The following is a 44,788-nucleotide window of genomic DNA, read 5'->3' as shown; positions in this document are numbered from 1 at the left end:
GTTCAACCGGCCGGGCGCCCCTCTCTTTTCGAGCGAGTTCGTCAGAGCTTGACGCGAACGTCGTTGCGCAGCTTGGCGGTTGTGGCGGCGGAGTCCTCCAGGGACACCGGCTTGCCGCCCAGCGCGCTTGTCATGTCGACCGGCAGGGAGAAGCCCAGGGTGCTGTAGTCGCCCCAGATGCAGACCGAGAGCTTGATCTCCTTGGGCCCGCTGTCCGGGTCGTTCTTGATGACCATCGCCTGGCACTTCAGGATCGCGCCGTCCAGCCCGTCGGGCTCGAACGCCTCGGGGCTGCCCACCAGCGAGCCCTCCTCCGCGCTGTCGCCCTTCTCCGACTCGGACTTCATATAGGCGAACATCGCGTCGACGGCCTTCTCAGGGTCCTCGATCTCCCCGTAAACACCGCCGAAGGACAGCACCTTGGCGCCCAGCGGGTTGTCTTCGAGGGATCCCGACTGATACTGGGCACTGACGTCCTTGGGGTTCTTCACGCCCCACTTCTCGGCGTCCGCCAGGTCGTCCTTGCTCATGCCGCCGGTCTCACTGCCACTGCTGTCGTCCTTCTTGTACTCCCCGTCGATCACCGTCGCCGGCGTGATCAGCTTGTGCGGGCCGTCGTCGGCGACATCGCTGCTGCCTCCGCCCACCAGGAAGTACGCCCCACCACCGATCACCGCGAGTGCCACGACGACCGAGGCGACGATCAGACCCGTCTTCTTCTTCGGAGCGCCCTGCGGCGGCGGGAACCCGGGGGCTCCGCCGTACGGGGGCTGCTGCGGCGGCTGGCCGTACGGGCCCGGCTGCTGCGGCTGGCCGTAACCCTGCTGCGGGACTCCCTGCGGCGCCTGCTGGGGATACCCGTAGCCGGGCTGCCCCTGCGGCGGCTGCTGCGGGTACCCGTAGCCGGGCTGGCCCTGCGGCGGCTGCTGTCCGTACGGTCCGGGCTGGCCCTGTGGCGGCTGCCCACCGTACGGGCCCGGCTGGTTGTAGCTCATGTGCTCTGTCCCCTCCAGATGCTTACGCGTTCCCGACATCCTGACTGAAGGAGTGGTGACATGGACCATCGGGGGGCGCACCGTTACCGAACTATCCCGTTTCAGTGCAGAGCTGTGACGGCTCTAAACTGTGCGCTGTGACCGAGAACTCTCAAGCGCAGCCCGCAGCCAACCCTGAACTGCCGACCCAGTACGCACCGGCCGAGGTGGAGGGGAAGCTGTACGAGCGCTGGGTAGAACGCGGCTACTTCGAGGCTGACGAGAAGAGCGGGAAGCCGCCGTACACCATCGTCATCCCGCCGCCGAACGTCACCGGCAGCCTGCACCTCGGGCACGCCTTCGAGCACACGATCATCGACGCCCTGACCCGCCGTAAGCGCATGCAGGGTTACGAGACGCTGTGGCAGCCCGGCATGGATCACGCCGGTATCGCCACGCAGAACGTCGTCGAGCGGGAGCTGGCGAAGGAGGGCAAGTCCCGGCACGACCTGGGGCGTGAGGCCTTCGTCGAGCGGGTCTGGCAGTGGAAGGAAGAGTCCGGCGGCCAGATCTCCGGGCAGATGCGCCGTCTCGGCGACGGTGTCGCCTGGTCCCGTGAGCGGTTCACGATGGACGAGGGGCTGTCCGACGCCGTCCAGACCATCTTCAAGCGGCTGTTCGACGACGGGCTGATCTACCGCGCCGAGCGCATCATCAACTGGTGCCCGCGCTGTCTCACCGCGATCTCCGACATCGAGGTCGAGTACCAGGACGACGACGGCGAGTTGGTCTCCATCAAGTACGGCGAGGGGGACGAGACGCTGGTCGTCGCGACCACCCGCACCGAGACGATGCTGGGTGACACCGCCGTCGCCGTCCACCCGGACGACCCGCGCTACGCGCACCTGGTCGGCAAGCGGATCAAGCTGCCGCTCACCGACCGTACGATCCCGGTCGTCGCGGACGAGCACGTCGACCCCGAGTTCGGCACGGGCGCCGTCAAGGTGACCCCCGCCCACGACCCGAACGACTTCGAGATCGGCCGTCGCCACGACCTGCCGAACATCACGGTCATGGACGAGCGGGCCGTCATCACGGTCCCCGGGCCCTTCGAGGGGCTCGACCGCTTCGAGGCCCGCTCCGCCATCGTCGCGGCGCTCCGCGCGGACGGCCGGATCGTCGCCGAGAAGCGGCCGTACGTCCACTCCGTGGGCCACTGCTCGCGCTGCAAGACGACCGTCGAGCCCCGCCTGTCGCTCCAGTGGTGGGTCAAGGTCGCCACGCTCGCCAAGGCGGCCGGCGACGCCGTCCGCGACGGCCGCGTCACGATCCACCCCAAGGAGATGGAGTCCCGCTACTTCGCGTGGATCGACAACCTCAACGACTGGAACATCTCACGGCAGTTGTGGTGGGGCCACCGGATCCCTGTCTGGCACGGTCCGAACGGCGAGACCGTCGCCGTCGGCCCGAACGACGAGCCGCCGACCGGTGAGGGCTGGCACCAGGACACGGACGTCCTGGACACCTGGTTCTCGTCCGGCCTGTGGCCGTTCTCCACGCTCGGCTGGCCCGAACAGACCCCGAGCCTGGAGAAGTTCTATCCGAACTCGGTCCTGGTCACCGGCTACGACATCCTCTTCTTCTGGGTCGCCCGGATGATGCTGTTCAGCCTGTACGCGATGGACGGCACGCCCCCGTTCCACACCATCGCCCTGCACGGCATGGTCCGCGACGAACACGGCAAGAAGATGTCGAAGACCTTCGGCAATGTCGTCAACCCGCTGGACTGGATGGACAAGTACGGCGCGGACGCGGTCCGCTTCACGCTCGCGCGGGGCGCCAACCCCGGTGTGGACGTGCCGATCGGCGAGGACTGGGTCCAGGGCTCCCGCAACTTCGCCAACAAGGTCTGGAACGCCACCCGTTTCGCCATGATGAACGGCGCGACGGTCGAAGGATCGCTGCCCGACGCCGAGCGGATGTCGGCCACGGACCGCTGGATCCTCTCCCGGCTGAACGAGACCGTCGCCCAGGTCGACGCGCTCTACGAGGACTACCAGTTCGCGAAGCTCAGCGACGCCCTCTTCCACTTCGCGTGGGACGAGGTCTTCGACTGGTACGTCGAGCTGTCCAAGACGACGTTCTTCGCGGGCGGTGAGCAGGCCAAGGTCTCCGGGCGCGTCCTCGGCGAGGTCCTGGACGTCACCCTGCGGCTGCTGCACCCGATCGTGCCCTTCGTCACCGAGACGCTGTGGACCACGCTGACCGGCAAGGAGTCGGTGGTCGTCGCCGACTGGCCTGCCGACTCCGGCTTCCGCGACCAGACCGCCGAGCGGGAGATCGAGCACGTCCAGCAGGTGGTCACCGAGGTCCGCCGCTTCCAGGCGGACCAGGGACTCAAGCCAGGGCAGAAGGTCCCGGGCCGGCTCGACCTGTCCGCGACGCCGCTCGCCGCGCACGAGGCGGCGATCCGGCAACTGCTGCGTCTCCAGGAGGAGGGCGACGCCTTCCAGGCGACCGCGACCCTGCCGGTCGCGGGTGCCACGGTCGCGCTCGACCTGTCCGGCACGATCGACGTCGCGGCGGAGCGCAAGCGGCTGACGAAGGACCGGGACGCGGCCGAGAAGGAGAAGCAGCAGGCCACGGCGAAGCTCGGCAACGAGGCGTTCCTCGCGAAGGCCCCGGACAACGTGGTCGACAAGATCCGCGGCCGGCTGACCAAGGCGGAGGCGGACATCGAGCGCCTCACGGCGCAGCTCGCGGCTCTCCCGGAGAGCTGACCGGAGAGCTGACCGGTGAGCTGACGGCCGACGGACAGGGCCCTACGGGGCGGGGCGGCGAACGTGTCGTACCCGCTCCGTAGACTGGTCCTGTGAGCGAGCACCAGCCCGACCAGCCAGACCAGCCCGGCGAGTACGACGACGGTTTCGACGACATCGTCCACGCCGAGACCACCCGCGACCCCGACCTCGCCGTGATCGAGGCCGGCAGCCGCACGCTGCGTGCCCAGGCGGGCCCCCCGCAGGGCGACGGTGTCCCGGCCCGGCCCACCGACCCGGAGGTCGACAAGGCGCTGCGCGCCGTCGAGCAGGAGCTGGCCGGCCGCTGGGGCGAGACCAAGCTGGAGCCCTCGGTCGCGCGCATCGAGGCGCTGATGGACGTGCTCGGCGACCCCCAGCGGGCGTATCCGTCGATCCACATCACCGGCACCAACGGCAAGACGTCCACGGCCCGCATGATCGAGGCGCTGCTCGGCGCCTTCGACCTGCGCACCGGCCGCTACACCAGCCCGCACGTCTCGTCGGTCACCGAGCGCATCAGCCTCGACGGCGAACCGATCTCCCCGGAGCGGTTCATCGAGACGTACGAGGACGTCAAGCCGTACGTCGACATGGTGGACGGCGCGCAGGAGTACCGGCTCTCGTTCTTCGAGGTGCTCACCGGCATGGCGTACGCGGCCTTCGCGGACGCCCCGGTCGACGCCGCGGTGGTCGAGGTCGGCATGGGCGGCAGCTGGGACGCGACGAACGTCATCGACGCGACCGTCGCCGTCATCACCCCGATCGACCTGGACCACACCGACCGGCTCGGCAACACACCGGGCGAGATCGCCGTGGAGAAGGCCGGGATCATCAAGCAGGGCGCGACGGTCGTCCTGGCGCAGCAGCCGGTGGACGCGTCGCAGGTGATGCTCAAGAAGGCCGTCGACGTGGACGCGACGGTGGCGCGCGAGGGCATGGAGTTCGGCATCGTCGCCCGCGAGGTCGCGGTCGGCGGCCAGATGCTGACGCTGCGCGGCCTCGGTGGCGAGTACGAGCAGATCTTCCTCCCGCTGCACGGCGCCCACCAGGCGCACAACGCGGTGGTGGCGCTGGCGGCGGTCGAGGCGTTCTTCGGGGTCGGCGCCGAGCACGCCCGCCCCATGGACCTGGACACGGTGCGCGCGGCGTTCGCCTCCGTGGTCTCGCCGGGCCGGCTGGAGGTCGTACGGCGCTCGCCGACGGTCGTCCTGGACGCGGCGCACAATCCGGCGGGCGCGCGGGCCGCGGCGGCGGCGATCGGTGAGTCGTTCGGCTTCAGCAGACTGATCGGGGTGGTCGGCGCGAGCGCCGGCAAGGACGTGCGGGGGCTCCTCGAAGCCCTGGAGCCGGTCCTCGCGGAGATCGTCGTCACGGAGAACTCCAGCGACCGGTCGATGAGCGCGGACGAGTTGGCGGCGGTGGCCGTCGACCTGTTCGGCAACGACCGTGTGCAGGTCGAGCCGAGGCTCGACGACGCGCTGGAGGCGGCGATCACGCTCGCCGAGGAGGACGACGAGTACGCGGGCGCCGGGGTGCTGGTGACCGGTTCGGTGATCACGGTCGGCGAGGCCCGGCTGCTTCTGGGAAAGGGCTGATGGCATGCGTACGCTCTGCGCGTCGACGCTGATCGGTGAGTTCTTCGTGATCGGCTTCGCCGGGCTCGTCGCCATGAAGTCCGACGACATGTCGATGGCGACGGTGTGGACGGTCTGCGGCGTCGCGATGCTGCTGTCGCTGCTGCTGTGCGGAATGATCACCAGGCCGGGTGGGGTCCAGCTCGGCTGGGCGTTCCAGATCGCCCTGGTCGCGGGCGGGTTCGTGGTGCCGGTGATGTTCTTCCTGGGTGTGCTCTTCGGTGTGCTGTGGTGGGCCTCGGTCCACTACGGACGCAAGATCGACGCGGCGAAGGCGCGTTGGGCCGAGCAGGCCGCGCCCCGGCCGTCGGCGGAGCCGCAGACCTAGGGGTGTTTGCAGACCGGTCCCACGAGCGCCCGTACCAGGACCGGGTACGGCGCGCTTCGCGCGCACCTGTAGCCTCACACCACCTTCACCCGTTTGCCCGCAGTGAATGCCCGCAAGGAGCCGCACACCATGACCCAGCGCACTCTCGTCCTCCTCAAGCCGGACGCCGTCCGCCGCTCGTTGGTGGGAGAGATCATCGGCCGTATCGAGCGCAAGGCCGGCTGGAGCATCACCGCACTGGAGCTGCGCACGCTCGACGGGAGCACGCTGGAGCAGCACTACGGCGAGCACAAGGGCCGGCCGTTCTACGAGCCGCTGATCGAGTTCATGGCGTCGGGCCCGGTCGTCGCGCTGGTCGTCGAGGGCGAGCGCGTCATCGAGGGCGTACGCGCCCTGGCGGGTCCCACTGACCCGATCGCCGCAGCGCCGGGGTCCATTCGGGGGGACTTCGGAACGATTGTCCGGGAGAACCTCATCCACGCCTCGGACTCCGAGGAGTCCGCCATTCGGGAACTGAAACTTTTCTTTCCCGAACACTGAAAGACACCCCTTACCCTGGTCTTTCCTGACCACACGTCAGCCATACAGCGCTGAGCGCGCCTGCGGCGACCGACGGAATTCGGCCACCCCCGGCATATGCGGAGCCAGATCGGGAACGCATGGCTGCGACACATCGTCACCTTTATTAGAGGTGGATCTACCGCGCCGCGTCAGCGGAGGCGGCACTACGATGGAAGCCTCCACGCCACAGCATCCACCTCGCCATCCTGAAAAGCCGTCAATGCTCGATTTGGGAAGGCCAGACGCATCCTCATGGGGAACAAGATGTCGTTCATCGGCCGTGACATGGCTGTCGACCTCGGGACCGCCAACACGCTGGTGTACGTCAGGGGTCGAGGGATCGTGCTCAACGAGCCGTCCGTCGTCGCCATCAACACCAACACGGGCGGCATCCTCGCGGTCGGCGCCGAAGCGAAGAAGATGATCGGCCGGACACCGGGCAACATCGTTGCCGTCCGGCCACTGAAGGACGGCGTGATCGCCGACTTCGAGATCACCGAACGCATGTTGCGCTACTTCATTCTCAAGATCCATAAGCGTCGCTATCTGGCCCGTCCGCGGGTCGTCGTCTGTGTGCCCTCCGGCATCACGGGAGTCGAGCGACGCGCCGTCATCGAGGCGTCCACCCAGGCGGGCGCCCGTCAGGTGCACATCATCGAAGAGCCCATGGCCGCCGCCATCGGCTCGGGACTTCCCGTCCACGAGGCGACCGGCAACATGGTCGTGGACATCGGCGGCGGCACCACCGAGGTCGCGGTGATCTCACTCGGCGGAATCGTCACCGCCCAGTCGATCCGGGTGGCCGGTGACGAGCTGGACAACGCGATCATCCAGCACATCAAGAAGGAGTACTCGCTCCTCCTCGGTGAGCGCACCGCCGAACAGATCAAGATCACCATCGGTTCGGCCTACGACCTCGACAAGGACGAACACACCGAGATCCGCGGCCGCGACCTGGTGTCGGGGCTGCCGAAGACCGTCGTCATCTCGGCCGCCGAGGTCCGCAAGGCCATCGAGGAGCCGGTCAACGCCATCGTGGACGCGGTGAAGACCACGCTCGACAAGTGTCCGCCGGAGCTGTCCGGCGACGTGATGGACCGCGGCATCGTCCTCACCGGCGGCGGCGCCCTGTTGCGCGGCCTCGACGAGCGGCTGCGCCGTGAGACCGGCATGCCCATCCATATCGCCGAGGACCCGCTGGATTCGGTGGCTCTCGGCTCCGGCAAGTGCGTCGAGGAGTTCGAAGCCCTTCAGCAGGTGCTGGACGCCTCGCCGCGCAGATGACGGATCAGCGGCCGGCCACCGGCCACTGATCCGCGCAGATCATGAAAAGGGCGAATATCCCCCGGGCCTCAACAGGCCCGGGGGACACCCCATATGGAACGCTGACGTCTCCGCCGGTGGATCGTTGATATACAGACAAGACCAATCCGATGTGCCAATTGAGACGAATCCCATCCGGGTGATTCCCGCGATTCGCACGAAAATTTCCGACGAGGCATTCCAACGAGGAAGGCACGGCCGCCGCACGTGAGGGACACACGAGAGAGCCGGCTGCTCCTGGTGCTGCTGATCGCCATCGCGTTCGCACTGATCACGGTGGATATCCGCGGGGGAGAGGCGTCACCCGTCGACGGTGCCCGACAGGCCGCGGCCACGGTCTTCGGACCGGTGCAGAACGGGGTCTCGAAAGCCGTCGACCCGGTCGGCAACGCCATCGGGGCCGTACGCGACTCCGGTGAACGGCACGACCGCGTCACCGTCCTGGAGCGGGAGAACGCGGCGCTCAAGCAGCGGCTCGGCAGCGACGACCGCAACCGCAGCCGCGTGCAGGAGCTGGACAAGCTCCTCGCCACCGCCGGCGCCGGCCAGTACGGCATCAAGGCCGCCGAGGTCATCGCCATAGGAGCGGCCCAGGGCTTCTCCTGGACCGTGACCATCGACGCGGGCGCCGACGACGGCCTCAAGCGCGACATGACCGTACTGAACGGCGACGGACTCGTCGGCCGCGTCACCACCGTGGGACCGAGCACCGCGACCGTACTGCTCGCCAACGACCCGGACTTCACGGTCGGCACCCGGATGGAGAAGTCCAACGAACTGGGCTTCGCCACCGGCCAGGGCGACCAGCCGCTGAACGTCCAACTCCTCAACGGCAAGGCCAAGGTGAAGAACGGCGACCGGCTGGTCACGTTCGGATCCAGCAAGGACCGGCCGTTCGTACCCGGAGTGCCGGTCGGTCAGGTCGTCCGCGTCGACCCCTCCGGCGGCGACCTCACGCGCGACATCTACGTCCGCCCGTACGTCGGCTTCACCAAGCTCGACATCGTCGGCGTCGTCGTCCAGGCACCCCGCGAGAACCCGCGCGACATGGTCCTGCCGAAGAAGCCCGCCAAGCCCAAGCCCACACCGACCGTCACCGTCACGGCCACCCCGTCGCCCAACGGCCAGGACGCCCAGGGTGACGGCCAGGTCAACGAGCAGGAGTAGAGCTGATCCCCATGCGCTTCAACCGGACGCTGCTCTCCGTCACCCTGGTCGTCGTCGCGCTGGTCGTCCAGGTGTCCGTACTCGCCCGGCTCCAACTCCCCGGAGCCGTACCCGATCTGCTGCTCCTCGTCGTCGTCGCGCTCGCCCTGGTCTACGGACACGTCAGCGGCGCGTTCATCGGCTTCGGCGCCGGACTCCTCGCCGACCTCGCCCCGCCCGCCGACCACGCCGCCGGACGCTACGCGCTGGTCCTCTGTGTGATCGGCTATCTCGCCGGACTCGCCAAGCCCGACAACGGCCAACTGCGCACCGCGCTGGGCCCGATGGTCGTCGTCGTCGGCGCGGCCGTCACCACGACACTGCTGTACGCGGGCGTCGGCGCCCTCGTCGGCGACACCGCCGCCCGCCATGTCGGCCTCAGCAACCTGGTGATCACCTCCGCCATCTACGACCTGCTGCTCGCCCCGTTCACCGTCCCGCTGATCATGGCCCTGGCCAGACGCGCGGAGAACGACCCGCTCGGCGACAGCAAGTCGAGCGGTGCCGGCGACGTCGCCTCCGGGTGGCTCGCGGCGGGGACCGGACTGAAGATCGGCAACCAGCGCGGCGGACTGCGGCTGAAGACGGCCCGCTCCCGCGCGGCACGGGCCGGACGGATCAAGGGGGTCAAACGACTGTGAGCAACATTCCGGAGACCGGACGGACACCGAGGGTCCAGATCCGGCTCGTCGTCATCCAGATCCTCGTCTTCTCGCTCCTGCTGACACTCGGCGGACGCCTCTGGTACCTCCAGGTCCGCAACGGCGCCGAGTACACGGACGAGGCCAAGAACAACCACGTACAGCAGGTCGTCCAGCCGGCCGTCCGCGGCTCGATCCTCGACTCGCAGGGTGTGCCGCTCGCCGACAACGAGACCCGTCTCGTCGTCTCCGCCAGCCGCACCGAGCTGATGAAGATGAAGGACAGCGGGAAAGCCGTCCTCACCCGCCTCGCCGACGTCCTCGACATGACACCCAAGGACGTCCAGGACAAGGTCAGGCTCTGCGACAACAAGACGCCGCAGCCCTGCTGGAACGGCTCGCCCTACCAGCCGATCCCCGTCACCGACGAGGCCACCACCCAGCAGGCGCTCCAGATCCGCGAACGCGCCGAGGACTTCCCCGGCATCACCGCGGAGCCGACCGCCGTACGCCGCTACGCCGCGCCCGCCAAGGCCAACACCGCCCAGGTGCTGGGCTATCTCTCGCCGGTCACCGACGAGGAGATCACCAAGGCGCAGGACACCGACTCGCCGTTCCTCCGCTCCGACCAGGTCGGCCGCTCCGGTCTGGAGCGCACGTACGACAAGTACCTGCGCGGTGACGCGGGCGTCACCCGCTACGAGGTCGACAACCTCGGACGCGTCATCGGCCAGGCCAAGAGCGACAAGGCCGAGCCGGGCTCCAACATCATCACCTCCATCGACGCGCGCGTGCAGGCTGTCGCCGAGTACGAGCTGAACGAGGCGATGAAGGCGGCGCGCAAGGAGAACGACCGCAACACCAACCAGAACTACAAGGCCGACGCGGGCGCCGTGGTGGTCCTGGAGTCCAAGACCGGCCGCGTCGTCTCGATGGCCTCCCAGCCGACGTACGACCCCAACGCCTGGGTCGGCGGGATCTCCGCGAAGGACTACTCCAAGCTCACCAGCAAGAAGTCCAACTTCCCGCTGCTGAACCGGGGGATCCAGTCGCAGGCCGCGCCCGGCTCGATCTTCAAGGTCATCTCGTCGACGGCGGCGGTCAAGGCCGGATACGACTTCAACGGCAGCTACCCGTGCCCCAGTTCGTACTCCATCGGCAACCAGGTCTTCAAGAACTTCGAGTCCCAGGGCTACGGCAGCATCGACCTCGGCCGCGCCCTGGAGGTCTCCTGCGACACCGTCTTCTACGGGCTCGCGCACAAGGAGTGGCAGAAGGACGGCGGCAACAAGCCCAAGAAGGGCGCCAACGACTGGTTCTACAAGACCGCCAAGCAGTTCGGTCTCGCCAAGGAGACCGGCATCGACCTCCCCAACGAGGTCGCCGGCCGGATCCCGGACCGCCAGTGGAAGCAGGACTTCTGGGAGGCCAACAAGGCCGGCTGGTGCAAGCAGGGCAAGAAGGGCGGCACGTACGTCGAGCAACTGGCGTACGAAGGCTGCCTCGAAGGCAACCGGATGCGCGCCGGTGACGCGGTCAACTACTCGATCGGGCAGGGCGACACCCTCGTCACGCCGATACAGATGGCGACGATCTACGCGGCCATCGCCAACGGCGGCACGATGTACGACCCGAGTGTCGGCAAGGCGATCGTCAGCCCCGACGGCAAGAGCGTCGAGGAGATCAAGCCGAAGTCGCACGGCAAGCTGCCGATCGACCGCAAGCTGCGCGACCAGCTGGACAAGGCCCTCGCGGGAGTGGCGACCACCGGTTCGGCCGCCTGGCGGTTCGGCGGCTGGCCGCAGGACAAGATCCCGATGCACGCCAAGACGGGTACGGCCGAGGTCTACGGCAAGCAGACGACCTCCTGGTTCGCCTCGTACACCGAGGACTACACGATCGTCATGACGATCTCCCAGGGTGGTACGGGCTCCGGAGCCTCGGGCCCCGCGGTGCGCAAGATCTACGAGGCGATGTACGGCCTCGACGCGAAGGGCGGCCAGAACCTCAAGAAGGCCCTGATGCCCAAGCCGCGTACGGCACTGCCGAAGATCCAGCCCGACGGCTCGATCGACGCGCCCGAGGTCAAGCCGTACGTACCGGACAAGAAGCCCCTCGACGGCAACGAGATCGCGCCCGCCGGTGACAACACCGGGCCGGTGGACGACGCGAGCCCGGCCCCCGACGACGGGCAGGCGCCCGACGAGGCGGGGCAGGCACCGAACGACGATCCGGGGCAGGCGCCGAACGACAACGAACAGCTCGCGGGCCCACCCGCGCGGAGGGACTGAACGATGGCCGGCACGAGCGGCTTCTCCGTCTCCGGATACGGTCCCGAGCGCGGGTTGTGGGCCACGCTCGCGGCCCGTGACTCCCTGGCGCGCAGGCTGGACTGGCCGCTGCTGTTCTCCGCGCTCGCGCTCTCGGCGGTCGGGTCGCTGCTCGTCTGGTCGGCGACCCGCAACCGTACGGATCTCAACCAGGGCGACCCGTACCACTTCCTCTTCCGCCACATACTGAACACGAGCATCGGGCTGGCCCTGATGATCGGCACGATCTGGCTCGGCCACCGCACCCTGCGCGGCGCGGTGCCGGTGCTCTACGGCATCTCCGTCGTGCTCGTGCTGCTGGTCCTCACCCCGCTCGGCGCCACCATCAACGGCGCGCACGCCTGGATCGTGCTCGGCGGCGGATTCACCCTCCAGCCCTCGGAGTTCGTGAAGATCACGATCATCCTGGGCATGGCGATGATGCTCGCGGCCAGGGTCGACGCGGGGGACCAGGTCCATCCGGACCACCGGACGGTCGCCAAGTCCCTGGGCCTGGCGGTCGTCCCGATCGTGATCGTCATGATGATGCCGGACCTCGGCTCGGTGATGGTCATGGCGGTGATCGTGCTCGGCGTCCTGCTCTCCTCCGGGGCGTCCAACCGGTGGATCTTCGGGCTCGTCGGCGCCGGTGTCGTCGGCGCCGTCGCGGTCGCGGCGCTCGGGGTGCTCGACGAGTACCAGATCAACCGCTTCGCCGCCTTCGCCAACCCGGAGCTGGACCCGGCGGGTGTCGGCTACAACACCAACCAGGCGCGGATCGCGATCGGTTCGGGCGGGCTCACCGGCACCGGGCTGTTCAAGGGCTCCCAGACCACCGGCCAGTTCGTCCCCGAGCAGCAGACCGACTTCGTCTTCACCGTCGCGGGCGAGGAGCTGGGCTTCCTCGGCGCCGGGCTGATCCTGCTGCTGCTCGGTGTGGTGCTCTGGCGCGCCTGCCGGATCGCCCGGGAGACGACCGAGCTGTACGGGACGATCGTGGCCGCCGGGATCATCGCCTGGTTCGCCTTCCAGTCCTTCGAGAACGTCGGGATGACGCTCGGGATCATGCCGGTGGCGGGTCTGCCCCTGCCGTTCGTGAGTTACGGAGGCACGTCGATGTTCGCGGTCTGGATCGCGGTCGGACTGCTCCAGTCGATCAGGGTGCAGCGGCCGATGTCGGCTTGAGCTGCCCGTCTGACTTGATATGCCCGTTTGACGTCGCGGGGGCTGCCACTCGGTGGCCCCTGCGGCTACGTTTGTGAAGATGGCTGACACAAAGCGCGAGATCGAACGCAAGTACGAACTCCCGGAGCGGGCGGTGGCCGGTGGCACCGGCTCGGAGCCACACGGGCGTTCCCTCCTGCCGGACCTCACCAAGGTCCGCGTCGTCTCGGCCGTCACCCACGAGGGCGTCACCGAGCTGGACGCCGTGTACCACGACACGCCTGACCTGCGGCTGACCGCCGACTCCCTCACGCTCCGCCGCCGGACCGGCGGCGGGGACGAGGGCTGGCATCTGAAGTTCCCCGTCGGCGACGGCGTGCGCGACGAGATCCAGGCCCCGCTCTCCGACACCCTCCCCGACGAACTGGCGGCGCTGGTGCGCTCACGGGTCCGCGGCGCGGCGCTGACCCCCGTCGTACGGCTGCGGACCTCCCGTGACCTCAGCCTGCTGGTCGACGGGGCCGGCCGGACGCTCGCCGAGGTGGCCGTGGACTCCGTCCGCGCCGAACGCCTGCCCGCCGGGACCGGCACCGCCGACTGGACCGAGATCGAGGTCGAGCTGGCCGACGACGGCGACCCGGCGCTCCTCGACGCCGTGGAGAAGGTGCTCCGCAAGGCGGGAGTACGTCCGGCGTCCGCCGCGTCCAAGCTCGCCAGGGCCCTCGCCGACACGGCGCCCGCCACCAGGAAGCGGGCCAGGGCGGCATCGAAGCGCGGGCCGGTCACCGCCGGGGACCATGTGCTGGCCTATCTGCGCGAGCAGGCCGACGCGATCGTCTCGTACGACTCCGCCGTCCGCCGCGACCTGCCCGACTCGGTGCACCAACTGCGGGTCGCCACCCGCCGGATGCGGTCCGCGTTCCGTACGTACAAGAAGGTGCTCGACCGCGACGCCAGCCGGCCCATCGGCGCCGAGCTGCAGTGGCTCGCCGGGGAACTGGGCGTCGACCGCGACCAGGAGGTCCTCGCCGAGCGGCTCGCCGAAGCCGTCGACGCCCACGACACCACCCTGCTGCTCGGCCCGGTGCACGCCCGGCTGCGGATCTGGGACGCCGCGGGCCGCACCGACGCGCGGGCCAGGACCCTCGGCGTACTCGACAGCGCCCGCTATCTGCGCCTGCTGGACTCGGTGGACGCACTGCTCGCCGATCCGCCCCTGCTGGCCGGCGCCGGCCGCGAACCCGCCAAGGCACTGCCCCGGGCGATCCTCAAGGACTACGAGCGCCTCGCGGGCCGGGTCGAGCACGCGCTGGGACTCGCGCCGGGGGAGGAGCGCGATCTGGCGCTGCACGACGCCCGCAAGGCCGCCAAGCGGGCCCGTTACGCCGCCGACGCGGCCGGGCCCGCCCTCGGGAAGCCCGCGAACCGCTTCTCGAAGCGGATGAAGGCCGTGCAGGGCGTGCTCGGCGACCACCAGGACAGCGTGGTGGCCCGCGACGCCCTGCGCGACCTCGCGATCCAGGCCCACGCCGCCGGTGAGTCCGCCTTCACCTGGGGACTGCTGTACGGCGAGGAGGAGGCGCGGGCGGCGGACCGCGAGCGCGAACTGCCGCGCGTCTGGCGGAAGTCGGCGAAGCCCGGGCTGCGGAAGGCGCTGGCGGGCTGAGGGAGGATTCTCGCGCGGTGAGGGGTGGCCGACGGTCGGGGTAGCCTGGTTGGTCACCCCACCCTCGTCACCCCGTCAGCCCACGAAAGTCGCCGTGATGTCTGCTGTTGAATCGGTCTTCCCGCAGCTCGAAGCTCTGCTCCCGCATGTGCAGAAGCCGATCCAATACGTCGGTGGTGAACTCAACTCCACCGTCAAGGACTGGGACGAGTGCGACGTCCGCTGGGCGCTGATGTACCCCGACGCGTACGAGGTCGGGCTGCCCAACCAGGGCGTCATGATCCTTTACGAGGTCCTCAACGAGCGCGAGGGCGTGCTCGCGGAGCGCACGTACAGCGTCTGGCCCGACCTCGAAGCGCTGATGCGCGAGCACAGGGTCCCGCAGTTCACGGTGGACGCGCACCGCCCCGTCTCCGCCTTCGACGTCTTCGGGCTCTCCTTCTCCACCGAGCTGGGCTACACCAACATGCTCACGGCGCTCGACCTGGCCGGGATCCCGCTCAACGCGGCGGACCGCACCGTCGACCACCCGATCGTGCTCGCGGGCGGCCACGCGGCGTTCAACCCTGAGCCGATCGCCGAGTTCATCGACTGTGCCGTCATCGGCGACGGCGAGCAGGCCGTCCTGACGATCACCGAGATCGTCCGGGCCTGGAAGGCCGAGGGGCGGACCGGTGGCCGCGAGGAGCTGCTGCTGCGGCTCGCGAAGACCGGAGGGGTGTACGTCCCCGGCTTCTACGACGTGGAGTACCTGCCGGACGGCCGTATCGCCCGTACCGTTCCCAACCGCTCCGGCGTTCCGTGGCGGGTCTCCAAGCACACCGTCATGGACCTGGACGAGTGGCCGTACCCGAAGCAGCCGCTGGTACCGCTCGCCGAGACCGTGCACGAGCGCATGTCCGTCGAGATCTTCCGCGGCTGCACGCGCGGCTGCCGCTTCTGCCAGGCCGGCATGATCACGCGGCCCGTCCGGGAGCGCAGCATCACCGGCATCGGCGAGATGGTCGAGAAGGGCCTCAAGGCGACCGGCTTCGAGGAGGTCGGCCTGCTGTCGCTGTCCTCCGCCGACCACAGCGAGATCGCCGACGTCGCCAAGGGCCTCGCCGACCGGTACGCGGAGGAGAAGATCGGCCTCTCCCTCCCGTCCACCCGCGTCGACGCCTTCAACGTCGACCTCGCCAACGAACTGACGCGCAACGGCCGCCGCTCCGGCCTCACCTTCGCCCCCGAGGGCGGCTCCGAGCGGCTGCGCAAGGTCATCAACAAGATGGTCTCGGAGGAGGACCTGATCCGTACGGTCTCCACCGCGTACGGCAACGGCTGGCGCCAGGTGAAGCTCTACTTCATGTGCGGGCTGCCGACGGAGACCGACGAGGACGTCCTGCAGATCGGCGACATGGCGGTCAAGGTCATCGCCGAGGGCCGCCAGGTCTCCGGGCAGAACGACATCCGCTGCACCGTCTCCATCGGCGGCTTCGTACCCAAGCCGCACACCCCGTTCCAGTGGGCGCCGCAGCTCAGCGTCGAGGAGACCGACGCGCGACTGCTGAAGCTCCGCGACAAGATCCGCGCGGACAAGAAGTACGGCCGCTCGATCGGCTTCCGCTACCACGACGGCAAGCCCGGCATCGTCGAGGGCCTGCTCTCGCGCGGCGACCGCAGGGTGGGCGCGGTGATCCGCGCGGTCTACGAGGACGGCGGCCGGTTCGACGGCTGGCGCGAGCACTTCAGCTACGACCGCTGGATGACCGCCGCCGCGAAGACCCTCCCGCAGGCCGGCCTGGACGTCGACTGGTACACCACCCGCGAGCGCACGTACGAGGAGGTCCTGCCCTGGGACCACCTGGACTCCGGTCTCGACAAGGACTGGCTCTGGGAGGACTGGCAGGATGCGCTCGACGAGACCGAGGTCGAGGACTGCCGCTGGACGCCGTGCTTCGACTGCGGGGTGTGCCCTCAGCTCGACCTCGACATCCAGATCGGCCCGACGGGCAAGAAGCTGCTGCCGCTGACGGTCAAGAACAGCTCTTGATCTGTGGAACAGGCAGTGGGGTGGATGAAGCGGTAGGGGCGGATCGCTGGGGCGCTCTCGGCGACTACTGCGGCTGAGGCTGCTGGAGATCCTGGCTTCGCTCGGAGTGCTGCGGGTCGGGCCCAGGTCTCGGAGGGCGGCGGGGAAGACCCCGCTACCCGCGGTTCGAACCGTCCTGAGTGAGGCCAGCTTCACCAGTGAGGTTGAGTGGGTGGCCAAGCAATTCACCCTGCGCGCCGCCCATATGACTAGCGAGTCCCGTCCATGCGCCACGGGCATAGCGCGGACGGGGCCCGTTCGGCGGTCAAGCGGCTTTCCGGTGCTCCGCCCAGCGTTGGGACGCGCTGAGGATTCCGGCCGTCCAGGGGTCCGGGTCTGTTCCCGCGATTTCTTCCCATACGTTCGCGGTCGCCAGCGCGAAGGCGGTGACTGCTTCGGGCGCTGCCCTTTGCCATGACGGAACTCTTGCGGCCCACGTCTCCGCCGACTGGGGGTCGTGCTTGCCGGCTGCCATGAGCCACACGACCCAATAGGCGGGGTCCAGCCATGCCGCGCCACGTGTGGCCCAAGCCCAGTCAACGAGATAGGCGGTGCCGTCCACCATGACATTCTCGTTGTTCAGGTCAGTGTGAACCAGGGAGTTGCCCGCGAAGTGGTCTACGTCAGTCGGTTTGGCCGCGTACGACTCCAGGCGCTGTTCCGCGTGCCGCAACTCGACATCGGGGCAGGCAACTTCCCCCAGTCGGTGCAGCAGGTTCACAACCTTCGGGAGATCCGCCGAACCTGGCGAGTAGTCCGCGTGGTGGCCGTCCAAGGATTCGAACCCCAAGAGCACCCATCCGCACTCTTCGATGCGCCAGAGAAGAGCGGGGGCGATTCCGCTTAGGTAAGGGTTTACCTCCACTTCGCGGTGCTGTGTCCACACGCGCTTATGATCGGCTCGCAGTCCCTTGACGAAACATACGCCGTTCGTGCTGAATACCCGTGCCGCAATTTCGCTGTTGAAGCCCTGACTTACGGTCTCGGTCTTGATGATCGCCCCTGTGCGGTGCTCGATGCCGGCCAGCACGGCGGAAGGGAGATCATCGAATGAAATTCGCGTTGTTGCCACAGCTCCCAGACTCTCACACGACGTTCCACGCGGGCTTCACGGCGTACGAACACCGTGAAGCCCACGCGGGAGTGCGTTCCGGCGCCTAGTTGTACGGGTTGTCGTTCCCGCAACCCGGTGTGGACTCTTCGGTCAGAGACTCCACGTCATCCACGAAGACGAGTCCGGCGGGTTCGGGGGTGCTCGGCCGCATGGCCGTTGTCAGTGTGGGGCGGGGCGTGATCTCTACGGTGACAGCAGTCATGCCGTCTCATCTCCATTGTCGTGTTGGCAGTAGGTGTTGAGTGGTGCCTTCGCTTCTTGGTACGCCTTGGCGAGTGGCCGGCATACCCGGCATTTGGCCGAGAGCTGGCAGCCGCTACAGCCACCGGAGCGAAGCATTTGGGCGTCTGCGATGGCAGGCAGACGCAGCAGGCCGTCAAGTCCCTCGGTCATGAGGCCAATGGGGCGTTCACGGCCGACTTTGCACATGGTGGCGAACCCGTGGGGGTCTACGTGAAAGAAGGTGTGTCCGGCCGGACAGCCCTTGAAGACAGAGGATTTGTCCAGGAAACCCGGAGCCTGAGCGGCGAGCGGTTGAGAGTTGCCGTCGTAGGTTGGGGAGATGTTCGCGTACTCGGTGTACGTCGTTGCGTACTCATCCGCGATTTCCCGCATGGCCTGCACTTCATGCGCGTTGTGCTTTGTGACGATCAACGCGAGTTCGAGCGGCACATTTTCTTCTTTGGCCGCCTTGAGTCCTTTCGTGAGCAGCTTGAACGCGCCCGGCTTACGTGTGAGAGAATCGAAACTCTCGGCGCTCGCCCCGTACAGTGAGACCGTCACTTTGTGCGGCGGCATCGCAGAAAGCTGTTCGATGATTTCCGGCCGGTGCAGCCTTGATCCGTTCGTCAGAATCTCGATGAGCATTCCGAGCATGAACGCCTGCCGGTAGGAATGGCCCGCTCGGCAAGGTAGCAATGTTCGCAGTCGAAATTGCAACCCTTGTTAATCTCCCAGGTCGCCCGGCTGTAATTTAGCTGGGTGGCCGGACGTACCAACACGTTGCCTCTGGCTGGTTGCCCGGAAAGTTCAAGCCCCCATGCTTTGCGGGCAGCATTGACCAGCCACCCCGGCACGTTGCGTCCGCTGGCAACCGCGCTGGACAGCTCATGGTGCATCGCTCGCGGAATCTGCATTCCCTTACGAGTGCCGGGGCGCGCAATGACGAATTTGTCGCCCTGCGGACTGGCAATCACCTGGTGCATGCGGGTCCTCCGAGGTTGGTTCCCGCCCGGTTACGGGTTGTCCGTTCATGCGCGTGGGCGTGGATTGGGGCTGGCGGGGGCGCGTGTGTCCGTGGGACGCACCATCGGTGTCTGCGTCACCTTGGGGTGCTTCGCCACCCGGTTTCTCCTTGTCGCGGCCCCATGCGACGTGCAGCGCGCCCACCAGGTCGAGCGTGGTCGGGGTGCGAGCGCAACTCGGCGTTGCATTCCTCCACCGTCGGCGTACCGCCGCGATGGCGGGCTTCCTCGCGCTGATTGGCCAACGCCTCGCACACGTCGCACCCTTGGACGGCCACAGGCTCAAGCCCCGCAGCTCTGGAGCCCTCTATCGCCGTCCTCATGTCAGCCGTCGCAGACAGGTCTCGACGTGCGTCAGCAACTTCCGGTCGACCTTGGCGTACACGCGGGGGACGGACTCGGGTACGAGCCGCCAGAAACCGCCGTTGTGGACCGCCTCTTCGAGTTCCACCAGCCCTTCGTCCTTGGGCGGGTGCGCTGCCGCTGTGGGTCCGGCCATGGGGGCGCCTTTCGACAGCTAGGTCATTGGGTGAGGTCGTGCACGGCCGCGAGGAAGAGCAACGTGCCGACGAACGCGAGGAAGCCGAAGCAACTCGGTATCGAGAGCGTGTAGAGACACCCCCTGCCTTCGCCCTGGGGCGGCACGGCAGATGACGGGGCGGCCGGCGGACACACGAGCTTCGGCGGTGGCACTGAGCGTGTGGGAGGCGGCGCGTTCATGCCGTCACTCAGGTGGCTCGGGCGAGGCGTCAGCCCGCTCGCTGTACGGGTTGCCAGGGGCCGGTGTCACACGCAGGAACGACGTCGTGATGCCCCGGTAGCTGCGGTGACTCGTATTGCTGCCGGTGTGCCTGAGCGCCCATTCCTCAGGGTTCGTCCGCCCGTCCGACGCTTCCGACGACTCGCCACACGTTGTGCACTCGATCTCGTGCACAGGGCCGGACACGCCCGGCTCGGTATCGACGCCGAGCGTCCAGTCAGCGAGCTTGATCACCGTGCTCACAGGGGTGCCTCCTTGGTGGGTGGAGGCGCGACGAACAGTGCAGGGAGGACGTGGGACAGCGCCGCGCGTAGTGCACGCGTGCACGCGATGCTGATAGCCCCTCGTGGTGGTGGCACCAGCCAGTAGGTGCCGGGCGGCCTGCAACGCTCCTGGGGCGGCAACTCCAGATCCGTCGTCACGCTCAGAGGACCGTCGGCAGGCATCGCCGGCCACTTGGCAGCGGCGCCTGGTTTGATGAAGAAGTAGACGCCCGGCACCGCAGGGTCCACAGCCACCGTGCCGGGAGGGTTGATCCGGGCCAGGGCTTGAAGGCCGTAGTACCTGCCGACCCGCAGCACCTCCCAACTCGGGAGCGTTAAGGCGCTGCCGGGGCGCGGGAGAACACTCGGCGGGTCCGTCATCACGTGAGGCTCATCTCGTGGACCACTGCTGTGAGCAGGAAGCTACGGCGAGTACGCGACGACGACCCGAACTCCCAGTTCGGGTGAACTCTCAGTTCCGGTCGGCTAAGCGATTCCCAAGCGCTCGGCGAGATCGGACGCCTGGTGCCGGTAGGTAGGACGTACACGTTGGACGAGGCCCGTCACCATGTTGGTCGCGACGGCACTTCGTGCCATGTCCTCGGCACTCAGCTTCTCCAGGTCCAGGAGGTGGACCAGGACAGCAGCGTCGTCCCGCCGCTGGTCGTAGCAGCGGGCAAGCTCAAGCGTGAACGTGAACTGCCGCTCCCTGCTCGGGAGCTGAGAGATGTCCACCTCGTCAGCAAGGCGTAGACCCTCCGCGCACTGGCCGGCGAGCATCTCGATGCTCAGGGCGTGAAGGCCGATGTTCGTGGGACCGAAGACGGTCCACATGACGTTGGAGTCGCCAGCCTTCTTGCCGAGCGGGGCCGCCTTCTTCGACAGGCGCTGACGAGCGTCCCACCACTTCTTCCGCTGGGCTTCCGCGACGACACAGACCAGTTCGAGCGCTCCTTGTACGGCGGCCTTCTCTGTACTCTCCGGGACCGAGCGCAGTTGCTCGATCGCGATGCCGGCGACCTCGTGCGCTTCCTGCGCACCACTGTCCTGGGACAACAGGCAGTGGCCCAGGTTCCAGTGCGCCGCAGCGATCCGGATCGGATCGTCCGCGTCTTCCGCCGCTCGACGGGCCCGGTCCGCGACCATGAGAGACAGGTCGAGCCGGCCGGACCGGCGGCAGTACGACCTCATGAGTCCGTAGAAGTCCGCCGCCGTGCGGAGCACGTCGCGCCTAGCGGACTCGTCACTCGCCGAGCGGTGAGCCCGGACGGAATGCTCAACGTCCGCGATGAGTACGGGCAGCACTTCCTCAATCTCGGTGAATCGCTCCGTACTCTTCTGCCACGTGCGCCAAGCCTCCTCCACGCGCTCGCGCAGCGCCGCAGGGCCTACAGCCGGTCCCGGGCGGGCCGAGCCGTACCCCAGCAAGGCGCGTGCCACGTCAGGGTTGGTCGTCAGCGAGGCTGTCGCTCTGGTCGGCGGCTCGTCAGAAAGAAGGGCCGAGACCGGCACTTGGAGCTCGGCGGCAATCAGCGTCAACAACCCAGGTGACGGAGTGCGTTTCCCGTTCTCGATCATCGAGAAGTACCGCTCTGTGACACCGCACAGCCCTGCAACGGCGGCCATCGACCGATTGCCGTGTTTGCGCCGGTAGTGCCGGATACGCGTCCCGACGATCAGCGTTGGTGTTTCCGCCATCAGCCCTCCCGATTACGACAGAGTAGGACGGACCGCTCCGCCATGGGGACCTTCCGCAACATGGTGGATATTGTGATCAATTCTGGGGAGGGGCGACACATGCCTCTGGTCCTGTGGGACATCGACCACACACTCATCGAGACACGTGGCGTAGGACGCGACCTGTCCGCCGCTGCATTCGCGGAGGTGACCGGTCAGCCCATGCGAGAGCAGGCCACGATCGACGGGATCACCGAAGCCGTGATCTTCCGGGAGACAGCTGAACTGCACGGCCTCACAACCGACCGCGCTGACTTCGAACGATTCGCGCACGCTCTCGCTCAGCAACACGTAACGCACGTAGCTGAGTTGAGAGAACGCGGCGCGGCGCTCTCGGGGGCTGCCGCGGCCCTGGATGCTCTCTCCCACGCGAGCGTCCGGCAGACCGTGGTGACCGGCAACGTCCGTGCTGTTGCGGAAATCAAGCTGGGCGTCTTCGGCCTGGACACCCACATTGAATGGGACGCCGGCGCGTACGGAGAGGACGCGGATCTTCGGCCCGCTCTCGTTGACATCGCCCTTACCCGCTCGTCCACCGCTGCGAGGGATGCGGTGCTGATCGGGGACACGCCAGCGGATGTTGAAGGCGGGCTGGAGAACGGTGTCCACGTCATCGCCGTGGCGACAGGCCACAGTTCGGCGGCCGAGCTGCGTAAGGCAGGCGCTCACCACGTCCTGGACGACCTCACCGACGTCAACCGCCTTCTCTACCTCATCGCTGGCCGGGCGTAAAACGCTCCACCCACCGCGACGCTGACATCGCGATCTCGCGACGCACGACATCCTGCTGTTGGGTTTGGCGGCGACGGAGGCCCGTGTGCTCGCGCGTGCGGATGGCTAGAGGTTGTCCCGTCTGGGGTGTGAGTTATCCGGTGAGGGCCAGGTTGTGGGGTCGGGCGATGCCGAGCATGGCCTAGTGAACACCATGGCCCCCAGGCGGCGGTCCCGCAGGATCTTCCGGTTCTACTGAGACGGAAGCCTTGGAGATTCCGGCTTCACTCGGCGTGCAGCGGGTCGTACCCCGGTCTCGGGGAGCGGAGGGGCGGACCCCGCTGCCGACGACCGGAAACTGACATGAGTGCGGGCCCGGGGCCCAGACACCGGCCTGGAATCGGGCAGCCTCTCGACCTGGCGCTGGGTCGCCCGTCAGCCGACGCAAGGGCAACGGCTCGCGGTGAGGAGTTCCTCCACATGAGTGCGATGAATAAGGATTCGTGTGTCGTTGATTCCATTTGGAGAATCCATTCTGCATGATCGAATAACCTGAGCTGTTCGATATTCCAGGTTGAAGTATTTGCGGCATTTTCTCACAGTATTGAAACTAAATACATCGCGATTTCTCCGTGTTCATTTCCGTCCAGGGCATATTCATGCGTAATCTGCCCGCGACAGAATGAAGGCTTTCCGGGCGATCGGTAGCGGCCCGGCGGGCCCCCGTCTCCCGAGAGAAATGGTCTCGATGAAGCTCAATATCCGTGGCATGGCTCGACAACGATCCATTTCCGGCTGGCTCACCGCCGCGCTCACGGCAACCGTCGCCGCCGCGATGGTCGCGGTCACGCCGACCCAGGCGCTCGCCATCGCCACACCCGTCCCCCTCGGCACGGCCGACGCCTTCGCCGTTCTGGCCGGTGAGTCGATTACCAACACCGGCCCGTCAGTCATCACCGGTGATATCGGTGTGAGCCCCGGCACGGCCATCAGCGGCTTCCCGCCCGGCCTGGTCAACGGCGCGCAGCACTCCGCGGACGCGGTGGCCCTGCAGGCCAAATCCGATCTGGTGGCCGCGTACAACAACGCCGCCGGGCAGGCCACGGACGCGGCGCTCCCGCCGGACGCCGGCGGCCTGACGCTCGTTCCCGGTGTCTACACCGCGTCTTCGACGCTGGGTCTTACCGGCACCCTCACCCTCGACGCGCAGGGTGACCCCAACGCCGTCTGGGTCTTCCAGGTCGGCTCCGGGCTGACGACGGCCTCCGCCAGCCGGGTCTCGCTCATCAACGGCGCGGCGGCGTGCAACGTGTTCTGGAAGATCGGCAGCTCGGCGACCCTGGGCACCAACTCGACGTTCGTCGGCAACATCCTGGCCCTGACCTCGATCAGCGCCACGACCGGGGCGAGCATCGACGGGCGTGCGCTGGCGCGTAACGGCTCGGTGACCCTGGACACCAACCGCATCACCCGCGCCACCTGCTCGGGCGGCACCACGTCCGGGACGACTACCGGCACCACGACCGGCACCACCACGGGCACCACGACCGGCACCACCACCGGAACGACGGGCAGCGTCCTCGGCGGCGTCCTCGGCGGTGTGCTGGGCGGCGCTACGACCGGCACCACCACCGGCGGCGTGCTCGGTGGCGTCCTCGGCGGCGTCGTGACCGGCGGCACCACGGGCGGTACGACCGGCGGGTCCCCGGGCGGGATCATCGCGGGCAACACGGCCGGCAACACGACCGGGAACACGAGCGGCAACACGAGCGGGAACACCGTCGGCAACACCATCGGCGGAAACAGCGGCGGCGGCCACGGCGGCCACACCGGCGGCGGCCACGGCGGAAAGCCTCCGGGGAAGCCGGACCACGACCACGGCGGAAAGCCCCCGGGCAAGCCGGACCACGGTTACGGCGACGACGAGGGCGGCTACGGCGAGCAGCCCCCGGAGCACGGCGGCTACGGCGACAAGCCCGAGCACCTGGCCTGACAAAGGCCGGACCACGGATCGCGCCGCGCGGTGGAATCTCATCGATTCCGCCGCGCGGCGTCCCCAGGAAACCCCGCAAAAACTCCGGGCGTGAGTAGCTGATATGAAAAAGACAGGGTGGGTGCCGGTGCCGGGCGGAATTGATTCGGTGGAATCAGTTGAGGCGGTTGACGTCGTGAGAACTGCCGACACGGCTCGGAGACCGGATTCTGTGGAGGTACGGAAAACCGGCCCCGCCGGAGTACCGGCCACTTTCCGCGTACTGAGGGCGGGGGTGCGTACCGTCGTATTCCTTTGTCTGGCGACGGTGCTGACCCACGCGGCGCTCGTGTTTCTGCACATCGCGCCTTCCAACGCCGTCTCGCAGCGCTACAGCCGGCAGATCAACGCCTGGGTCTATCCGCTCTTCGAGCAGAACTGGCGGCTCTTCGCGCCTGACCCGGACTCCGTCAACCGGCAGATCTCCGCGCGCACGGCGCGCACCGCGGCCGACGGCACGGTCCAGGTGAGCGAGTGGTTCGACCTGACTGCTGTGGACAACGCGGCGGTCGAGCACAGTCCGTTCCCCAGCCACACCGCGCAGAACGAGCTGCGCCGGGCCTGGACGTCGTACCTCGAACTGCACGGCGGCAGCGACGAGTCGCGTTCGGCCCGCGCCGTGATGATGCAGAAGTATCTGCGCAACATCGCGGTGGCCCGGACGACCGACCGCCTCGGCAAAGACGCCGCGTTCATCCAGCTCCGGGTCGTCACCACGCCCATCGCCGCCCGGAGCGCGGACGGTACGCGGACGGCCCAGGGGACGCCGAAACCCCCCGAGACCCGGCTCCTGCCCTGGTGGAAGGTGACCCCCGATGGCAACTGAACAGCTCTCCGCGCGCGACCGGACCAGGCGCCTGTACGCCCTCCTGACCGAGCGGCCGATCTCGCTGTACGCCACCGCGGGGCTGCGCATCGGCTACGGCCTGCTCTATCTGGGCTTCCTGCTGCGGGAGTTCCCCCATCGCGACGAGATCTGGGGACCCGGTTCGCCCTGGACACCGGAGCTCGCGGCACAGCTCTACGACCAGACCGGCTGGGCCAGCGTCCTCGCCCTCTCCGACAGCCGGAGCTACTTCGAGCTCTGCTACGCACTGGCCGTCGTCACCTCCGCGCTGTTCGCGCTCGGCTGGCGCACCCGCGCCATCTCCGTCCTCTTCGCCGTCGTCGTGGCCTCGTTCCACTCCCGGTCCATCTTCATGACGGACGGCGGCGACAACCTCATCCTGCTGATGGCCTTCTACCTCGTACTCACCGCCTGCGGCCGGCGCTGGTCCCTGGACGCGCGCAGAGCGGCCCGGTACGCAGCGGCGGACACCGGCCGTACGGCGGCGCCGATCAGTCAACTCCGCGACGCCCGGGCCATGTTGGTCACGGTGCTGCACAACTGCGGACTGATCGTCATCGCCGTCCAGGTCTGCTTCCTCTACGGATCGGCCGGCCTGTACAAGGTGCAGGGCGGTACCTGGGGCAGCGGCACCGCGCTGCACTACGTACTGAACCTCGACCTCTTCCGGCCCTGGCCCGCACTCTCACAGATCGCGGACGAGCAGACCGTACTGCTCGCGATCACCGGTTACGCGACGGTGCTCCTCCAAGTCGCGTTCCCGTTCGTCCTGTTCGGGCGGCTCAAGTACCCCGTCCTCGCCATGCTGTTGGGCATGCACATCGGGATCGCGGTACTCATGGGGCTGCCGCTCTTCTCCGGCGCGATGATCGTCGCCGACCTGGTCTTTCTCCCCGACCGCTTCTACCTCGCACTGCGACGCCTCTGGGGAAGCGCGGCGGGGCGCGCAGGGCTCGGGAAGTTCGTGCGACAAGCGGCTGAGGTGCCCCCGCCCACCGCGCTGCTGCCACAGCAGGGCAGGGCCGACGGGTCGGCCGACTCGCTGAATGTGAGCAAGTCTCGCGTCCCCCCTGGCCGGGGCATTCGGTGATGGCACTGTTCCCGCAGCTGATGGTCGAGACTGGGCGGCCCCGAGCGGTGACTCGTTGCTGATCTGCACTCGGGGCCGTTCTCGCAAGCCGGGCGCCTACCGAAGTTTTCGGCGTGGCAGTCACTGTGACTGTTCGTCAGTTCGTCGGCGGCAGCCCGGCCGCCCATGCCAAGGGTGCGTGCATGGAAGGTCCTTCACGCGATGTTCGGGGTGAGCCCGAACCTGCTCGGTCTTCCTGGGGCCCCGCCGCCACTTGGCCGTCGTCATGCGGACGGGCGCTGCGTCTCGCGACGACGCAGCACAGGTGACGAGAGCAAACGACACTGGTTGCGTGATTATCGAACGCGCGTATGCCCATCTCTCCTCGTACGACGAGGAAGCCTGGCCTTGGTCGGTGCCCTGCGTCCGACAACTGCTCGACGAAGGGCTGCGGTTCACCGCACCGGTGACTTTTCTGGTCGGTGAGAACGGCTCCGGGAAGTCGACCCTGGTCGAGGCGCTGGCGGAGGGGTTCGGCCTGGACTCCTACGGGGGCTCCCACGACTGGCGCTACGCTTCCCCGCGCGGCAAGTCGACCCTCGGCGAGCGCATGAAATTCGACGCAGCCTCAGGGCGCGGGCGTCGTATGGCCACCAGTTGGTCGGCCCGCAAGGGCTTCTTCCTGCGTGCCGAGACCGCGCGGGACGCCCTGGGCAGGGAGGGGTTCTCGCCGGACCAGGTCAGTCATGGTGAGGGCTTTCTCGGGGCGTTCCGCGGGAAGTTCCTGCACGCCGGGCTCTATGTTCTGGACGAGCCGGAGGCGGCGCTCTCCTTCTCTTCGTGCCTTGAGCTGATCGGGCACATCGACCGGCTGGCCAAGGAGGGCGGCCAGGTCATCTGTGCCACGCACTCCCCGTTGCTGACCGCACTGCCGGGCGCGGACATCATCGAGGTCGGTGAGCACGGTATGCGAAGGGTCGTCTGGCGGGAGCTCGGCGTCGTGGATCACTGGCGCCGCTACCTCGCCGACCCGCACACCTATCTGCGGCACATCGTCGAACCGTAGGCGGGGCCGCGGTGCCCGGTCTCGAATCGGGCACGAACGTGGTGTGCGGCGCCGATCCGGGATCCGGGCGGGCGTCGGGGGCGTCCTGTGAGGCATGGACCTGGAGAAGACGCCGACACCGATGGCACCGCCGGCACCCGAGCCGTACGAGCCGGGTGAGGGCTGTCTGACCACGGCCATCCGGATTCCGGTCCGGATCGTCGTACTCGTGCTCGTCGTCCCGGTGCGCCTGGTGTGGGATCTGATCGCCGCCGGGGCGCGGGCGCTGCACCGGGCCCTGTTCCGGCCGGTCGGACGGGGGATCGGGCTGGCCTGCTCCTGGCTGTACGAGACGCTGCTCGTTCCGCTCGGGCGCGCGCTGGGGTGGCTGGGCAAGGCGTTGTTCGTGTGGCCGTGGGTGGCGCTGTGGCGGTACGGCGTCGTGGTGCCGGTGGTGTGGCTGTACGCGAAGGTCCTCACCCCGATCGGCCACGGCATCGCCTTCGTCTGCTCCTGGCTCTACGAGACGTTGCTCACGCCGACCGGGCGGGTGCTGGGTCTCGTCCTCGGGTGGCTGGGCAAGGCGCTGTTCGTCTGGCCCTGGGTGGCTCTGTGGCGCTATGTGCTGGTGCCGGTGGTGCACTACGGGCTCGTGGTGCCGGCGGTGTGGCTCTACCGGCAGGTGCTCACCCCGATCGGCCACGGCATCGCCTGGCTGCTCGTGGGGCTCGTCAGAGGCGTCGTGCTGGCCGTCGGCGGTGTCTGGAAGGCGCTCGGATGGCTCGTCGGCGCCCTGCTGATCACCCCGCTCGGCTGGCTCTACCGCACGGTCCTCGCCCCCGTCGGCCGTGAGATCGCCGACGCCGTCGGCGTCGCCTGGCGGATCGCCGGACAGATCTCGCGCGCGGTCGGCCGGGCGCTGAAATGGCTGGCCTGGGTCTTGATCGGGCAGCCCGTGAGCTGGTTCTACCGGGACGTCTGCACCCCGGTCGGCCATGCCGTACGCGACCACGTGTGGGCCCCGGCCAAGCAGGCGGCCGCCGAAGCGGGCCGGGCGGTCAGGAGCGCGCTGCGCTCCGCCGGGGAAACCGTCCGGCAGACCCGCCGGGACGCCTGGCGCGCCCTGGTCGGCGCTCCCCGCCCGGCCGAGCCTGTGAAGGTGCCGGTCGACGGGGCGCGTACGCTGGGTAGTACAACAACCGTCCCCGGCGCGGTACCCGCACCCGAGATCTCCCTGCGCAAGCAGGTGTGAGCCGGGTTTCCGGGGCCGACCGCCCGGTCGGCCGCGCGTCCGAGGGTGTGCGCCACCGCGCGCACCCCGCACCGAGGAGAAGAACCACTGGGCAAGCGACAGCCCGAAGGCCCCCCGCCCGCGCCGACGGTGCAGCGCATCAGACTGCGTTACACCAAGCGTGGCCGCCTCCGGTTCACCAGCCACCGCGATTTCCAGCGCGCCTTCGAGCGGGCCCTGCGCCGCGCCGACGTCCCCATGGCGTACTCCGCGGGCTTCACCCCGCACCCGAAGGTCAGCTACGCGAATGCCGCACCCACCGGCACGGGCAGCGAGGCCGAGTACCTGGAGATCGCCCTGGCGGCGACGCGTGATCCCGCCGCACTGCGCGAACTGCTCGACGAGTCGCTGCCCACCGGGCTCGACATCATCGACGCCGTCGAGGCCCGCACATCGGGTCTCGCCGACCGGCTGACCGCCTCCGAGTGGGAGCTGCGGCTCGACGGTGTGGACCACGAAGAGGCCGAGCGGGCCGTGACCGCCTTCCTGGCCGCCGAGGTGGTGGAGGTCGAACGGCGTGCGAAGAACGGCATGCGGACCTTCGACGCCCGGGAAGCCGTGGTCGACCTGCGAACCCTTCCTCCACAGGCCGATAGGCCGGGGGCCGAGCGCTGTGCGATACTGCGGCTGGTAGTTCGGCACATGACACCCGCCGTTCGACCCGACGACGTCCTTTCCGGTCTCCGAGCTGTGGCCGACCTGGCGCCGCCGGTCCCCGCAGCGGTGACCAGGCTGGCGCAGGGGCTCTTCGACGAGGAGTCCGGAACGGTGACCGACCCGCTCGCGCCCGACCGCGAGGCAGTCACGGCAGGCTCATCCATGGCCGCCGGACCCGCCGCCGCGAAGGCTCCGGAAGGTGCGGTCTCCGCGTAGGACGGTTGTTGTAGCGCTGCCCTCGAATCCGCCTCGGGAGCCACCTGGGCCGGGCGGCGCGCTGACCACGAAGACTTTCGCCAGGCCGTACGTACGACGCGTACGTACGGAACCGGCGACCCAGACATAACAGCTCCTGTGCGGCGCCCGCGCCCCGGACGGCGGCATTCGCGCCTCAGCGCGGGCCGCGGCCGGACCGGATCAAGGCGTGGCGCCCGGGAGCGTGACGGGAGAACCGCCCGCATGTCCCAGAATGAACCCGGTACGACCCGGGACACCGAAGAAGAACTGAACAGCCCCAGCGACACGCTGCCGCCGCGCCGCAGGCGCCGCGCCGCGTCACGTCCGGCGGGACCGCCGTCCGCGGCGGCCGAGGCCGCCGAGGGGGCGAAGGTCACGGCGAGCGTGCCGGAGGAGACCTCCGAGCCCGCCGCCGGCACCGACGAGGCGGCGCCGCCGCGTGCCCGCCGTCGGGCCACCCGTAAGGCCACCGCTCCCGTGGAGATCGTGGCCGACCCCGCACCCGAGGCAGCCGCCCCGGAGACCCTTGCCGAGCCGGCGGCCGACGAGGCCGCTCCGCCGCGTGCGCGGCGCCGTGCGACCCGTAAGGTCGCCGCTCCCGCCGAGACGGTCGCCGAGCCGGTGATCGAACCTGTGGTCGAGGCCGCCGCCCCCGAGGCCGTCGCCGAGCCGGTGGCCGACGGGGCCGCTCCGCCGCGTGCCCGCCGCCGTGCGACTCGTAAGGTCGCCGCTCCCGCCGAGAGCGTCGCGGAGCCGGTCGTCGAGCCCGTGGCCGATACCGCTCCGGAGACCGCCCCCGCGCCCGCCGCCGAGCCGGTGGCCGACGAGGCCGCTCCGCCCCGTGCCCGCCGCCGTGCGACCCGCAAGGTGACCGCACCGGCGACCACTCCCGCGCCCGCCGAGGTGGACGACGAGGACACCGACGCGAGCGCGCAGGGCGAGACGCTCCCCGCGAACGCCGTCACGCAGATCACCGCCGACGAGGAGGGCGTCGAGGCGGCCGAGAAGGCCGCCACCCGTGGCCGGACGCGCCGCAGGGGTGGTGGCTCGCCGGAGTTCACCGCCGAGCCCAAGGCGGAGCCGAAGGCCGAGTCGAAGTCCGAGCCCAAGGCCAGGAAGGCCGAGCAGCGCAACGGCTCCGCGCCGTCCGCCGCGAAGGACAAGGAGAGCGACGCGCCCGAGCGGTCGTCGCGTCGGCGCGCCACCCGGCCCGCCGTGGCCGTCTTCCAGGCGCCCGTCTTCGCCGAGCCGATGTTCCAGACCCCCGAGACGGCCGCCGCGATGGCCGCCGCCGGTGACGTCGAGGACGATGACGACGACCTCGACATCGAGGACGAGACGACCGTCGAGCCCGTCGCCGCGCCCGCCCCCGAGCCTTCGGGCCGCCGCAGGCGCCGTCGCCGCGGTGAGTCCGCCGAAGCCGCCGAGCCCGCGCCCGCACCGGCCCCCGCCGCCGCGCGGGACGCCGACGACGAGCACGACACCGAGCACTCCGCCGAGAGCGACGAGCCCGACGCCGACGCCGAGTCCGAGGACTCCGACGAGTTCGACCGTCCGTCGCGGCGCCGCCGCCGGGGCGGCCGTCGCCGTCGCCGCGGTGAGTCCGCCGACGCCGACGAGCAGTCGGACGAGCACTCCGACGACGCGCCGGAGGAGCGGGGCCAGGACCGCGGCAAGAAGCACGCCGCCGACACCGACGACGAGGACGGCTCCGACACGGACGCCGCCGACTCCGACGAGCAGGACGACGACGACTCCGCCAACCAGTCGGGCGGCGGAAGCAGCAGCAGCCGGCGGCGTCGCCGCAGGCGCCGTCGCAGCGGTGACGGTGGTTCCGACAACGAGAACAACGGTGTGGACGACCCGGAGCGCACGGTCGTCAAGGTCCGTGAGCCGCGCGAGCGCCGTACGAAGGACACCGAGCCCGGCACCGGCGTGGACGAGGTCCAGTCCATCAAGGGCTCGACCCGTCTGGAGGCGAAGAAGCAGCGCCGCCGCGAAGGCCGCGAGCAGGGCCGCCGCCGGGTGCCGATCATCACCGAGGCGGAGTTCCTGGCGCGCCGCGAGGCCGTCGAGCGCGTGATGGTCGTCCGCCAGAACGGCGAGCGCACCCAGATCGGCGTTCTCGAGGACGACGTGCTCGTCGAGCACTACGTCAACAAGGAGCAGGCCACCAGCTACGTCGGCAACGTCTACCTGGGCAAGGTGCAGAACGTACTGCCTTCCATGGAGGCCGCCTTCGTCGACATCGGCAAGGGACGCAACGCCGTCCTGTACGCCGGTGAGGTCAACTTCGAGGCGCTGGGCATGGCCAACGGCCCGCGCCGTATCGAGACCGCGCTCAAGTCCGGCCAGTCGGTCCTCGTCCAGGTGACGAAGGACCCGATCGGCCACAAGGGCGCGCGTCTCACCAGCCAGGTCTCACTGCCCGGCCGTTACCTCGTGTACGTCCCCGAGGGCTCGATGACCGGCATCAGCCGCAAGCTCCCCGACACCGAGCGGGCGCGGCTGAAGACCATCCTGAAGAAGATCGTCCCCGAGGACGCGGGCGTCATCGTCCGTACGGCCGCCGAGGGCGCGAGCGAGGACGAGCTGCGCCGCGACGTCGAGCGCCTCCAGTCGCAGTGGGAGGACATCCAGAAGAAGGCGAAGAGCGGCAACGCCCCGACCCTTCTCTACGGTGAGCCGGACATGACCGTCCGGGTCGTGCGCGACATCTTCAACGAGGACTTCACCAAGGTCATCGTCAGCGGTGACGAGGCATGGCAGACCATCCACGGTTACGTGGCGCACGTGGCGCCCGACCTGTCCGACCGGCTGAACCGCTGGACGAGCGAGGTCGACGTCTTCGCCTCGTACCGGATCGACGAGCAGCTGATGAAGGCGCTGGACCGCAAGGTCTGGCTGCCGAGCGGTGGCTCGCTGGTCATCGACAAGACCGAGGCCATGATCGTGGTCGACGTCAACACCGGGAAGTTCACCGGCCAGGGCGGCAACCTGGAGGAGACCGTCACCAGGAACAACCTGGAGGCGGCCGAGGAGATCGTGCGTCAGCTGCGGCTGCGCGACCTGGGCGGCATCGTCGTCATCGACTTCATCGACATGGTCCTCGAATCGAACCGGGATCTGGTGCTGCGGCGACTGCTGGAGTGCCTGGGCCGGGACCGTACGAAGCACCAGGTCGCCGAAGTCACGTCGCTCGGCCTGGTCCAGATGACCCGTAAGCGGGTGGGCCAGGGTCTGCTGGAGTCGTTCTCCGAGACCTGCGTCCACTGCAACGGGCGCGGCGTCATCGTCCACATGGAGCAGCCGACCAGCTCCGGTGGCGGCGGTGGCAACGTCGGCGGTGGCGGCAACGGCAAGCGCGCGAAGAAGCGCCGCGGCGGGTCCGGTGCGGACCACGACCACAGCCATGACCACGACCACGAGCACGAGACGGCGGCCGATGTCCTGACGGACGCGGAGTCCGAGTCCGAGGCCGAGGTGGCGGCGGAGGCCGCCGCCCCGGTCGCGCTGCCCGCGCCGGAGTTCGTGCCCGACGAGGAGCTGTACAGCAGCGTCGCGGAGGCCGAGACGGCCGCGCGTGGCGGGCGTTCGCGCCGCCGGGCGTCGCGCAAGGCGTCGGCTCCGGCCGGTTCGCCGAGGTCGACGGAGCCCGAGCCGAAGGTACGGGCGGCCGACGAGCCGGCCGAGGTGCCGGCGCCGGTCGCCTCGTCCGTGCCGGTCGCCGAGCCCGAGGTCGACGTGGAGGAGGCGGCTCCGCAGGGCCGTACCCGCCGCCGGGCCACCCGTAAGGCGTCGGCTCCGGCCGGCTCGCCGAAGACGGGCGGGTCCGACCAGGCCGCCGAGCGGGCGGCCGAGGTCGTCGTCGAGCAGTCGGCGGCGCCCGTCGCTGCGGAGCCGGAGGCCGTACGGCCCGAGGCCGGCACCGACGCCCCCGTCGGCGACACGCCCGTGACCGACACGCCCGAGGCGGCACCGCCGCGGGCGCGCCGCAGGGCGACCCGTAAGGCGTCGGCCCCGGCCGGTTCGCCGACGGGCGCCGAGGAGGCGGCCGTCCTGGTGGTGGATTCGGCAGCCGAGTCCGGCCAATCGGCCGAATCCCCGGGACACGCCGAAGAGTCCGGCGAGTCCGGCGACGACAGCAATGCGGAATCTTCAGCTCCGGCCAAGAAGGCGGCTCGAAAGACCGCGAAGAAGGCCACGGCGAAGAAGGCGGCCACGAAGAAGACGGCGGCCAAGAAGACCGCCGCCAAGAAGACCACGGCGAAGAAGACGACCACGAAGTCCGTGGCCAAGAAGACGTCGGCGGCCGAGCAGTCGGCCCCCGCGGTGTCGGTGGCCACTGATGGGTGAGTTGTCAAGCTGAACGTTTGGTGATCGCCGGTTGAACGGCCCGTGCCCGCCCCTGGGAATCCAGTGGCGGGCACGGGCCTTTTTGTTTCGGAATTGATGCGAATGGCGGTTAACACGACCGAAATTCCACCGGAAATCCCTGATAATGTGACTGGCGGTCCCCGCCGTCGACAGTCCCCGCCCGGAACCTGCGGTCGGGGACCGGCCCGTACAGGGACAGCGGTCCCACATTCCTCGGCAGGGCGTCGGCCATCGCGCCGTAGGGGTACACGCGGCCTCGTGAGACGCCCGCTGCACTCCTGGCCTCTGCCACAGAGAGCTTTCGCGGTGTTTCAAGGAGGACGACGTCCATGTCGAGCAGTGAAGTGCAGCCGATCCCCGCTGCCCGCCCGGTCATCGGGGAAGAAGAGATCGAGGCCGCGGTCCGCGTACTGCGTACCGGCCGGGTCGTCCAGGGCCCCGAGGTGGCCGCGTTCGAAGAGGGCTTCGCCGAGCTTGTCGCCGGCCGCCACTGCGTGGCCGTGAACTCCGGCACGTCGGCGCTCCACCTGCTGCTCCTCGCCCTCGGCATCGGCCCGGGTGACGAGGTCATCGTGCCGTCGTTCTCGTTCGCCGCCTCCGCCAACGCGGTACGGCTCGTCGGCGCCGACGTCGTCTTCGCCGACATCGAGCCCGGCAACTTCGGACTCGACCCGGCCGCCGTCGAGGCCGCGATCACCCCGCGCACCGCCGCGATCATGCCGGTCCACCTGTACGGCAACCCGGCCTCGATGGACAAGCTGATGCCCATCGCTGACAAGCACAAGCTCGCCGTCGTGGAGGACGCCTGCCAGGCGCACGCCGCGTCGCTGCACGGCACGCCGGTCGGCGCCTTCGGCTCCGGCGGCACCTTCAGCTTCTACCCGACGAAGAACATGCACTCGCTCGAAGGCGGCATGATCTCCACCGGCGACGCCGAGGTCGCCCGCACCCTGCGCCTGCTGCGCAACCAGGGCATGGAGCAGCGGTACGCGAACGAGATCGTCGGCGCCAACATGCGCCTCACCGACGTGGCCGCCGCCATCGGCCGCGTACAGCTCGGCAAGCTGCCCGGCTGGACCGAGCAGCGCCGGGCCAACGCCGCGTACCTGACCGAGAACATCACCGCGCCCGGTGTGGTGACGCCCCCGGTCGCCGACGGCGCGTACCACGTCTACCACCAGTACACCGTCCGGATCACCGGTGACCGCGACGCCGCGATGGCCAAGCTCACCGAGGCCGGCGTCGGCAACGCCGTGTACTACCCGACTCCCATCCACCGGCTGCGGCCGTTCTGGGAGCCGGACCAGAAGGCCGGACGCAACTGGGATCTGCCGGAGACCGAGCGGGCGGCCGCCGAGGTCGTCTCGCTGCCGGTGCACCCCTCGCTGTCCAAGTCCGAGCTGGAGCGAATCGTTTCCGCCGTGAACGAGCTGGGAGAGAAGCTGTGACCACTGGGGGACTGCGCGCCGGCCTGATCGGCCTGGGCTCGATGGGGCGCCACCACGCACGCGTACTGGCCGGTCTCGACGGCGTCTCGCTCGTCGGGGTCGTCGACCCGCTCGGCGACAAGAACGGACTGGCGCAGGGCGCGCCCGTCCTCGACACCGTCGAGGAACTGCTCGCGATCGGCGTCGACTACGCCGTCATCGCCTGCCCGACCGCCCTGCACGAGGAGGTCGGCCTCCAGCTCGCCGAGGCCGGGGTGAGCGCGCTCATCGAGAAGCCCCTCGCCGACACCGTCGAGGGCGCGCGCCGTCTGGTCGAGGCCTTCGAGTCGCGCGACCTGGTCGCCGGCGTCGGCCACATCGAGCGCTGCAACCCGGCGCTGCGCAGCCTCCGCACCCGGCTGGAGGCCGGTGAACTCGGTGACGTGTACCAGGTGGTGACGCGCCGTCAGGGCCCGTTCCCGCACCGCATCGCCGATGTCGGCGTCGTCAAGGACCTCGCCACCCACGACATCGACCTGACCGGCTGGGTGACCGGCCAGACGTACACCTCGATCTCCGCCCACACGGTCTCCAAGAGCGGCCGCCCGCACGAGGACATGGTCTCCGCCGTGGGCCGGCTCTCCGACGGCACGATGGTCAACCACCTGGTCAACTGGCTGAGCCCGCTCAAGGAGCGCTTCACGTCGGTCACCGGCGAGCGCGGCTGCTTCATCGCCGACACGCTCACCGCCGACCTGACCTTCTACTCCAACGCGGCGGTGACCACCGAGTGGGAGGCGCTGCGCGCGTTCCGCGGCGTGGCCGAGGGCGACATGATCCGCTACGCCATCCCCAAGCGCGAGCCGCTGCTGGTGGAGCACGAGCTGTTCCGGGACGCCGTACTGGGCGAGTCGCACGACATCTGCACGCTGCGGCAGGGGCTGCGCACGGTCGAGGTGGCGGCGTCCCTGCTGGAGTCGGCCGCGAACGGCATGACCGTCCGGCTCGACACGGAATACGTCCCCGGCTGAAACCTCGACGCCTTCGGTTCCCTCTAACGGGTTACCCGCCGCTTTTCCTTGACGCCCTCGACGGGCGGGAGGACGGGGGCGGAGTCCCGGGGGCCGCACCGGACCGCGCAGGTCCGCGCAGGTCCGCACCAGCTTCCTCAAGTGACCGGTTCAGAAAGGCAGTTGATGGATACGCAGAGTGTCGGTGGTGACATGACCGGCAAGGGGCGCATCGTCATGCTCGTCGACAACAAGGTCGACGGCGACTCGCGGGTACAGAAGGCGGCCGAGTCCGCGGCGGCCGCCGGCTGGGACGTCACCCTGCTCGGGCTGGTCCGCACCGGCAAGGGCCGCAGCTGGAAGCTCGGCGACGCGGAGGTCCGGCTGCTGCCGCTGAAGGCTCCGCTCGCCAAGCGCCACGCCGAACGTCACCGCTCCCTGCTGCGCCGCCCGCTCGCCTACCCGCCCGGCCCGATCGCCGCGTACCGGCGGCAATGGGCCAAGGCGTGGCGCGCGGACGTCGCGACCCGCCGTGCCGCGCTCAAGGTGGCACCGGGGGCGGTCGGCACCCCGCTGTTCCGCCAGGTCGAAGGCGTACGCCTGCGGGTGGCCGGACCGGTCTCCAACATCGTGCAGCGCTGGGTCGGGCTCCGGTCGCGGCACAGCAAGGCGGCCCAGCAGGCCGGCCGCCGGCTGCGCGGTCCGCTGGACCGGCTGTTCACCGCGTCCTGGACCGCGGTCAAGGGCAAGCGCGCCTGGCGCAGGCTCGAACCCGCCCTGTGGGACTACGAGCTGACGTACGGCCCGGAGATCGACGCGCTCAAGCCCGACCTCATCCACGCCAACGACTTCCGCATGCTGGGCGTCGGCGCGCGGGCCACGGTCCGGGCGAGGGCCGCCGGCCGGTCGGTGAAGCTGGTCTGGGACGCGCACGAGTTCCTGCCCGGAGTGCGCCCGTGGGAGGACAACGCCCACTGGATCCCGGGCAACACGGCGCACGAGAGCGAGTACGCGCCGTACGCCGACGCGGTGGTCACGGTCTCGGAGGGGCTCTCCGACCTGCTGATCGAGCGGCACGGGCTGACGGAGCGGCCGACGGTGGTGCTGAACGCGCCGGACCGCCCGGCGGACGCCGAGGCGCACGCGGTCACCCGCGTCGCCGTGGACACCGACGGCGAGCCGGAGCCGACGCCGGACCTGCGTGAGCTGTGCGGCATCGGCCCCGACGTCCCGCTGATCGTCTACAGCGGCTCACCGGGCCCGCAGCGCGGCCTCGGCGACCTGGTCGAGACGCTGCCGAAGCTCGACGGCGTCCACATCGCGTTCGTGGTGCCCAACCCGACGTCCCCCTACATGCAGACCCTGCTGGCGCGCGCCGCCGAGCTGGGCGCGGGCGACCGGCTGCACACGGTGCCGTACGTGCCGCACTGGCAGGTCGTGCGCTTCCTGTCGGCCGCGAACGCGGGGTGCATCCCGATCCACCACTGGCCGAACCACGAGATCGCGCTGATCACGAAGTTCTTCGAGTACTCGCACGCGCGGCTGCCGCTGGTCGTGAGCGACGTGAAGACGATGTCCGAGGTCACCCGGTCCACCGGCCAGGGCGAGGTCTTCACCGCCCAGGACATAGACGACCTGGCCCGCGCGATAAAGCAGGTCCTGGCCGACCCGGAACCGTACCGGGCCGCGTACGAGAAGCCGGGGCTGCTGGACGCGTGGACGTGGGAGGCGCAGGCGGAGGCGCTCGACGGGCTGTACACCTCACTGGTCCCGAACCGGAAGAAGCCGGAGCCCAGACGATGACGACGATCCCCGACGTCACGGTTGTGGTGGCCGTGTACAACACGATGCCCGCCCTCACCGAGTGTCTCGACTCGCTGGTCGGGCAGACCATCGGCCACGACCGGATGGAGATCATCGCGGTCGACGACGGTTCCACCGACGGCAGCGGGGAGGAGCTGGACCGCTACGCCGCGCTCCACCCCGGCACGGTCAAGGTCCTGCACCAGGCCAACTCGGGCGGCCCGGCGGGCCCCAGCAACCGCGCTCTCGACGAGGCGTCCGGCCGTTTCGTGTTCTTCACCGGCGCGGACGACTATCTGGGTCCCGAAGCGCTGGAACGCATGGTCGCGATGGCCGACCGCAACGAGTCGGACGTCGTCATCGGCAAGATGGTGGCGGTGGGGGACCGGTCGGTGCCTCGCGCGGTCTTCCGGAGCACCGAGGACAAGATCGAACTGGTCGGCTCGGGCGCGCTGTACGCGATCTCCAACACCAAGCTCTACCGGCGGGCCCTGGTCGAGAAGCACGGCATGCGCTTCTCCGAGGGCCTGCCCGTCAGCAGCGACATGCCTTTCACGCTGGAGGCGTACGTGCACGCCACGACCGTCTCGGTCGTGGCGGACTACGACTGCTACTACGCGGTACGGCGGCCGGACGACAGCAACATCACCTACCGGGCCAGGTTCGAGGACCGGTTGCAGGTCTGCCGGCACGTTCTCGACCTGCTGGACCGGCTCGCCGGCCCGGGTGAGCTGTACGACGAGTTCGCGCTCAGGCTGCTGAAGGTGGACCTGGCCTGGATCTTCGGCGAGAACTACCTCGCCATGGATCCGGTGAGGCGCGAGGAGTGCGTTCGGGCGACGGCCGACTTCCTGGAGGAGTACTACAAAGCCCTGTTCGTACGGGTGCAGGACCGAGTCGCCGTTCCCCAGCGGCTCCGCTTCCACTGGATCTTCCGGCGGGACACCCGGGCGCTCACGGAACTGGTCCGCGCCGATACGGCGGGTGGTGCCCTGCCGCCGACCTACCTCGACGGTGGTCGCGCCTACGCCGCGTACCCCGGCTTCCGGGCGTCGGACGACGAGGCGGCACTCCGGGCGTTCCAGCTGCTCGGCCCCATCACCGGCCGACTCGGCGACGGCACGCGGCTGTTGGCCGCCGAGTGGGAACAGCGGGACGGCAAAGACCTGTTCCTCGCCGTCACGGTGCGGATTCCGGTCCTGGGCGACACGGGCTCGGCCGTGGTACGTCTCCGGGCCGGCGCCCTGCCCAAGAGCGTGGGGAACAGCAGGCGGCTGCCCTCGGACGCCAAACTTCCGGCGCCGGTGGGCGAGTTCGTCCGCACCCCGGCACCGGACGGCACCGGCACTGTGCTCACCGCCCGCATTCCCCTGCCGCCCGTCAGGACCAAACTCGGCGCCCGCGTCTACGTGGACGTCGCCGGCTCCACGTACGAGATCCCGGTCCGTACCCGCGGCCTGCCGATGCCGCTCGCCAGGCGCTGGGGCGACGCCGTCCCGTACCGGGCGTCGGCCAATGTGAATCCCAAGGGGCGACTGGTGATCACCACGGCTCCGCTGTGGGAGCCGACACCATCCTTCCGCGCGCGGGTACGAAGCCTGCTGCCCCGGTTCAAGAGGAAAGTAATCCGATGAATATCTGTGTAGTCGCGCTCGGCAAGATCGGCCTGCCGCTCGCCGTGCAGTTCGCCGTCAAGGGCCACCGCGTCTTCGGCGCCGACGTCAACGAGAAGGTCGTCGAGCTGGTCAACGCCGGTACGGAGCCCTTCCCCGGTGAGCACGACCTCGACGTCAAACTCAAGCAGACCGTCGACGCCGGGCTGCTCACGGCCACCACCGCCGCCGCCGCCGCCGTCGCGCAGTCCGACGCCGTCGTGGTCGTCGTCCCGCTCTTCGTGGACGCCGACGGCGTGCCCGACTTCGGCTGGATGGACTCCGCGACGAAGGCGATCGCCAAGGGCCTGAAGCCCGGCACCCTCGTCAGCTACGAGACCACCCTGCCCGTCGGCACCACCCGCACCCGCTGGGCGCCGATGCTCCAGGAGGGCTCGGGGCTCACCCCCGGCGAGGACTTCCACCTCGTCTTCTCGCCCGAACGCGTCCTGACCGGCCGGGTGTTCGCGGATCTGCGCCGCTACCCCAAGCTCGTCGGCGGCATCGACGAGGCGTCGGCCAAGCACGGCGTCGACTTCTACGAGGCCGTGCTCGACTTCGACGTACGCGAGGACCTGCCGCGTGAGAACGGCGTCTGGGACCTCGGCACCGCCGAGGCCTCCGAGCTGGCGAAGCTCGCCGAGACCACGTACCGCGACGTCAACATCGGCCTGGCGAACCAGTTCGCGCGCTTCGCCGACCAGAACGACATCGACATCAAGAAGGTCATCGAGGCCTGCAACAGCCAGCCGTACAGCCACATCCACCAGCCCGGCATCGCCGTCGGCGGCCACTGCATCCCGATCTACCCGCGGATGTACCTGTGGAACGACCCGGCGGCGACCGTCGTGCGCTCGGCGCGCGAGGCGAACGCGGCGATGCCCGAGTACGCGGTGGACCTGCTGGCCGCGGCGTACGGCGACCTGACCGGCGTGGCCGTGCTCGTGCTGGGCGCGGCCTACCGCGGCGGCGTCAAGGAGACGGCGTTCTCGGGCGTCTTCCCGACGGTCGAGGCGCTGCGGGCGCGCGGCGCCGTGCCGTACGTCTCCGACCCGATGTACACGTCCGAGGAGCTGACCGCGCACGGCCTGCCCCCGCACGAGGGCGAGAAGGTCACGGCCGCGGTGCTCCAGGCGGACCACGTCGAGTACCGCGACCTGAAGCCGGCCGACCTGCCGGACGTCACGGTGCTGGTCGACGGCCGCCGTACCACCGACCCGGATGCCTGGCGCGGCGTACGCCGCGTCGTCATCGGCGGCTGAGCGTTGAGCAGAGGAACGAGAGACATGCCAGAGCGTCGCCCCGGACGAGTCGTGATGCTCGTCGACAACACCATCGACGGTGACTCACGGGTCCAGAAGCACGCACGGTCGATGGCGGACGCGGGGTGGGAGGTCCATCTCATAGGCCGCGCGCCGGCGACCGGCCCCGACACCTACCTGCTCGGTGAGGCGCGGATCCACCGGCTGACGCTCCGGCGGCTGCCCCCGCGCAAGTCGCTGCGTCGCCGGGTGACGGGTGTCCGCTATCCGCTGGCGTACGAGAGCCAGGACAAGGCGCTGCTCAAGAACCGCCGTATCAAGGTCGACTGGGCGGAGTTGGAGGTGCGCGGTGCGGGCACCGCCGCCCGTACCGGTATCGCGAAGCCGCCGAGCACCAAGCAACTGCCGCTCATCGCGGCGCGGTTGGCGGGCAAGGTCAGGCGCACCACGATCCAGGCCAGGACCCGTCAGACGAAGGCGGCCGCCGCTGCCTGGGGTGACAAGAACGGTGCGCTGGAGGGCCTGGAGATGGCCTTCTGGGGCGCCACGATGGGGGACAGGGCGTGGCGGCGGCTGGATCCGCTGCCGCTGCGCTACGAGTTGAGCTACCGCGACAAGATCGAGGAGCTGCAGCCCGATCTGATCCACGCCCATGACTACCGCATGATCGGTGTCGCGGCGCGGGCCGGGGTGCGGGCCCGCGCGGCGGGCCGTGACGTACGGGTCGTGTACGACGCGCACGAGTTCGTGCCCGGACTCGCGCAGGCCACCCCCTCGAAGAAGTGGCTCACCTCGCAGGTCGCCTACGAGCGTGAGCACATTCCCTACGTCGACGCGGTGGTCACGGTGTCGCCGGCGCTGGCGGAGATGCTGGAGACCTCGCACGGTCTCAACGAGCGGCCCGTCGTCACCCTCAACGCGCCGCCGAAGCTGGTGCCGGGCGAGGACGAGTCCTCGGACTGGACCACGGAGGGCGGTGCCAGGGACGTACGCGAGGCGTGCGGGCTCGGGCCCGACACCCCCCTCACCGTGTACTGCGGCGGGGCGGCGCCGCAGCGCTGTCTGCACACGATCGTGGAGTCGCTGGCGTTCTCGGAGGACGTGCACGCCGCCTTCATGATCAACAACCTGGACGGCGAGTACGTGCGCTCGCTGCGGGAGCAGGCGGAGAGCATCGGCGCCACGGACCGCGTGCACTTCATGCCGTACGTGCCGTACGACGTGCTGGTGCGGTTCCTGTCGACGGCGGACGTGGGCATCCACCCGCTGCGCAAGGGGCCGGTGAACCACGAAGTCGCCCTGAGTACCAAGTTCTTCGAGTTCATGCAGGCGCGGCTGCCCGTGGTGGTCAGCGATGTGAAGGCCATGTCGGACGAGGTCAACCGGGTCGGCAACGGTGAGGTCTTCCGCTCCGAGGACGGCAAGGACCTGGCGCGGGCGGTGGGGGCGGTGCTGAGCGACCGGGACCGCTACACCGCGCCGTACGACCGGCCGGGCATGCTCGACGAGTGGAGCTGGGAAGCGCAGGCGGAGAAGTATGTGGCGCTGTACGAGCGGCTGTTGAAGCATCTCGGCTGAGCGGGCTGAGCCGGCTGTTCGCCGTACGAGTGAGGGCCCACCCGCGTGCGGGTGGGCCCTCACTCGTACAACCGCTGTGCCTGTCAGGCGTGGACGGCCTGGGCCGCCTGGGCCGCCTGGGCGGGGATCGCCGCCCGGTCCTTGGCCTGCTCCATCAGCTCGACGACGCGTCGCGCGGCCGTTCCGTCACCGTACGGGGCGCCGTGCGGGGCCGTCGGGGCCGACCGTACGGCCAGCGCCGCCCACTTCTCGGGGGCCAGCTCGTGCGGGTCCGGGACCAGATGGTTCCAGCCGTCCTCAAGGGTCTCGACCCACTCCGTCTCGGGACGGATGGTGGTGCAGACCCGGTCCAGGAGGTACGCCTCCTTCTGCAGGCCGCCGGAGTCCGTCACCACACCGGCCGACGCGAGGACGCCGGCGACGAGACCCGCGTACGGAAGCGGCCGGCCCACTCGTACCGAGCCCTGGTTCAGCTCGATGCCGTGCAACTGCGCCTTGGCCACCAGTCGCGGGTGCGCCAACAGCGCCACCGGAAGCGGCAGTTCGCCGAGCGCCTTGAGGATCGCGGCGAGCCTGGCGGGGTCGTCGGTGTTGTCCGGGCGGTGCAGGGTGGCGAGCAGGAACGGCGCGTTGGGATCGATCCCCTCCGGCAGCGCCGGGGCCGGGTGCTCACCGGCGAGCACGGCGTCGCGGATCCGCAGGCAGATGTCGACCATGACGTCGCCGGCCAGCTGCGCGCGCGGGGCGAGGCCCTCGTTGGCGAGGTGGCGCATGGCCTCGGCGGTGGGGGCCAGCAGCAGATCGGCGCAGTGGTCGGTGAGGACGCGGTTGTGCTCCTCGGGCATCCGGCGGTTGAACGACCGCAGTCCCGCCTCCAGATGGGCGACCGGGAAGTGCTGCTTCACCGCGGAGAGCGCGCCGGCGATGGTGGAGTTGGTGTCTCCGTAGACCAGTACCCAGTCGGGCCGCTCGGCTTCGAGGACCGGGTCGAGGGCGGAGAGTACGGCCCCGGTCTGGACGCCGTGGCTGCCGGAGCCGACGCCCAGATGGACGTCCGGGTCGGGTATCCCGAGTCCGGAGAAGAAGACGTCCGAGAGGTCGGCGTCGTAGTGCTGTCCGGTGTGGACGATGACGTGCTGATGCTCGGTCCGCGCGAACGCCGCGGCGATGGGCGCGAGTTTGACCAGCTGTGGACGGGCACCGACGATGCTGATGACTTTCATCGAACACTCTTCTGCAAGGCCACCGTGGGTGGCGGTCTGGTGTGTGACGGGTTCTGCGTGTGCGTGCGGTTCAGAGGGCGGGCGCGCCCCGCTCGGCCAGGACGCCGTCCTTCTCGTCGTGCAGCGCGCCGGTCCTGGGGCACTCCCACACGCCGGGCTCCCCGTCCCGCGCCACGAGCTTCACGCCCGCCCGCCCGACCCAGCCGATCCGACGGGCCGGAACGCCCACGACCAGCCCGAAGTCCGGCACGTCCTGCGTGACGACGGCGCCGGCGGCGATCATCGCCCAGCGGCCGATCCGCACGGGCGCGACGCAGACCGACCGGGCGCCCAGCGAGGCACCCTCGGCGATCTTCACGCCGACGGCCTCCCAGTCGGAGCCGCGCTTCAGCTTGCCGTCGGGATCCACGGAGCGGGGGTTCAGGTCATTGGTGAGGACGACGGCGGGGCCGATGAACACACCGTCGGCCAGCTCTGCGGGCTCGTACACCAGCGCGTAATTCTGGATCTTGACGTTGTCACCGATCCGGACCCCGGTCCCGACATAGGCACCACGCCCGACGACGCAGTTCTCGCCCAGGCGCGCGTTCTCCCGGATCTGCGCGAGCTCCCAGACGCTGCTGCCGTCACCGACCACCGCGGTCTCGTCGACCTGGGCGGTTGGCTGGACCCTGTAGTTCACGCTGGTGCCTTTCGGACTTTCCTGATACGTCATCGCCAGGTGAGCATAGCGTCGCTGTTCGAATGCGACGGCGATGGCCCGCCCCCAGT

The 44,788-nt window shown here is 69.4% G+C and carries 35 protein-coding genes; 25 read left to right on the top strand and 10 right to left on the bottom strand.

Translation table 11 applies throughout. The annotated features are described in order from the left end of the window. Positions 1–41: 41 nt before the first annotated feature. Positions 42–995 carry a hypothetical protein gene (locus ACFT9I_RS33030; protein WP_382570470.1) on the bottom strand — a complete coding sequence of 318 codons (954 nt, stop codon included), beginning with the start codon at positions 993–995 and terminating at the stop codon, positions 42–44. A 137-nt stretch (positions 996–1,132) separates the two neighbouring features. Here ACFT9I_RS33030 and ACFT9I_RS33025 point away from each other — a divergent pair, with 137 nt between their 5' ends. From ACFT9I_RS33025 to ACFT9I_RS32975, 11 genes are all read left to right on the top strand, one after another. Then, positions 1,133–3,754 (top strand): valine--tRNA ligase, encoded by a 2,622-nt coding sequence (locus ACFT9I_RS33025; RefSeq protein ID WP_382570468.1) that lies wholly within the window; start codon positions 1,133–1,135, stop codon positions 3,752–3,754. Positions 3,755–3,846: 92 nt separating this feature from the next. Continuing rightward, complete coding sequence (locus ACFT9I_RS33020) at positions 3,847–5,370, top strand: bifunctional folylpolyglutamate synthase/dihydrofolate synthase (RefSeq protein WP_382570465.1); 1,524 nt, start codon at positions 3,847–3,849, stop codon at positions 5,368–5,370. Between the two features lie 4 nt (positions 5,371–5,374). Beyond that, positions 5,375–5,737: a DUF4233 domain-containing protein gene (locus ACFT9I_RS33015; RefSeq protein WP_382570463.1), complete on the top strand. Its 363-nt coding sequence runs from the start codon at positions 5,375–5,377 to the stop codon at positions 5,735–5,737. A gap of 129 nt (positions 5,738–5,866) precedes the next feature. Continuing rightward, the gene (ndk, locus tag ACFT9I_RS33010) at positions 5,867–6,277 is read left to right on the top strand and encodes a nucleoside-diphosphate kinase (protein WP_382570461.1); all 411 of its coding nucleotides are present in this window, start codon (positions 5,867–5,869) and stop codon (positions 6,275–6,277) included. A 285-nt stretch (positions 6,278–6,562) separates the two neighbouring features. Beyond that, the gene (locus tag ACFT9I_RS33005) at positions 6,563–7,582 is read left to right on the top strand and encodes a rod shape-determining protein (protein WP_031231655.1); all 1,020 of its coding nucleotides are present in this window, start codon (positions 6,563–6,565) and stop codon (positions 7,580–7,582) included. A gap of 246 nt (positions 7,583–7,828) precedes the next feature. Then, positions 7,829–8,788: a rod shape-determining protein MreC gene (gene mreC, locus ACFT9I_RS33000; RefSeq protein WP_382570458.1), complete on the top strand. Its 960-nt coding sequence runs from the start codon at positions 7,829–7,831 to the stop codon at positions 8,786–8,788. 11 nt (positions 8,789–8,799) lie between these two features. Continuing rightward, on the top strand, positions 8,800–9,468 hold the full coding sequence (gene mreD, locus ACFT9I_RS32995; RefSeq protein ID WP_382570455.1) for a rod shape-determining protein MreD: 669 nt from the start codon (positions 8,800–8,802) through the stop codon (positions 9,466–9,468). After that, a complete protein-coding gene (gene mrdA, locus ACFT9I_RS32990; protein ID WP_382570452.1) occupies positions 9,465–11,759 on the top strand; it encodes a penicillin-binding protein 2 in 2,295 nt (764 codons plus the stop codon). Before mreD ends, mrdA begins: the two co-directional genes overlap by 4 nt. 3 nt (positions 11,760–11,762) lie before the next feature. Continuing rightward, the gene (rodA, locus tag ACFT9I_RS32985; RefSeq protein WP_382570450.1) at positions 11,763–12,962 is read left to right on the top strand and encodes a rod shape-determining protein RodA; all 1,200 of its coding nucleotides are present in this window, start codon (positions 11,763–11,765) and stop codon (positions 12,960–12,962) included. Between the two features lie 79 nt (positions 12,963–13,041). Then, a complete protein-coding gene (locus ACFT9I_RS32980; RefSeq protein WP_382570447.1) occupies positions 13,042–14,607 on the top strand; it encodes a CHAD domain-containing protein in 1,566 nt (521 codons plus the stop codon). 97 nt (positions 14,608–14,704) lie between these two features. Next, entirely contained in the window at positions 14,705–16,639 is a 1,935-nt protein-coding gene (locus tag ACFT9I_RS32975; protein WP_382570445.1) for a TIGR03960 family B12-binding radical SAM protein, read from the top strand. A 304-nt stretch (positions 16,640–16,943) separates the two neighbouring features. Here ACFT9I_RS32975 and ACFT9I_RS32970 read toward each other — a convergent pair whose 3' ends face one another. The 7 genes from ACFT9I_RS32970 to ACFT9I_RS32940 all read right to left on the bottom strand — a co-directional run bounded on the left by ACFT9I_RS32970 (position 16,944) and on the right by ACFT9I_RS32940 (position 21,757). Beyond that, positions 16,944–17,750 carry an aminoglycoside phosphotransferase gene (locus ACFT9I_RS32970; protein ID WP_382570442.1) on the bottom strand — a complete coding sequence of 269 codons (807 nt, stop codon included), beginning with the start codon at positions 17,748–17,750 and terminating at the stop codon, positions 16,944–16,946. Between the two features lie 85 nt (positions 17,751–17,835). Next, positions 17,836–17,994, bottom strand: coding sequence for a hypothetical protein (locus ACFT9I_RS32965; protein WP_382570439.1), 159 nt, complete (start codon positions 17,992–17,994; stop codon positions 17,836–17,838). Further along, positions 17,991–18,659: a hypothetical protein gene (locus ACFT9I_RS32960; protein WP_382570436.1), complete on the bottom strand. Its 669-nt coding sequence runs from the start codon at positions 18,657–18,659 to the stop codon at positions 17,991–17,993. Before ACFT9I_RS32960 ends, ACFT9I_RS32965 begins: the two co-directional genes overlap by 4 nt. Then, the gene (locus ACFT9I_RS32955) at positions 18,641–18,997 is read right to left on the bottom strand and encodes a hypothetical protein (protein WP_382570433.1); all 357 of its coding nucleotides are present in this window, start codon (positions 18,995–18,997) and stop codon (positions 18,641–18,643) included. The genes ACFT9I_RS32960 and ACFT9I_RS32955 overlap by 19 nt, the downstream gene beginning before the upstream one ends. A gap of 358 nt (positions 18,998–19,355) precedes the next feature. Continuing rightward, positions 19,356–19,535 (bottom strand): hypothetical protein, encoded by a 180-nt coding sequence (locus ACFT9I_RS32950; RefSeq protein WP_382570431.1) that lies wholly within the window; start codon positions 19,533–19,535, stop codon positions 19,356–19,358. Between the two features lie 225 nt (positions 19,536–19,760). Beyond that, positions 19,761–20,039 carry a hypothetical protein gene (locus tag ACFT9I_RS32945; protein ID WP_382570428.1) on the bottom strand — a complete coding sequence of 93 codons (279 nt, stop codon included), beginning with the start codon at positions 20,037–20,039 and terminating at the stop codon, positions 19,761–19,763. A gap of 506 nt (positions 20,040–20,545) precedes the next feature. Beyond that, positions 20,546–21,757, bottom strand: coding sequence for a helix-turn-helix domain-containing protein (locus tag ACFT9I_RS32940; protein ID WP_382570425.1), 1,212 nt, complete (start codon positions 21,755–21,757; stop codon positions 20,546–20,548). A 99-nt stretch (positions 21,758–21,856) separates the two neighbouring features. On the opposite strand from ACFT9I_RS32940, the gene ACFT9I_RS32935 reads away from it, so the two are divergent. The 14 genes from ACFT9I_RS32935 (at position 21,857) to ACFT9I_RS32870 (ending at position 42,794) form a co-directional block, all read left to right on the top strand. Next, positions 21,857–22,528 carry an HAD family hydrolase gene (locus ACFT9I_RS32935; protein WP_382570472.1) on the top strand — a complete coding sequence of 224 codons (672 nt, stop codon included), beginning with the start codon at positions 21,857–21,859 and terminating at the stop codon, positions 22,526–22,528. Between the two features lie 748 nt (positions 22,529–23,276). Next, the gene (locus ACFT9I_RS32930; protein ID WP_382570423.1) at positions 23,277–24,500 is read left to right on the top strand and encodes an ice-binding family protein; all 1,224 of its coding nucleotides are present in this window, start codon (positions 23,277–23,279) and stop codon (positions 24,498–24,500) included. Between the two features lie 274 nt (positions 24,501–24,774). Next, positions 24,775–25,365 carry a DUF5819 family protein gene (locus tag ACFT9I_RS32925; protein WP_382570420.1) on the top strand — a complete coding sequence of 197 codons (591 nt, stop codon included), beginning with the start codon at positions 24,775–24,777 and terminating at the stop codon, positions 25,363–25,365. After that, complete coding sequence (locus tag ACFT9I_RS32920) at positions 25,355–26,476, top strand: HTTM domain-containing protein (protein ID WP_382570417.1); 1,122 nt, start codon at positions 25,355–25,357, stop codon at positions 26,474–26,476. Before ACFT9I_RS32925 ends, ACFT9I_RS32920 begins: the two co-directional genes overlap by 11 nt. Positions 26,477–26,807: 331 nt before the next feature. Further along, on the top strand, positions 26,808–27,521 hold the full coding sequence (locus ACFT9I_RS32915; protein ID WP_382570414.1) for an AAA family ATPase: 714 nt from the start codon (positions 26,808–26,810) through the stop codon (positions 27,519–27,521). Between the two features lie 94 nt (positions 27,522–27,615). After that, positions 27,616–28,752, top strand: a complete 1,137-nt coding sequence (locus ACFT9I_RS32910) for a hypothetical protein (protein WP_382570412.1) — start codon at positions 27,616–27,618, stop codon at positions 28,750–28,752. Positions 28,753–28,881: 129 nt separating this feature from the next. After that, positions 28,882–29,664: a TIGR03936 family radical SAM-associated protein gene (locus ACFT9I_RS32905; RefSeq protein ID WP_382570410.1), complete on the top strand. Its 783-nt coding sequence runs from the start codon at positions 28,882–28,884 to the stop codon at positions 29,662–29,664. A 243-nt stretch (positions 29,665–29,907) separates the two neighbouring features. After that, complete coding sequence (locus tag ACFT9I_RS32900) at positions 29,908–34,041, top strand: ribonuclease E/G (RefSeq protein ID WP_382570407.1); 4,134 nt, start codon at positions 29,908–29,910, stop codon at positions 34,039–34,041. A gap of 350 nt (positions 34,042–34,391) precedes the next feature. Then, entirely contained in the window at positions 34,392–35,510 is a 1,119-nt protein-coding gene (locus tag ACFT9I_RS32895) for a DegT/DnrJ/EryC1/StrS family aminotransferase (RefSeq protein WP_382570405.1), read from the top strand. Then, on the top strand, positions 35,507–36,520 hold the full coding sequence (locus ACFT9I_RS32890; protein WP_382570403.1) for a Gfo/Idh/MocA family protein: 1,014 nt from the start codon (positions 35,507–35,509) through the stop codon (positions 36,518–36,520). The genes ACFT9I_RS32895 and ACFT9I_RS32890 overlap by 4 nt, the downstream gene beginning before the upstream one ends. Before the next feature lie 165 nt (positions 36,521–36,685). Continuing rightward, entirely contained in the window at positions 36,686–38,302 is a 1,617-nt protein-coding gene (locus ACFT9I_RS32885; RefSeq protein ID WP_382570400.1) for a glycosyltransferase family 4 protein, read from the top strand. Beyond that, the gene (locus tag ACFT9I_RS32880; protein ID WP_382570398.1) at positions 38,299–39,936 is read left to right on the top strand and encodes a glycosyltransferase family 2 protein; all 1,638 of its coding nucleotides are present in this window, start codon (positions 38,299–38,301) and stop codon (positions 39,934–39,936) included. The genes ACFT9I_RS32885 and ACFT9I_RS32880 overlap by 4 nt, the downstream gene beginning before the upstream one ends. Continuing rightward, positions 39,933–41,216: a nucleotide sugar dehydrogenase gene (locus tag ACFT9I_RS32875; RefSeq protein ID WP_382570396.1), complete on the top strand. Its 1,284-nt coding sequence runs from the start codon at positions 39,933–39,935 to the stop codon at positions 41,214–41,216. Before ACFT9I_RS32880 ends, ACFT9I_RS32875 begins: the two co-directional genes overlap by 4 nt. 24 nt (positions 41,217–41,240) lie before the next feature. Beyond that, a complete protein-coding gene (locus tag ACFT9I_RS32870; protein WP_382570393.1) occupies positions 41,241–42,794 on the top strand; it encodes a glycosyltransferase family 4 protein in 1,554 nt (517 codons plus the stop codon). An 83-nt stretch (positions 42,795–42,877) separates the two neighbouring features. On the opposite strand, the gene wecB is transcribed toward ACFT9I_RS32870, so the two are convergent. Together wecB and ACFT9I_RS32860 are read right to left on the bottom strand one after the other, a co-directional pair. Further along, a complete protein-coding gene (gene wecB / locus ACFT9I_RS32865) occupies positions 42,878–44,017 on the bottom strand; it encodes a non-hydrolyzing UDP-N-acetylglucosamine 2-epimerase (RefSeq protein ID WP_382570390.1) in 1,140 nt (379 codons plus the stop codon). 70 nt (positions 44,018–44,087) lie between these two features. Further along, the gene (locus ACFT9I_RS32860) at positions 44,088–44,699 is read right to left on the bottom strand and encodes an acyltransferase (protein WP_382570387.1); all 612 of its coding nucleotides are present in this window, start codon (positions 44,697–44,699) and stop codon (positions 44,088–44,090) included. Positions 44,700–44,788 lie beyond the last annotated feature (89 nt).

The sequence above is a fragment of the Streptomyces sp. NPDC057137 genome, assembly GCF_042670825.1.
Classification (GTDB): domain Bacteria; phylum Actinomycetota; class Actinomycetes; order Streptomycetales; family Streptomycetaceae; genus Streptomyces.
The sequence above is the reverse complement of the archived record's forward strand: the minus strand, read 5'-3'. Positions and strand labels throughout refer to the sequence as shown.

Bases quoted from the DNA above. Each gene is read 5' to 3' on its own strand.
- ACFT9I_RS32960 (WP_382570436.1), bottom strand. From the start codon at position 18,659: ATGCTCATCGAGATTCTGACGAACGGATCAAGGCTGCACCGGCCGGAA.
- ACFT9I_RS32955 (WP_382570433.1), bottom strand. From the start codon at position 18,997: ATGCACCAGGTGATTGCCAGTCCGCAGGGCGACAAATTCGTCATTGCG.
- ACFT9I_RS32975 (WP_382570445.1), top strand. From the start codon at position 14,705: ATGTCTGCTGTTGAATCGGTCTTCCCGCAGCTCGAAGCTCTGCTCCCG.
- ACFT9I_RS33030 (WP_382570470.1), bottom strand. From the start codon at position 995: ATGAGCTACAACCAGCCGGGCCCGTACGGTGGGCAGCCGCCACAGGGC.
- ACFT9I_RS32880 (WP_382570398.1), top strand. From the start codon at position 38,299: ATGACGACGATCCCCGACGTCACGGTTGTGGTGGCCGTGTACAACACG.
- ACFT9I_RS32875 (WP_382570396.1), top strand. From the start codon at position 39,933: ATGAATATCTGTGTAGTCGCGCTCGGCAAGATCGGCCTGCCGCTCGCC.
- ACFT9I_RS33015 (WP_382570463.1), top strand. From the start codon at position 5,375: ATGCGTACGCTCTGCGCGTCGACGCTGATCGGTGAGTTCTTCGTGATC.
- ndk (WP_382570461.1), top strand. From the start codon at position 5,867: ATGACCCAGCGCACTCTCGTCCTCCTCAAGCCGGACGCCGTCCGCCGC.
- ACFT9I_RS32965 (WP_382570439.1), bottom strand. From the start codon at position 17,994: ATGACTGCTGTCACCGTAGAGATCACGCCCCGCCCCACACTGACAACG.
- ACFT9I_RS32935 (WP_382570472.1), top strand. From the start codon at position 21,857: ATGCCTCTGGTCCTGTGGGACATCGACCACACACTCATCGAGACACGT.
- ACFT9I_RS32930 (WP_382570423.1), top strand. From the start codon at position 23,277: ATGGCTCGACAACGATCCATTTCCGGCTGGCTCACCGCCGCGCTCACG.
- ACFT9I_RS32895 (WP_382570405.1), top strand. From the start codon at position 34,392: ATGTCGAGCAGTGAAGTGCAGCCGATCCCCGCTGCCCGCCCGGTCATC.
- ACFT9I_RS32950 (WP_382570431.1), bottom strand. From the start codon at position 19,535: ATGGCCGGACCCACAGCGGCAGCGCACCCGCCCAAGGACGAAGGGCTG.
- ACFT9I_RS32885 (WP_382570400.1), top strand. From the start codon at position 36,686: ATGGATACGCAGAGTGTCGGTGGTGACATGACCGGCAAGGGGCGCATC.
- ACFT9I_RS32870 (WP_382570393.1), top strand. From the start codon at position 41,241: ATGCCAGAGCGTCGCCCCGGACGAGTCGTGATGCTCGTCGACAACACC.
- wecB (WP_382570390.1), bottom strand. From the start codon at position 44,017: ATGAAAGTCATCAGCATCGTCGGTGCCCGTCCACAGCTGGTCAAACTC.
- ACFT9I_RS32920 (WP_382570417.1), top strand. From the start codon at position 25,355: ATGGCAACTGAACAGCTCTCCGCGCGCGACCGGACCAGGCGCCTGTAC.
- rodA (WP_382570450.1), top strand. From the start codon at position 11,763: ATGGCCGGCACGAGCGGCTTCTCCGTCTCCGGATACGGTCCCGAGCGC.
- ACFT9I_RS32940 (WP_382570425.1), bottom strand. From the start codon at position 21,757: ATGGCGGAAACACCAACGCTGATCGTCGGGACGCGTATCCGGCACTAC.
- ACFT9I_RS33005 (WP_031231655.1), top strand. From the start codon at position 6,563: ATGTCGTTCATCGGCCGTGACATGGCTGTCGACCTCGGGACCGCCAAC.
- ACFT9I_RS32910 (WP_382570412.1), top strand. From the start codon at position 27,616: ATGGACCTGGAGAAGACGCCGACACCGATGGCACCGCCGGCACCCGAG.
- ACFT9I_RS32980 (WP_382570447.1), top strand. From the start codon at position 13,042: ATGGCTGACACAAAGCGCGAGATCGAACGCAAGTACGAACTCCCGGAG.
- ACFT9I_RS32900 (WP_382570407.1), top strand. From the start codon at position 29,908: ATGTCCCAGAATGAACCCGGTACGACCCGGGACACCGAAGAAGAACTG.
- mreD (WP_382570455.1), top strand. From the start codon at position 8,800: ATGCGCTTCAACCGGACGCTGCTCTCCGTCACCCTGGTCGTCGTCGCG.